This window comes from Alteromonas sp. CNT1-28, assembly GCF_022348345.1.
GTDB classification, from domain to species: Bacteria; Pseudomonadota; Gammaproteobacteria; order Enterobacterales; family Alteromonadaceae; genus Alteromonas; species Alteromonas macleodii.
The window spans coordinates 1-57,380 of the sequence record NZ_JAKREZ010000031.1; the positions used below are offsets into that span (position 1 = coordinate 1).

Annotated in this window: 56 protein-coding genes (1 of these 56 running past the window's edge); 24 read left to right on the forward strand and 32 right to left on the reverse strand. The window is 45.4% G+C overall.

All coding sequences use genetic code 11. The annotated features are described in order from the left end of the window. Positions 1–24: 24 nt before the first annotated feature. The 3 genes from MHN02_RS16500 to MHN02_RS16510 all read left to right on the forward strand — a co-directional run bounded on the left by MHN02_RS16500 (position 25) and on the right by MHN02_RS16510 (position 2,730). Entirely contained in the window at positions 25–273 is a 249-nt protein-coding gene (locus MHN02_RS16500) for a hypothetical protein (protein WP_239247406.1), read from the forward strand. Between the two features lie 147 nt (positions 274–420). Further along, a complete protein-coding gene (locus MHN02_RS16505) occupies positions 421–1,500 on the forward strand; it encodes a CNNM domain-containing protein (RefSeq protein WP_014951013.1) in 1,080 nt (359 codons plus the stop codon). A 51-nt stretch (positions 1,501–1,551) separates the two neighbouring features. Next, positions 1,552–2,730, forward strand: coding sequence for an energy transducer TonB (locus tag MHN02_RS16510; protein WP_239247408.1), 1,179 nt, complete (start codon positions 1,552–1,554; stop codon positions 2,728–2,730). 20 nt (positions 2,731–2,750) lie between these two features. On the opposite strand, the gene MHN02_RS16515 is transcribed toward MHN02_RS16510, so the two are convergent. The 4 genes from MHN02_RS16515 to pdsR all read right to left on the reverse strand — a co-directional run bounded on the left by MHN02_RS16515 (position 2,751) and on the right by pdsR (position 7,896). Further along, a complete protein-coding gene (locus tag MHN02_RS16515; RefSeq protein ID WP_239247410.1) occupies positions 2,751–3,884 on the reverse strand; it encodes an outer membrane beta-barrel protein in 1,134 nt (377 codons plus the stop codon). Between the two features lie 95 nt (positions 3,885–3,979). Next, complete coding sequence (locus MHN02_RS16520; protein ID WP_049588991.1) at positions 3,980–4,747, reverse strand: methylamine utilization protein; 768 nt, start codon at positions 4,745–4,747, stop codon at positions 3,980–3,982. Between the two features lie 227 nt (positions 4,748–4,974). Next, on the reverse strand, positions 4,975–7,143 hold the full coding sequence (pdsS, locus tag MHN02_RS16525) for a proteobacterial dedicated sortase system histidine kinase (RefSeq protein WP_239247411.1): 2,169 nt from the start codon (positions 7,141–7,143) through the stop codon (positions 4,975–4,977). A gap of 63 nt (positions 7,144–7,206) precedes the next feature. Beyond that, a complete protein-coding gene (gene pdsR / locus MHN02_RS16530) occupies positions 7,207–7,896 on the reverse strand; it encodes a proteobacterial dedicated sortase system response regulator (RefSeq protein ID WP_049588993.1) in 690 nt (229 codons plus the stop codon). Positions 7,897–8,637: 741 nt separating this feature from the next. Between pdsR and MHN02_RS16535 the strand changes: the two genes are divergently transcribed. From MHN02_RS16535 to MHN02_RS16545, 3 genes are read left to right on the forward strand one after another with little or no spacing between them, the layout of a single operon-like run. After that, entirely contained in the window at positions 8,638–9,570 is a 933-nt protein-coding gene (locus MHN02_RS16535; RefSeq protein ID WP_239247412.1) for an ABC transporter ATP-binding protein, read from the forward strand. Between the two features lie 26 nt (positions 9,571–9,596). Next, positions 9,597–10,412, forward strand: coding sequence for an ABC transporter permease (locus tag MHN02_RS16540; RefSeq protein WP_205676508.1), 816 nt, complete (start codon positions 9,597–9,599; stop codon positions 10,410–10,412). Then, a complete protein-coding gene (locus MHN02_RS16545; RefSeq protein WP_239247413.1) occupies positions 10,412–11,080 on the forward strand; it encodes an SAM-dependent methyltransferase in 669 nt (222 codons plus the stop codon). Before MHN02_RS16540 ends, MHN02_RS16545 begins: the two co-directional genes overlap by 1 nt. Positions 11,081–11,176: 96 nt before the next feature. On the opposite strand, the gene MHN02_RS16550 is transcribed toward MHN02_RS16545, so the two are convergent. Beyond that, complete coding sequence (locus MHN02_RS16550) at positions 11,177–11,908, reverse strand: EAL domain-containing protein (protein WP_014951004.1); 732 nt, start codon at positions 11,906–11,908, stop codon at positions 11,177–11,179. A gap of 563 nt (positions 11,909–12,471) precedes the next feature. On the opposite strand from MHN02_RS16550, the gene panP reads away from it, so the two are divergent. Then, positions 12,472–14,106 carry a pyridoxal-dependent aspartate 1-decarboxylase PanP gene (gene panP / locus MHN02_RS16555; RefSeq protein WP_014977595.1) on the forward strand — a complete coding sequence of 545 codons (1,635 nt, stop codon included), beginning with the start codon at positions 12,472–12,474 and terminating at the stop codon, positions 14,104–14,106. A gap of 112 nt (positions 14,107–14,218) precedes the next feature. Here the strand turns inward: panP and panC are convergent, their stop codons facing one another. From panC to sfsA, 7 genes are all read right to left on the reverse strand, one after another. Further along, on the reverse strand, positions 14,219–15,070 hold the full coding sequence (gene panC, locus MHN02_RS16560; RefSeq protein ID WP_239247414.1) for a pantoate--beta-alanine ligase: 852 nt from the start codon (positions 15,068–15,070) through the stop codon (positions 14,219–14,221). 11 nt (positions 15,071–15,081) lie between these two features. Then, positions 15,082–15,876: a 3-methyl-2-oxobutanoate hydroxymethyltransferase gene (panB, locus tag MHN02_RS16565; protein ID WP_014977593.1), complete on the reverse strand. Its 795-nt coding sequence runs from the start codon at positions 15,874–15,876 to the stop codon at positions 15,082–15,084. A gap of 57 nt (positions 15,877–15,933) precedes the next feature. Continuing rightward, positions 15,934–16,431 carry a 2-amino-4-hydroxy-6-hydroxymethyldihydropteridine diphosphokinase gene (gene folK / locus MHN02_RS16570; RefSeq protein WP_049588998.1) on the reverse strand — a complete coding sequence of 166 codons (498 nt, stop codon included), beginning with the start codon at positions 16,429–16,431 and terminating at the stop codon, positions 15,934–15,936. Then, entirely contained in the window at positions 16,424–17,743 is a 1,320-nt protein-coding gene (pcnB, locus tag MHN02_RS16575; protein WP_014977591.1) for a polynucleotide adenylyltransferase PcnB, read from the reverse strand. The genes folK and pcnB overlap by 8 nt, the downstream gene beginning before the upstream one ends. Positions 17,744–17,841: 98 nt before the next feature. Next, the gene (gene gluQRS / locus MHN02_RS16580) at positions 17,842–18,765 is read right to left on the reverse strand and encodes a tRNA glutamyl-Q(34) synthetase GluQRS (protein ID WP_239247415.1); all 924 of its coding nucleotides are present in this window, start codon (positions 18,763–18,765) and stop codon (positions 17,842–17,844) included. A 73-nt stretch (positions 18,766–18,838) separates the two neighbouring features. Continuing rightward, the gene (gene dksA, locus MHN02_RS16585; protein ID WP_014950997.1) at positions 18,839–19,288 is read right to left on the reverse strand and encodes an RNA polymerase-binding protein DksA; all 450 of its coding nucleotides are present in this window, start codon (positions 19,286–19,288) and stop codon (positions 18,839–18,841) included. A gap of 240 nt (positions 19,289–19,528) precedes the next feature. After that, positions 19,529–20,245, reverse strand: a complete 717-nt coding sequence (sfsA, locus tag MHN02_RS16590; protein ID WP_239247416.1) for a DNA/RNA nuclease SfsA — start codon at positions 20,243–20,245, stop codon at positions 19,529–19,531. A 224-nt stretch (positions 20,246–20,469) separates the two neighbouring features. On the opposite strand from sfsA, the gene pepB reads away from it, so the two are divergent. Beyond that, positions 20,470–21,753 (forward strand): aminopeptidase PepB, encoded by a 1,284-nt coding sequence (gene pepB, locus MHN02_RS16595; protein ID WP_110289375.1) that lies wholly within the window; start codon positions 20,470–20,472, stop codon positions 21,751–21,753. Positions 21,754–21,937: 184 nt separating this feature from the next. On the opposite strand, the gene MHN02_RS16600 is transcribed toward pepB, so the two are convergent. Next, positions 21,938–22,120: a hypothetical protein gene (locus MHN02_RS16600; protein WP_014950994.1), complete on the reverse strand. Its 183-nt coding sequence runs from the start codon at positions 22,118–22,120 to the stop codon at positions 21,938–21,940. Positions 22,121–22,557: 437 nt separating this feature from the next. On the opposite strand from MHN02_RS16600, the gene MHN02_RS16605 reads away from it, so the two are divergent. Continuing rightward, positions 22,558–23,160, forward strand: a complete 603-nt coding sequence (locus MHN02_RS16605) for a YhgN family NAAT transporter (protein ID WP_014977587.1) — start codon at positions 22,558–22,560, stop codon at positions 23,158–23,160. Next, positions 23,161–23,739 (forward strand): YjaG family protein, encoded by a 579-nt coding sequence (locus tag MHN02_RS16610; protein WP_014977586.1) that lies wholly within the window; start codon positions 23,161–23,163, stop codon positions 23,737–23,739. A gap of 133 nt (positions 23,740–23,872) precedes the next feature. Here MHN02_RS16610 and rsmD read toward each other — a convergent pair whose 3' ends face one another. Next, positions 23,873–24,556 carry a 16S rRNA (guanine(966)-N(2))-methyltransferase RsmD gene (gene rsmD / locus MHN02_RS16615; protein ID WP_039226844.1) on the reverse strand — a complete coding sequence of 228 codons (684 nt, stop codon included), beginning with the start codon at positions 24,554–24,556 and terminating at the stop codon, positions 23,873–23,875. Between the two features lie 66 nt (positions 24,557–24,622). Between rsmD and ftsY the strand changes: the two genes are divergently transcribed. Genes ftsY through ftsX form a run of 3 tightly spaced genes read left to right on the forward strand, consistent with a single transcriptional unit; the run spans position 24,623 to position 28,067 of the window. Next, a complete protein-coding gene (gene ftsY, locus MHN02_RS16620; RefSeq protein ID WP_239247417.1) occupies positions 24,623–26,350 on the forward strand; it encodes a signal recognition particle-docking protein FtsY in 1,728 nt (575 codons plus the stop codon). 26 nt (positions 26,351–26,376) lie between these two features. Then, entirely contained in the window at positions 26,377–27,090 is a 714-nt protein-coding gene (ftsE, locus tag MHN02_RS16625) for a cell division ATP-binding protein FtsE (protein ID WP_014950991.1), read from the forward strand. Beyond that, positions 27,087–28,067, forward strand: coding sequence for a permease-like cell division protein FtsX (gene ftsX / locus MHN02_RS16630; RefSeq protein WP_239247418.1), 981 nt, complete (start codon positions 27,087–27,089; stop codon positions 28,065–28,067). The genes ftsE and ftsX overlap by 4 nt, the downstream gene beginning before the upstream one ends. Before the next feature lie 97 nt (positions 28,068–28,164). Here ftsX and MHN02_RS16635 read toward each other — a convergent pair whose 3' ends face one another. Then, positions 28,165–29,400: an EAL domain-containing protein gene (locus MHN02_RS16635; RefSeq protein ID WP_039226795.1), complete on the reverse strand. Its 1,236-nt coding sequence runs from the start codon at positions 29,398–29,400 to the stop codon at positions 28,165–28,167. Positions 29,401–29,596: 196 nt separating this feature from the next. After that, the gene (locus tag MHN02_RS16640; protein WP_239247420.1) at positions 29,597–30,823 is read right to left on the reverse strand and encodes an EAL domain-containing protein; all 1,227 of its coding nucleotides are present in this window, start codon (positions 30,821–30,823) and stop codon (positions 29,597–29,599) included. Positions 30,824–31,427: 604 nt separating this feature from the next. Between MHN02_RS16640 and rpoH the strand changes: the two genes are divergently transcribed. Next, on the forward strand, positions 31,428–32,282 hold the full coding sequence (gene rpoH, locus MHN02_RS16645) for an RNA polymerase sigma factor RpoH (RefSeq protein ID WP_014950987.1): 855 nt from the start codon (positions 31,428–31,430) through the stop codon (positions 32,280–32,282). A 129-nt stretch (positions 32,283–32,411) separates the two neighbouring features. Here the strand turns inward: rpoH and MHN02_RS16650 are convergent, their stop codons facing one another. The 3 genes from MHN02_RS16650 to pip form a co-directional block, all read right to left on the reverse strand. After that, on the reverse strand, positions 32,412–33,326 hold the full coding sequence (locus MHN02_RS16650) for a bifunctional GNAT family N-acetyltransferase/hotdog fold thioesterase (protein WP_014950986.1): 915 nt from the start codon (positions 33,324–33,326) through the stop codon (positions 32,412–32,414). A gap of 115 nt (positions 33,327–33,441) precedes the next feature. Continuing rightward, positions 33,442–33,879, reverse strand: a complete 438-nt coding sequence (gene dtd, locus MHN02_RS16655; RefSeq protein WP_239247422.1) for a D-aminoacyl-tRNA deacylase — start codon at positions 33,877–33,879, stop codon at positions 33,442–33,444. Further along, positions 33,876–34,853 carry a prolyl aminopeptidase gene (gene pip / locus MHN02_RS16660; RefSeq protein ID WP_039226790.1) on the reverse strand — a complete coding sequence of 326 codons (978 nt, stop codon included), beginning with the start codon at positions 34,851–34,853 and terminating at the stop codon, positions 33,876–33,878. The genes dtd and pip overlap by 4 nt, the downstream gene beginning before the upstream one ends. A gap of 188 nt (positions 34,854–35,041) precedes the next feature. Here pip and MHN02_RS16665 point away from each other — a divergent pair, with 188 nt between their 5' ends. Together MHN02_RS16665 and MHN02_RS16670 are read left to right on the forward strand one after the other, a co-directional pair. Beyond that, positions 35,042–35,284: a hypothetical protein gene (locus MHN02_RS16665; RefSeq protein WP_014950983.1), complete on the forward strand. Its 243-nt coding sequence runs from the start codon at positions 35,042–35,044 to the stop codon at positions 35,282–35,284. Continuing rightward, positions 35,281–35,919: a DUF2959 domain-containing protein gene (locus MHN02_RS16670; protein WP_014950982.1), complete on the forward strand. Its 639-nt coding sequence runs from the start codon at positions 35,281–35,283 to the stop codon at positions 35,917–35,919. The genes MHN02_RS16665 and MHN02_RS16670 overlap by 4 nt, the downstream gene beginning before the upstream one ends. 67 nt (positions 35,920–35,986) lie before the next feature. On the opposite strand, the gene MHN02_RS16675 is transcribed toward MHN02_RS16670, so the two are convergent. After that, positions 35,987–36,871, reverse strand: a complete 885-nt coding sequence (locus MHN02_RS16675; RefSeq protein WP_014980485.1) for a virulence factor BrkB family protein — start codon at positions 36,869–36,871, stop codon at positions 35,987–35,989. 224 nt (positions 36,872–37,095) lie between these two features. Next, positions 37,096–37,983: a methylenetetrahydrofolate reductase gene (metF, locus tag MHN02_RS16680; RefSeq protein ID WP_014950980.1), complete on the reverse strand. Its 888-nt coding sequence runs from the start codon at positions 37,981–37,983 to the stop codon at positions 37,096–37,098. A gap of 161 nt (positions 37,984–38,144) precedes the next feature. On the opposite strand from metF, the gene metJ reads away from it, so the two are divergent. Next, positions 38,145–38,477, forward strand: a complete 333-nt coding sequence (gene metJ, locus MHN02_RS16685) for a met regulon transcriptional regulator MetJ (protein ID WP_014950979.1) — start codon at positions 38,145–38,147, stop codon at positions 38,475–38,477. A gap of 163 nt (positions 38,478–38,640) precedes the next feature. Here metJ and MHN02_RS16690 read toward each other — a convergent pair whose 3' ends face one another. Next, on the reverse strand, positions 38,641–39,876 hold the full coding sequence (locus tag MHN02_RS16690) for a malic enzyme-like NAD(P)-binding protein (RefSeq protein ID WP_014950978.1): 1,236 nt from the start codon (positions 39,874–39,876) through the stop codon (positions 38,641–38,643). 679 nt (positions 39,877–40,555) lie between these two features. Here MHN02_RS16690 and MHN02_RS16695 point away from each other — a divergent pair. Next, on the forward strand, positions 40,556–40,873 hold the full coding sequence (locus tag MHN02_RS16695; RefSeq protein ID WP_039226843.1) for a hypothetical protein: 318 nt from the start codon (positions 40,556–40,558) through the stop codon (positions 40,871–40,873). 205 nt (positions 40,874–41,078) lie between these two features. On the opposite strand, the gene rpmE is transcribed toward MHN02_RS16695, so the two are convergent. Continuing rightward, entirely contained in the window at positions 41,079–41,291 is a 213-nt protein-coding gene (rpmE, locus tag MHN02_RS16700) for a 50S ribosomal protein L31 (protein ID WP_014977577.1), read from the reverse strand. Positions 41,292–41,761: 470 nt separating this feature from the next. On the opposite strand from rpmE, the gene priA reads away from it, so the two are divergent. The 3 genes from priA (at position 41,762) to MHN02_RS16715 (ending at position 45,499) form a co-directional block, all read left to right on the forward strand. Next, on the forward strand, positions 41,762–43,951 hold the full coding sequence (gene priA / locus MHN02_RS16705; RefSeq protein WP_239247424.1) for a primosomal protein N': 2,190 nt from the start codon (positions 41,762–41,764) through the stop codon (positions 43,949–43,951). A gap of 131 nt (positions 43,952–44,082) precedes the next feature. Then, on the forward strand, positions 44,083–44,673 hold the full coding sequence (locus tag MHN02_RS16710; RefSeq protein WP_014977575.1) for a cbb3-type cytochrome oxidase assembly protein: 591 nt from the start codon (positions 44,083–44,085) through the stop codon (positions 44,671–44,673). Between the two features lie 85 nt (positions 44,674–44,758). Beyond that, a complete protein-coding gene (locus tag MHN02_RS16715; RefSeq protein ID WP_239247425.1) occupies positions 44,759–45,499 on the forward strand; it encodes a hypothetical protein in 741 nt (246 codons plus the stop codon). A gap of 267 nt (positions 45,500–45,766) precedes the next feature. Here the strand turns inward: MHN02_RS16715 and MHN02_RS16720 are convergent, their stop codons facing one another. Then, positions 45,767–46,270 (reverse strand): DUF1294 domain-containing protein, encoded by a 504-nt coding sequence (locus tag MHN02_RS16720; RefSeq protein WP_239247426.1) that lies wholly within the window; start codon positions 46,268–46,270, stop codon positions 45,767–45,769. 553 nt (positions 46,271–46,823) lie between these two features. Between MHN02_RS16720 and hslV the strand changes: the two genes are divergently transcribed. Continuing rightward, entirely contained in the window at positions 46,824–47,348 is a 525-nt protein-coding gene (gene hslV, locus MHN02_RS16725) for an ATP-dependent protease subunit HslV (RefSeq protein ID WP_014950969.1), read from the forward strand. An 82-nt stretch (positions 47,349–47,430) separates the two neighbouring features. Continuing rightward, positions 47,431–48,759, forward strand: coding sequence for an HslU--HslV peptidase ATPase subunit (gene hslU / locus MHN02_RS16730; RefSeq protein ID WP_014950968.1), 1,329 nt, complete (start codon positions 47,431–47,433; stop codon positions 48,757–48,759). Positions 48,760–48,854: 95 nt separating this feature from the next. On the opposite strand, the gene MHN02_RS16735 is transcribed toward hslU, so the two are convergent. The 7 genes from MHN02_RS16735 to MHN02_RS16765 all read right to left on the reverse strand — a co-directional run bounded on the left by MHN02_RS16735 (position 48,855) and on the right by MHN02_RS16765 (position 54,978). After that, positions 48,855–49,298, reverse strand: coding sequence for a helix-turn-helix domain-containing protein (locus MHN02_RS16735; protein WP_014950967.1), 444 nt, complete (start codon positions 49,296–49,298; stop codon positions 48,855–48,857). Between the two features lie 9 nt (positions 49,299–49,307). Beyond that, positions 49,308–49,649 carry a DUF4258 domain-containing protein gene (locus MHN02_RS16740; RefSeq protein WP_061096005.1) on the reverse strand — a complete coding sequence of 114 codons (342 nt, stop codon included), beginning with the start codon at positions 49,647–49,649 and terminating at the stop codon, positions 49,308–49,310. Positions 49,650–49,780: 131 nt separating this feature from the next. After that, a complete protein-coding gene (locus MHN02_RS16745; protein ID WP_014977571.1) occupies positions 49,781–50,782 on the reverse strand; it encodes a hypothetical protein in 1,002 nt (333 codons plus the stop codon). Positions 50,783–50,892: 110 nt separating this feature from the next. Beyond that, positions 50,893–51,099, reverse strand: a complete 207-nt coding sequence (locus tag MHN02_RS16750) for a hypothetical protein (protein WP_239247427.1) — start codon at positions 51,097–51,099, stop codon at positions 50,893–50,895. 47 nt (positions 51,100–51,146) lie between these two features. Next, positions 51,147–51,458, reverse strand: a complete 312-nt coding sequence (locus tag MHN02_RS16755; RefSeq protein ID WP_239247428.1) for a helix-turn-helix transcriptional regulator — start codon at positions 51,456–51,458, stop codon at positions 51,147–51,149. Then, complete coding sequence (locus MHN02_RS16760; RefSeq protein WP_239247429.1) at positions 51,455–53,722, reverse strand: peptidase domain-containing ABC transporter; 2,268 nt, start codon at positions 53,720–53,722, stop codon at positions 51,455–51,457. Before MHN02_RS16760 ends, MHN02_RS16755 begins: the two co-directional genes overlap by 4 nt. A gap of 2 nt (positions 53,723–53,724) precedes the next feature. Then, positions 53,725–54,978, reverse strand: coding sequence for an HlyD family efflux transporter periplasmic adaptor subunit (locus tag MHN02_RS16765; protein WP_239247430.1), 1,254 nt, complete (start codon positions 54,976–54,978; stop codon positions 53,725–53,727). Positions 54,979–55,396: 418 nt separating this feature from the next. Between MHN02_RS16765 and MHN02_RS16770 the strand changes: the two genes are divergently transcribed. Then, positions 55,397–56,941, forward strand: a complete 1,545-nt coding sequence (locus MHN02_RS16770) for a hydroxymethylglutaryl-CoA reductase (protein WP_014977567.1) — start codon at positions 55,397–55,399, stop codon at positions 56,939–56,941. Between the two features lie 38 nt (positions 56,942–56,979). Here the strand turns inward: MHN02_RS16770 and MHN02_RS16775 are convergent, their stop codons facing one another. Beyond that, a protein-coding gene (locus MHN02_RS16775) for a VWA domain-containing protein (protein WP_014977566.1) crosses the window boundary here: on the reverse strand, positions 56,980–57,380 show its 3' portion. 550 nt of this gene lie beyond the right edge of the window; only the last 401 of its 951 coding nucleotides appear in the window; the start codon falls outside the window, past its right edge; its stop codon occupies positions 56,980–56,982.

Consider the following 57,380-nt stretch of genomic DNA (forward strand, 5'->3'; position numbering starts at 1 on the left):
AGATGTGTATAAGAGACAGCGTTAGTGCTTTACCTTTTCAGTGTTATCTCTGCGAGTATTGGTTTTGGTTACGCACTGAACTACCTAGTAGCTTCGTTTTCTTTAGCCTCTATGATCAAAACGCGAAGCCATGTTCATGAGCACGGTGCAGACGTTCAGGTGATTTATGGGTTATGCGCGATTTTATTGGCGGGGTTAATGTTAAGGCTGGGTCTGAAAAAGCTGCAGCAACACCGTCATAACCAAGAGCAACATTCGGCGTGCTGCGGCTAACAGTAGCCCAGCGGATGCCTTTCATAATAAAGCGCTCAAATGATATTCATAGAGCGCTTGTATATCCCGCTCTATTATCCATAATAGTCGTTCAACTTATTAAAATTAAAACGCGTTTAAACCTACAAGGACGCTTGGAATAACTACATGCTTTTACTTATTGTGTACGTCTTCATTGCACTGGGCTTTTCTTTTTTGTGCTCCATTGCAGAGGCTGTGATTCTGAGTGTTTCGTCCGCTTATATCTCTGTGTTAGAGAAAGAGGGCAAAGCCAGTGGTGCGCTACTACGTAAGCAAACCGATAATATAAATACGCCTTTATCAGCAATATTAACGCTGAACACTATTGCTCATACTATGGGGGCTGCCGGGGCAGGTGCGCAAGCGGCAGCAGTATTTGGTGACGCCTATCTAGGCGTTATTTCAGCAGTCCTTACACTCCTTATTCTTATTTTTTCTGAGATTATCCCTAAAACACTTGGTGCAACCTATTGGCGAACACTAGCGCCAGTAACCGCATATTTTCTTAAATACCTTTCAATTGTACTTATGCCGTTCGTTAAAATGTCTGAGCTAATGACGAAAGGCTTTAAAGAAGACAGTCCACTTCGCGGGTTAAGCCGTAGTGAGCTTCACGCCATGGCAGAGTTGTCGGGGCAAGAAGGTCAGCTAGCGAATCACGAAGCGGCGTTTCTGCAAAGCTTGTTAAGTTTGCACGAGCTGAAAGTGAAAGATGCGATTACCCACCGCACGGCGCTATTTAAAGTGTCGGAGTCGATGACGGTAGAAGGCTTTTTCCACAAGCACGCCAATATAGAATTTTCTCGTATCCCTGTGTTTGAAGACAGCGACTCAGAAAACATTACCGGCTTTGTGATGCGTTCTGATTTATTGGTGGCACAAGCCAGAGGTAACACTGATAAGCCGCTTTCTGAATACGCAAAAGATATGGTTACCGTGTTAAACACTATGCCGCTGTCAGTCACCTTCGAGCACTTCATCAATAAGCACGTGCATATGTTACTGGTGGTTGACGAGTACGGCGGTTTAGAAGGAGTGCTTACGCTAGAAGACCTGCTCGAACGCTTGCTAGGTGTCGATATCGTAGATGAAAAAGACACCACGGTGAGCATGCGTAGGCTTGCCAAGATGATGATGAAACGCAAAGAACAAATGATGATCAAAAACGTACCCGATGCGTCGCTTGAGAGTTCGTCTAAAAAATAGAATTAGCGCTAATTCACTCGTAATGTTTAGCCATTATTAAGGATGATAAATATGAAACAGGATTTATGGAAAAAAGCACTAAGAAAAGAATATTCAGCCCAGGAAAGTATTGTTAAGCAAACCCAATCGTCGCTCGTTTTAGCGGCTTTGCTCGCTACAGGTTTCACGGCAAGTGCAGCTGCACAGGAACTGAGTATCCCATGTGATGATCTTGAAGAAAAAGCGCTCGCTGAATCGAAAGCTGATGAAGTAGAGCGCATAAGTGCATTTACACCAGCGACGCCTTTGAAACGTGTCGATCCTAGATACCCATCTCAAGCCATTAGAAAAGGCCGAGAAGGTTGGGTTAGGCTAAGCTACGTTATCGACGAAGAAGGCAGAGTGAAAGACCCTGTTGTAGAAGACTTCTTTGGAAGCCCTTCTTTCAAACGCAGTGCACTGTCAGCGGTTAAGAAATGGCAGTATAACCCCGCGATCAAAGATGGCGAACCTACCCAGCAGTGTCATCAAGCAGTCCAAATGGATTTCGCTATAAGCGGAAAAAGCGGTGCCACACGCAAATTTATTAAAGCTTATAAAGACGCAGAAGAGCGCTTTAATGCGGGTGATGTTGACGCGGCTGATGAAGCACTTAAAGAGCTTCTAGCTTGGGATACGCTAAACCGCTATGAAAATACGTGGTTGCTAAACTTGGAGTCGCATATAGCGAGCAAACAAGGCGACGTAGAGAGGGAAGCGCAAAGCCTAACGCGATTACTTGCCAGCAACGGTAGTAAGCGCTTCAATAACATGGTGTTTGATGAAGATTATGTGGCATACGCCCTTCAAAGAAAAATCATACTCGATGCTCAGCGTGGGTACTATGCAGAAGCATTAAAATCCTACACCACACTTCAAGACATGGAAGCGCAAGAAACGCGTATTGACGAGATCGCGCCGCTAATTAGTCAGATTGAAGAATCTATTGCATCTGAGCAAAACTTGACCGTGCCCGTAACGATAGGAAGTGATGGGAATTGGTTCCATACTCTTGTGCGAAGTAAGTTTGCTTTTGGCAACATCCAAGGCGAGCTTGATACCGTTGAAGTCCGTTGTGATACTCATCGAGAAAAATTCACGGTTGCCGAAGCGCATGTCTGGCAAATTCCAAACTCTTGGGGACAGTGTCAGGTGATGGTGAAAGGTGACAGCGAAACAAAATTTGATTTAATTGAAGTGGCGAAAGGGTAGGACGAACACCAGTCGCTTCGCTACAGAGTTACAGTGAATGCCAGTTGAAATAGTTGCTCTCTATAGTCCTCGTCGGATTGGAAAAAACGTAAATTCTCCTGATGCCCTGAATTTAATTGCCACTCTGTGCTAACGGATAAATAAGCGGTAATGTCGTACCTTACGCTAACGGTAAAGGCGTTACCTCTGCTTCCATTCGGGTCATACATAACATCATCGTTATCTACCACCTGATACCAGTCCCCACGCATGGCTAAAGTTAAATCTTCCCAGCCTAATTGCTTTAGGTTGTATGCCGCACCGATATACGCACTGGAAAAATCGTTGTCTACGATATGCTCCCCCATCAAAGTGTCACCTAGTAGCACTTGAGAAAACACCGTTAACTCAGGTCGTGGTAAGTATCGGAGTGTTAATGAATGAAAGCGCGTATGCCAGGCATAAATACGGTCAGGGTCAACAATGTTCGGGTCTGCATTATTGTCGTAATAGTAATAACGCAACTCGGCCTTTCTAGCATAGGCTAAGTGAACTCCTACGTAGTACCCAAACCGATTGTCAATTTCCCTGAAGGGTTCAGTCCATGCCGGTGCGTTTAACTTATCTTCATCGACGACGCCGGGAATGGGGAGGAAGTTTACGCGATCATTATAAACGGACTGCCTGTCGTGAAGGGCAAACCCTCGCCAAGAAAGCAGAGTGCCGGTGGAATCATTACCTTTGAACACGCTGCCTAATACTTTCCATGACCAGTGGCTTCTTATTTGCCTGCCATTTTGTCGTAGACTTACTTCGATACCGCCCGTTCTTAGTTCTTCACCCACCCAACTATTAATTGCTGAGTTACTCAGGAAATGAGGCGATAACCAACCCGCGTCGGTATTTTCCGCTGAGAGAGCGGGAAAAAATGCCCCTATTTTTACTTCAGGCTTTATGCTGGATGCGACTAACGGGCGATATTTTAAATAAAGCTCGGAAAATCCAACCTTTTGATCCCCATCGCTATAACCATTGATGACGCCAACTGCCGACCAACTATCCGCTAACATAAAGTCAGCTATTACTACAGCATGAGAGAGCTGTATACCGTTACTTTCATAACGCTGATGGCCGGCCCCCATTTGCTGAAAGCTCCGCGAATCATCTTTTGCCACAAAGCTTGTTCTTACTAGGGCCTTGGTTTCTCCGTGAACCTGAAGTGTTAAACTCGTGCAAAGCAAACAGACGGTTAAGGCAAAGACATTACGCATTAATAATCGCCAAATCCTTCGTCGAAGTCATCGTCACTGAAAACTGCATCAAGAACAAATTTGTATTCTTGTGAGTTGGTGATATGCAATGTTGCGCTGTTAAATAGTTTCACATCAGGTTGCTGCGGGTGCCAGGTCATAACACTGTACTCGCCTACCGGAAGTGAAACATTCATTACGCCTTCTTCATCGGTTTTTGCGAAAAATGGACTGTCGGTTACCACAATATAGCCCAGCATCCAGTCGTGAATATTGCAGCCAATATCTACAATACCAGCTTGCTCAAAGCGAAGCGGTTCAGCGGTAAACTCTTTATAGAGTTTTAGCTCAAACTGTTTTGTAGGCGAAAAAGAATACACGTGATGAAAAAGATTATCTGCGTTTGGAAACGAAATATCTGTGCCTGATTGAACAACAAGCACGTGAGGCGCAAATTGTTTATCGATTTGATTCATTATGGCGGGCTCTTCTTCACGCTGTGGCGTTGATGCAAGCGTAAAGTTAGGCGTTAGGGTTAACACCATATCTTTCACAGGCTCCCCATTGGCGTCGCTAACGTATATCGAAATGGTTGGCGTTGCTGATAAGGATGTATCAGCGGCATGTGCCCATGAAAGGGTAGCGCCGGCTAGTAAGAGAGCGCTCGATGTGAATGTACCTGTGATAAAACTAGTTATGTTGAACATGCTCGCCCTTCGATGAGAAGTAAAGAAAATAGAAAGCGCAAATGACATGGATTTAATCAATAACGTGTTGTTTTTTTGCATTGTAATTCATTCTTTATAATGGCTTTAGCCTTTGACAGAAAGGCAAAGCGCTATGCGTCCTTTGTTGACACGAAAGCATATGACTACGTATAGCCTATTCAATACCAATCCGTATAGATAATAACCTATGCAGACTGGTATGAGGTATGTGCTCGGCTTTCGCTATCTATGTAGCAAAGTTTATTAGACTCTAACTATAGACCGAGTTGGACGTTTTTTTCATTCATTTACATCAAAGGAAAGCGTGCGCTGACGACTACACCTGTACTATCCTTCCGATTGAATAAAGATAACTGACCTTTGTGGAAGGTCATTATGATGTTGGCAATGTAAAGCCCTAGCCCCAAGTGCGGTGAAGAGGCATTTTGCACATCGTTTTCTTTTCTCACCGACACCATAGACTGAAGCAACTGAGACCTCATTCCTTCTGGAAGGAGCGGTCCGGTATTACTAATGGTTAGCTCAGCTTGCTTGTCCTTAACCGTAATACTGACTTGGATTTCACTTTCTTTTTCACTGAAATCTACGGCGTTAGCGATAACTTTATCGAATATTTGAGCCGTAAGTTCAGGGGAGCCAAGTATGCGCGCAGTATCAGCATTGTGGGTAAAACTAAAGCGTCGATGGCTATAGGCATGTTCGTAACCAGCAATACACCCAGATATCACCTTAACTAAGTCGAATGGTTCTAAATCTTCTTGTTGAATGGCCTGCTCTAATCGGGTGGCTTCACTCATACTGTTTAATATTGTACTTAGGCGGTTCACCCCTGATTGCGCCCTTTCAACAAAAACGGCTTGTTGGTCGGCGTCATTAACCTGAGTCAGCATATCCAGCGATGATTTTACCACGGCAATGGGCGTTCTAAGTTCGTGAGACAAGCGGGATGCCATGTTTTCTAAATAGGAGTTGTACTGCTGTAACCGCGAAAGCACATCCGCAAATGAACGGGATAAATCACCAATTTCATCACGCTGATTTGAAACCGGAAGTGTGCCAATGATTTTGCCATTATCATCTATCACCGCTTCGGTGTTATCGCGAAGGGAGCGAATGCGGTTTGAAATTCGCGTAGCGAACAGCAGTAACCCTAATGTACCTATGGTCATCACTGCTAAAATCACGTGAAAGAGCTGTTCTAATGCCCGGTTACGCAACGTACGAATGCCATTGGTGGTTTGCTCTACAATAACCGCCCCCATTACGTTGCCTTCAATAAAAATTGGGTAGGCAGCGGAGAGTACTATGGCTTTGTTATCGGGTGACAAACGCCATAGTGAATCGGGTTGGCCATTCAGCGCCGTGCCTAAATCCTGCCCTACCAATGCATAAGCATCGTCTAGCTCGTCAATAAAGTCGGCAGGTGGTTGTGTTAGAATTTGATAGTAAAGTGGAAGTAACCACTCACTTTCTATCCAATTCCAAACAGTATTGGAAGACGTTTCTTTTTCATCTACTTTAATGCCTGTGGCCGATTGAATGTCACCAGCGCGAGCGAGTACCCGCTTGTGCTTATCTACAACCCACACCCTTGAATCTGCATATTTTAAACCTGCCAGAATACGCTCGATTTCAGGAGAAGGTGTGATAACAGTACCTAATTCAGCAAGCTCTTTTGTGTTCGCCGTACCTAAGGCGTACTGCTTCAATCGACTTGCCCTGTCGTCTACATCGACAATGGAAAATGCGAGGCCACCTGTGGTCATGGATAGCGGAAAGCGTAGTTCAATGTTGTAGCCCGTAGCTGTCTCTTGCCAGCGACCTTGAATAGAAAGGGCATTCTCTACTGCTCTTGTTGTCGGTGTGTTATCTGCGAGCTTGTACGCATTTACCCAGCCACTTTCGTACGGTGCAACAACATATCTTGCTAATTCACCCTGTGGGGTTTCCATGCCCACAAGTAAGTGGTCGCCTGTCTCCACGCTTAAACTATTGGGTTGCCGCCAAAGCAGCACGTCATCGCTCACTTCAAACATGGCATATAGAAATTGACCATAGCGCCCCACCATATGTTTGAACGATAAGCTGGTGGGTTCTCCCGCAAAGCCATTGTAATACTCAATAACTTCGCCACTGCCATACTCACTCATTAACTCGCTGACTTGCTGCCAGTCGTTAAGTTCGCCATCAAGTCGAATAGGGGACGGGATAGGCGGCGCGTAAAGGTCTGTTCCAGGGCGTACGTCTTGAAGATACGCCGATTGGCTATCAAATAAAGCGGGGCGCTCGTGAAGTGCAGTGGCAACAGCTCGCGCTGTGCCAATCATGGTTTGTTCTTGACCGTTTCGCAGATACTGCTCAAGCTCCCACACATAGTTATAACCCAAGTAGGGAATGGTGAATAAGAACAGCGACAGCACCATAAGCTGCAAACGAATAGAAAAGCGAAATCCCATGTTTTTAGTCGGTTGCCCTTATCATTTAATCAGATAAAACGCGCGGTCTTTGTCGAAAGCCAGCTACAGCTGCCAGCGATACCCCATGCCGTACACGGTGTCGATATGATCGAAGTTTGGGTCAAGCTGTACAAACTTCTTACGCATACGTTTAATATGTGAAGTAATAGTGGTGTCGTCCACTACCATTCTAGACTCATCCATAAGCTGTTGACGACTTTTAACATGACCAGGGCGCTTAATAAGTGCATGCAGCATCCAGAACTCTGTCACCGTCAATAAAACGGGCTGGTTTTGCCAGCTTACCGTCATTCTCGATACGTCTACTTTTAAGTCGCCTACTTTTAGCTCATCTTTTTGCTCTGAGGGAGCAGCAAGTAAGTCTGTACGCCTGAACAAGGCCGCAATGCGTGCTAGCAGGTGAGCCATGCTGATATCTTTAGTCAGGTAGTCGTCCGCGCCCATTCTAAGGCCGCTGATAGTGTCTACATCGTTATCTCGTGCAGTAAAAAAGATGATAGGTAGGGTTTGTGACAGGCCTCGAAGTTGCTGGCACAGCATAAAGCCCCCCTCAATTTCATCTTTCAAACCAATATCGATAATGGCTAAGTCGGGTAAGGTGTGGTTAAACGCTTCAGCAGCAGAAGGCCTGTCCTCATAGGCATTCACGCTATAGCCCTGCGCTTTAAGCGCCATAATGTAATTTTCGCGAATGGCCGCGTCATCTTCCACTAATGCAATTGTCTTTGGCATACATTAACCCGCAAATATTATTCTGATAGAGCGCACACTATACCTATGATTGGCAGCTATTGCCTAAGTTCGGCATAAAATCCTCAAGCCTGCCTCATTTACGCCATATTTGAGGGGCGCATCGTGAACTTTAACCTTGGGACAGAACCCCACAACGTCCCGGAGCGCGGATTAATATAAGGCTCGGCGAGCAGCTTAACGTGCTAAATCTATGGGCACGCTAAATCACCATCACATTTCCACAATTACGCGCTTTTTCTGCCATGAATAACGAGTTTAATAGCATTTGTCCGTCGAGTTTAGCGCACTGCTTTTTTTAAGTGCTAAGCAAGCGAGGCGGATTGCACTGTAGAAGCCTCTTCAAAGACTAGAAGAGGGGAAAACAGTGCCGTGGAAGCGGTAAGGCTGAACTTCTACGTAAAAGTCTCAATTATCTGTGCAGACCGGGATTAAGCTATCCCTTGCGCTGCGTGCTACCCCAACGGTACGCGGCGCTTTTTTATTGGGGTTGAAAAACGGTGTTTCCGCTCTCATTTAGAAAACGAAAGTTTAAACTGTTTAAAGTAACCACTAAACGCGAGTGTATTCATTTAGTAGCATGAACTAGGTTACACTTCGTTGGTTGTACGTTGTTAGCGACAGCTAACTGCATCTCACTAAAGTTAATTAGGGCGTGCTGACCTTTGGTTTGCATCAAAGGTCAGTATGTCTTAGTGATCACACTCTCACTACGGGCAAATCATGAAAGCGTTGGACATTAAAGGGTTAACCAAAACCTACAAAGGTGGCGTACAGGCACTAAAAGGCGTCGACCTTACAGTACAAGAAGGAGACTTCTTTGCATTACTTGGCCCAAATGGGGCGGGTAAATCTACCACTATTGGTATTATCAGTTCACTCGTTAATCAAACTACTGGCAGTGTTGCGGTGTTTGGTTATGACCTTACAACGCAGAAAGAGCATGCTAAAGCCTGCATTGGTCTGGTGCCACAAGAGTTCAACTTCAACCAGTTTGAAACTGTACTTCAAATTGTATTGAATCAGGCAGGTTACTACGGCGTGCCTCGCAGTATCGCCAAAGAGCGCGCTAAAAAATACCTTGCTCAGCTTGACCTGTGGGAAAAACGCGATGCCCGCGCGCGTGAGCTATCAGGCGGTATGAAACGAAGACTGATGATTGCTCGAGCGCTCATGCATGAGCCGAAATTGCTTATTTTAGATGAGCCAACAGCGGGCGTAGATATTGAGATTCGCCGCTCAATGTGGGGCTTTTTAGAAGAAATTAATCGTCAGGGGATTACCATCATCCTCACTACCCACTATCTTGAAGAAGCAGAAATGCTGTGTCGCAATATCGCCATTATTAACAAGGGCACCATTGTCGAGAACACTAGCATGAAAGCTTTATTGTCTAAGTTAAGTCTAGAAACCTTTGTATTGGATATCAAAATTCCAGATGGTGTGTCGAATACGGATAACCTGCTAATGGGCTTTGAGCACCGTTTGATTGACGACCACACCCTTGAAGTAGATGTTGAGAAAACGGAAGGGTTGAACCCGGTTTTCACACAGCTAAGTGAAAAGGGTATTCAAGTGATGAGCATGCGCAATAAATCAAATCGCCTTGAAGAGCTATTTGTGCGTTTAGTTGAATCAGCGAAGCAAGCTGGCTAAACCCATAGCAAATAAAGGTGAAGAACATGAAAACTGAAAGTACACAAATGAACACAGAAGAAAACGTGGGTTGGTTTAAGCAAAACTATGTGGCGCTAACCACTATTTGGATAAAAGAATGCACGCGCTTTTTGCGCATATGGGTACAAACCCTTGTGCCGCCAGCTATTACAATGAGTTTGTACTTCGTGATATTCGGTAGCCTCATCGGCAACCGTATTGGCGAAATGGGCGGCTTTACTTATATGGAGTTTATTGTGCCTGGCCTTATTATGATGTCGGTGATCACAAACTCCTACGCCAATGTGTCGTCATCATTTTTTAGTGCTAAATTTCAGCGCAATATTGAAGAGCTGTTGGTATCCCCTGTGCCCACCTCGGTCATCATTCTGGGGTATGTGGGCGGCGGCGTGGCCCGCGCCATACTTATAGGTATTATTGTTACCTTGGTGTCGCTGTTTTTCGTTGATGTGCAAATACATAACTTGGGTATTATTGCGCTAACGTTGTTACTGACTTCTACCCTGTTCGCAACGGCAGGCTTGATCAATGCGGTATTTGCGAAAACCTTTGATGATATTAGCGTGGTGCCAACGTTTGTATTAACACCGTTAACTTACTTAGGTGGTGTGTTTTATTCCTTATCGCTACTGCCTGAATTTTGGCAATGGGTAAGTAAAGCAAACCCTGTTGTGTATATGGTTAACGGGTTTCGTTATGGCTTCTTGGGGGTCTCTGACGTAAACGTAACCTTATCGCTTACATTATTAGTAGGCTTTAACGCGCTGTTATTCAGTGTTGCCTACTATTTGCTTAAAACCGGTAAAGGTATTCGTAGCTAATGGCCAGCGGTAATTCTAGAGAAATCACAACATCACAGGTAGGTATTCACGATAAGTTAGACGACTTAGTGAAAAAGTACCAAGCGAGTGAAAATAAGCGACCGATTAGCGACCATACACAAGTCGCTTTTGACGATGTCAGCGCGTGGCTTGATGGCTTTAGCGGCGAGATCATTTTAGATTCATGCTGTGGTGTTGGCGAAAGTACGGCGAATATTGCAGGAGCAAACCCTAATGCGCGCGTTATCGGCATTGATAAGTCGGCGCTGCGGGTGGATAAACACGAGCATTACAGCGCACAGCAAGACAACTATCGGGTAATTCGTGCCGATGTAAATGATTTTTGGCGCTTAGTAAAGCAGTCAAGTTGGAACGTGACTCAGCACTTTTTGCTGTATCCCAATCCGTACCCCAAAAAGACCCAAGTTCAAAAGCGCTGGCATGGCAGTGCAGCTATGGTTGACCTGATGGCCATCACCCCCAATATTGAGGTGCGTAGCAATTGGCTCATTTATCTAATGGAATTTGCGCAAGCGGCTAAACACTACGGCATGGTGTCAGATTTATCTGAAGTCACTGGCGATGATCACATGACGCCGTTTGAGCGAAAGTACCGAGGTAGCGGTCAATCGTGTTGGCAGCTTAACTGCCGTAGTGAAGAAAGCTGAGCTTTCTATAGCAGCAAGGACTGCGGGAAACTGATAATAGCGGGGCGAGATGAAGATTTCGCCCCGTTTGTTATTCAAATTCGTATAATTCGCTTGTTAATGGCGCGCAGTGGCACTTCGCACATTCGCCATAGGCGGACTAAACACATACCCCTGTGCATAACGAATGGGCAGGCGTTTTACGCGTTCTAGATGCGCCTCATCTTCTACGTGCTCGGCAATAGTGCTTACTCCATGGCGTTCACATAGCGACAGCAGATAGTCTACATATTCCCTCACTGCCTCTTGTTCGTCATAGTGTTTAATTAGCCCGCCAGCGAGCTTAATCCCCCGAACCGGCAAGTTCATAAGCGCTCGTATGTTACCTGGGCATGATCCAACGTTGTCGATGAAAACGCCCAGCCCCACATGCATGCTTTTTTCGATAAATGCGGTAAGGCTTTTCGGATTGGATAGGGCAGTAGAAGCACTCACTTCTATACTTACACGCTCCGGCGTGGGATAGCTTGCTAAATGGGTGATGAGGGTATTAGTAAGCTCTACATTGTGAAGGTCATTGGCAGTTATATTGATGTTCCAAGGGATATTAACGTCGTGAAAATAGCTGGCACATTGCACAAACATGCTCGCTGCAAGCGTATTTACGTGTTGTTCGCGCTCTATAAGGTAGAGAAATTCGCTAGGTAAAAAAGTCTTATCACCTCGGGTTATCAAGCGTGCCAGGCACTCGTAGCGCCATACTCCTTGGCTTTGTAAGTCAACGATGGGTTGAAAATAAGGCACGATATCATCGATAGAAAAATCCTCGGAAATTTCACGAATGGGCATAAACAGACCCCCTTGCTTTGAAGCAGTACTTTATCGCAGCGATGAATGCTTGAATGTGAGTTCAATGGCTACTTAGGCTCGCAATTAGAAGATGGAAAACCAATACGAGAGACCCGTGTTGGTACTATTCATAAATTAAATATAGTAGAGACTGATAAAATTTGCGGTACAAAATTCGGGGGAATTCGTTTAAATACGTGTGCAGAGTTAACCGCTTCATAAGTTTTTTGCATGTAATAAAACGTTAATAGTCGCTTAAATGCCGTGCGCTAACCCTTGGCGAGCATTGCAATCTGATGTAAAGTGCGACACCCTGAAAGTATTGTGATAAGTTTTCAGGTTTGGCAACGAATGGACCGCGTCAACGCGCATTAGCCCAGCCGATGTACCGTTAAGGGATATGTTGGATAAATAGCTGCACCAGTCGCAAAGTAATTGTGTCGAATGCTATTTGGCTAAAAGGAAAAGTAAGTGTCAGGCCGGTGTCCTACAAAACCGCCTGTTGATTTCGCCCAATAAATGTAAGCGAAATGTGTGATTGTTTTAAGTATGAGGTGTGTTGAGTGGGTGAAGCGCAAGTTAGTTTAGAGCACCTGTTTAGGGTCTTTACCAAGCCTGAACACAAAGACTCAAAGCTGGCTCAAATAGAGCAGCATTTATCTGACAATATCTTAGATTTTTTGTCGCAGCACGTAGTGACAAAAAAGACGTCGTTAGAAGAAATTGAAAAAGACTTTTCAGACTCCAAGGTGCCTGAGTCACCCGAGTTTGTGTCTACTCATGCTGAAAGCTTGTTAGATAAGCTTGTTGCGCATTCAGTTAATACTTACTCGCCTACCTTTATTGGTCACATGACCTCAGCGTTGCCCTATTTTCACCTGCCGCTTTCTAAGTTAATGGTCGGGCTTAACCAGAACTTGGTTAAAATAGAAACGTCTAAAGCTTTCACGCCGCTAGAACGTCAAGTATTGGGTATGATGCACAACCTTGTGTACGATCAGCCTCAAAGCTTTTACGACAACCATCTACACAGTGCGGCCCATTCTTTGGGGGCATTTTGTTCTGGCGGAACCATTGCCAACATCACTGCCTTATGGGTGGCTCGCAACAAACTACTAGGCCCACAAAAAGGGTTTTCTGGCGTGGCAAAAGCAGGTCTTGCCGCTGCCTATCGTCACTACGACATTAACAATTTAGGCGTGATGTGCAGTAAACGTGGGCATTACTCGCTGTCAAAGGCAGTGGATGTATTGGGGTTAGGCCGCGAACAATTATTAACTGTGCCCGCGCCAAAGCAAACCCTAGATCCAGCAAAAGCCCTTCGCATTGGCAAACGTTATCAAGAGGAAGGCAATAAGCTTCTTGCTATCGTTGGGGTAGGCGGCACCACCGAAACAGGGCACGTAGACCCACTAGACGAGCTTGCTGACGTAGCCAAAGAGTTAGGCTGCTGGTTCCATGTAGACGCAGCCTGGGGCGGCGCTACGCTGTTCTCGGCGCGCTATCGCGACAGACTAAAAGGTATTGAACGCGCAGACTCAGTGACTATTGATGCACATAAGCAAATGTACGTGCCAATGGGCGCAGGAATGGCGCTTTTCAAAGACCCACAAAATGCCAATGCGGTAAGACATCACGCGCAATATATTTTGCGTGCAGGCTCTAAAGACTTAGGTGCTACCACGCTTGAAGGCTCCCGAAACGGTATGGCCATGATGGTGTACTCGGCGCTGCATATATTCGGTCGCAAAGGGTACGAGCTACTTATTGATCGCAGCATTGATAAAGCCAAAGACTTTGCGCAGATGATTGATAAAGCCCAAGACTTTGAATTGACGACCACACCTATTCTATCACTGTTGACCTATCGCGTTTGTCCCGCTGAAGTGCAGGAAAAGCTGAAGCATGTGAATGCTAAAACCCGCAACGCTATTAATGAGAAGGTTGACGCCCTTGTTGTTGCGGTACAAAAGCAGCAGCGTGAAGCAGGTAAGTCTTTTGTGTCTCGTACTCGCCTGGAAGCGCCGGATTACCCTTCCCAGTGTATTACCGTGTTTCGCGTAGTGTTAGCGAATCCGCTTACTAGCCATAACGACTTGGCCGCAATTTTGGCTGAGCAACACTTAATTGCGAAAGAGACTCAGGCTTGGAAAGAGCTAATGGATTTCGTTCGCGAAACAGAAACCGTTGCGTCTTAAAGACTTCAGCAGCAACAAATAAAAAAACGCCCGATACAGGCTCTGTTTAGGAGTCATGCATCGGGCGTTTTCTTTTGTAGTTCGAGACTATCCGCGAGGATTGGTATTACGCTTAATCTCGCGTAATTTGCATATTATCAATTAAGCGTGTCTTGCCCATAAACATAGCAACCAGCAAAACTAACTCTTTGTCGCTATCGTTAGCCGGTTCAAACGTGGCGGCGTTAACTACCTGACAGTAGTCCTTCTTAAAGCCTTTCGCTTCAAGGTTACTGACCATGGTATTTTCAAGCTCAACAAAGTCGGTGTTACCGCTTTCTATACCCGCTTTTAAGCGCTGCATTTCTGCAAAAATAGCACTCGCGGTCGCTTTTTCAGTGTCTGTGAGATAGCCATTTCTAGAGCTCATTGCCAGACCTGACGTCTCGCGCTCAGTAGGCACGCCGTGGACTTTCACTGCCATTGATAAATCGCGAGCTAAAGCGCGAATAACTTGAAGCTGTTGGAAGTCTTTTTCACCAAAAAACGCATCGTCGGGCTGTACCATGTTGAAAAGCTTGGTCACCACGGTAGCGACGCCGCGAAAATGGCCAGGGCGACTGGCGCCACAGTGCGAGTCTGAAATACCGGGCACTTCAACGAACGTCTGCGCATCCAGACCTGCCGGATACATTTCCGCTACGCTAGGTAAAAACACCGCGTCAGCACCCACAGAAATAAGCTTAGCTTTATCTTCTTCGATAGTGCGTGGATAGGCGTCTAAATCTTCGTTCGCACCAAATTGCATGGGATTAACAAAAATGCTAACCACCACTTTGTCGTTGTGCGCTTTCGCTTTTTTAACTAGTTTGAGATGACCATCGTGCAGGTTGCCCATAGTGGGTACAAAACCTATGGTTTCACCATTACGTCGCCATGCGTTCACCGTGCTGCGTAATGCTGAAATACTATCAACCACCTTCATAATTTACCTCGTTACTCGAAGCTGTGTTCAGCCGATGGGAACGCACCGCTTTGCACATCTTCAATATATTTTGATACGGCTTTGCGCATATCGCCGGTTTCTACAAGGTAGTTCTTTGAGAACTTCGGCATATAGTTTGCGCTGATGCCAAACATGTCGTGCATCACCAGAATTTGACCGTCGGTATCTTTGCCTGCGCCTATACCGATTACCGGTATGGTTAGGGCTTCGCTAACCGCTTTGCCTAGCGATGAAGGCACGCACTCAAGCACTAATAACTGAATACCGGCTTCTTCCAACGCTTTCGCTTCGCTAAGCAGTTTTTCAGCCTGGCTCGCTTCGCGGCCTTGTACTTTAAAACCACCGAATACGTGCACTGACTGAGGCGTTAAGCCTAAATGGCCACACACAGGGACGCCGCGCAGGTTTAAGCCTTTGATGGTGTCGCACAACCAGCTTCCACCTTCCATCTTAACCATACTTGCACCTGCAGCCATAAGCTTTGCTGCATTGGCGTAGGTTTGCTCAGGAGTGGCGTAAGACATAAACGGCATATCGGCTAATACGAAGGCGCGTTCAGTGCCGCGACGCACACTTTTCGTGTGGTAGGCAATGTCATCGATGGTTACCGGTAGGGTGTCGTCTTCACCTTGAAGGACCATGCCTAAAGAGTCGCCAATAAGAAGGGCGTCAACGCCTTGTTCGTCGAACATTTTGGCGAAGCTGGCGTCGTAAGCGGTTAAAGAGGTGATCTTTTCCCCGGCCTGCTTTTTCTTAAGCAAGCCCGATACAGTTACTTTCTTCATGACATGTCTCAGATTGATATTGTTGGTATCGTGTGGCGAACTATACGGATTTTGCCGCTAATTGGAAGAGCGCAGGCGACGAAGTCCATCCAGCGAGCAGTTAGCGACCCATGCCGAGATGGGTTTGCCATCGTGCATAACCATATTGGGCGCAATTTCAAACAGCGGCACCATAACGAACTCGCGCTCTGCCATGCCGTAATGGGGAATGATTAAGTCTGCGGTGTCGATAGTTTCGCTGCCGTACAACAAAATATCCAAATCCAACGTGCGTGGACCCCAGCGCTCACCTTTGCGCTCACGGCCTTCTTCCAGCTCAATGCGTTGCAGCTGCTTCAATAAGCCGTGGGGCTTTAACGAGGTCTCAATTAAGCACACCGCGTTAATATAGTCAGGTTGGTCTTGCGGCCCCATCGGTTTACTAGAATAAAGTGAAGAGGTTTTAAGTACGCGGGTGTCTTCGATTTGACCTATCGCATCAAACGCGCGCTGGGCTTTTCCCCGGCTATCGCCGAGGTTGCTACCTACACCAATGTAAACGTGCTCTTTATGCATCAGGACCTCGCTTCGCTGGTTTACGCTTGCGCTTACGCGGGGCACCTTTTGCGCCGCCTTCGCTTTTGCGAAGGGCGTTAAGCATGCCTTTCTGCTTACCGTTGTCAGCGTGCTGGAAGTGCGTCCACCACTGAGCTAGCTCTAATAGATCGCCTCCTTCAATTTGGCCGCGGGCAAGTAAAAAGTCATAGCCAGCTCTAAATTTAGGGTGCGTGAGCAATTGGAAAGCGCGACGGCCAAAGCGCTTAGGTAGGCGTTGCTGTAAAATCCAGATGTCCCGAACCACGGTAGAGAAGCGTTTAGGGATCATAATACGTTGTGTTTGACGTGCGATAACCTCGCCTGACGCAATATTAAATGCATCGTGAGCATTTAAGCCAGACTCACTTTGTAAGCGTTGTGACTCTTCTTCAACCGGATACCAGAGTAGTGCGGCGTAAAGGAACGCTGGCGTAACTCGCTGGTCGCTATTAATACGCTCGTCGGTATTGGCAAGTACGCGACGTACAAACTGCATTTCACGGCTGTTTTCATCTTTCAAAAACGGCGTTAGCTGAGGGAACAAAGGCTCGATTAAGCCGTATTCGTGCAGCATTAAGAAGGTTTCTTCTCCCTTACCCGATAAAAACAGTTTAAGGGTTTCTTCAAACAAGCGCGCTGGTGGAATGTTCTGTAAAAGGTTGGCCAGAGATTTTATCGGTGCAGCGGTTTTTGCTTCAATGCGCATGCCAAGCTTAACGGCAAAGCGCACCGCACGTAGCATGCGTACCGGATCTTCACGGTAGCGTGTTTCCGGGTCGCCAATAAGCTCAACTTCTCGCTTTTCTATAGCGGCTAGGCCATTCGCGAAGTCTTTTACCGTAAAGTCTGCCACGCTGTAATACATGGCGTTAAAGGTAAAATCACGGCGTTCAGCATCTTCTTCAATGGTGCCAAATACGTTGTCGCGAACTAATTGTCCGTGAGCATCACGCTTTGCAACCGCTTTGCCTTTAGGAAGGTTTTCGTCTTCGTCTGACTCTTGGTGATGCCCGCGGAACGTGGCTACTTCAATGATTTCGCGGCCAAACACGATGTGGGCCAAACGAAAGCGCCTGCCGATAAGGCGGCAATTTCTGAACAAGCCTTTAATCTGTTCAGGTGTGGCGTTCGTCACCACATCGAAATCTTTTGGTTCGTGACCCATCAAAATGTCGCGTACACAGCCTCCTACCAAATAGGATTCGAAGCCAGCTCCATTAAGGCGATACATTACTTTCAATGCATTTGCGCTTACGTCTTCGCGAGATATACCGTGTTCTCCACGGGTCATAGTCCTTGGCTTTAAAGCGTTAGGAGACGAACTCTCTTTTGAAAAAGCGCGCTTAACAGATTTAAAAACACGATGAATGATGATGGTATCTCCGCAGACTATAAAGGTTCGCTATAATAAGTGGATTCATGCTGTGGAACAATAATTTCGGGTGTTTTCACTACTTTTTTCCTATCCCACATTGAAATAGCCGTCTTAAGCGCTGAATCAATATCACCAAATTCTGAGGCATTTGGAAAGGAAAAGCCTAAAAAGTGCATCACACGCACGAGATTATCTAAAGCTGTTTCGTTTTTAACCGGCGCTGCACGGTTTTGTTTACTTAGTTTTCTGCCTGGTGCCACGGCAGCGACCGGCACGTGACCGTATTCAGGAGTAGAATAGCCCAGCGTGTGATATACGGCGCGCTGTAAAGGCGTGACATCAATTAAATCACACCCTCTAATGACATGGTTAACTTGCTGAAATAGGTCATCTAAAATCACGACAAGGTTATACGAAAATAAGCCATCTCGTCGTTTCAGTACTACGTCTTCGGCTATTAAATCAGAGCTTGAATTAGAGGGCATAACTTTGCCCATAAGCACGTCATCAAAGGCTTCAAGTTGAGTATCTACTTTTAAACGAACTGCACAGTCCTGTGTGTTGGAGTGTACTGGCTCAGTCCGACAGTGGCCGTTATAAACACCGCCCATGGCTTTAATTTGCTTACGTGTGCAGGTACAAAAATAGGCTTTTTGTTGTGTAAGTAAGTCATCGAGAACCGCTTGATAACGGGCATGTTGTTGGCTTTGATAGATGACGTCGCCGTCCCAATACAGGCCGTGGGCTTCTAGGGTAGTGAGTATGTCTTTATCTACACCTTCAATACAGCGCGGCTCGTCTATATCTTCCATGCGTAGCAGCCATTTTCCGTTATGGCTTTTGGCATCTAGGTAGCTGGCAACAGCGGTAACTAACGAACCGAAGTGAAGTTGGCCGGATGGAGAGGGAGCAAAGCGCCCTACATAGTGGTTATGCATAATAAAGGCTTAACAAAAAGCCCCATCTTTTTGGGATGAGGCTTTCTATATCAACGTAATCGAGGTTAGTAACTTAACCTTGAAGTTGTTTTTCTTTGATTTCAGCCATGGTCTTACAGTCGATACATAAATCTGCTGTAGGACGAGCTTCTAAGCGACGAATACCAATTTCGATACCACATTGATCACAGAAGCCGAAATCGTCTTCTTCAATTCGCTTAAGCGTTTTTTCAATTTTCTTTATTAGCTTACGCTCACGGTCACGTGTACGTAACTCAAGGCTGAACTCTTCTTCTTGAGCTGCACGGTCTACAGGATCAGGGAAGTTTGCTGCTTCATCCTTCATGTGCGTTACCGTACGGTCAACTTCTTCACGAAGTTGGTTGCGCCATGCTTTAAGCAATAGACGGAAGTGCTCCATTTGGGGCTCGCCCATGTACTCTTCGTCAGCTTTTGGCTCGTACGGCTGTAAACCTGCCAGCGCTAATAGTCCTAGGGATTTTGTTTCTTTTCCTGTTGGCATCTGCCACATCTCCTACACTACGACATCCATCTTGTCCTGATTGGACCGATATCTATATCAGACTCGACAACTTCAGGCAATCAATCGTGTCTATGTAATTATTATGCTGGTGTATTGCTTTCATAAATTAGCCAGGTGTTTTTCATTTTACCAGCTGACTACCAGCAAACGCATTAGTGCGTTCTCCCACTAAAACAAGGCGCAAATATGAAGCCGAAATGAAAAAAATCAACCTATTTTTTATAAAATCAAAGGGAGTGTTTGATTTAATAGGATTTTTTGTTCGTCTATTATACAGCTTGCCGCTAAAACCGTTACACCAGCGTCAGCGGCAATCTTTACGCTTTCTGCATAAGTTGGATCAATATGTTCAGCCACTTGAACGCTTTCTATAGCAGTGTGTTGTACACAGAATAGTAGACTGGTTTTTATACCATTGTCAGATAAACGAGCAAGTTCTAAACAGTGTTTAGCGCCGCGCTGAGTAACTGCGTCGGGGAAGAACCCTTTGTTTTCATCCGCTAAGGTGACGGATTTAACTTCCATATACTCAGTAACACTCTGATGTTCAACATTTTTTCGGGTTAATGCAAAGTCGAACCGGCTATTGGCGGTTGGCGGTGTTACTTCTGCTTTCCAATCTGTGATGTCTGAAAATTCGCTTAGCACCTTGTTATCTAGCGCTTCCGCCACCAGTTTATTAGCATTGTGCGTATTAATGCCGATGAAGTGACCATCAAATGTTTGGGCTAGCTCCCATGTATACTTGAGTTTTCGATTTGGGTTGGTGGATTCACTTAAAAAGACAGTGTATCCAGGAACAGCACAGCCAGTCATAGCGCCAGTATTTGGGCAATGTGCAGTTACAATAGTGCCGTCGTCTAACTCAACATCGGCAAGAAATCGCTTGTACCTTTTTATAAGGGTGCCGCGTAATAAGGAAGGTGAAAACTTCATGTGTCGCCTTTTTTAGAATGTAGGTGAAAACACGTTAGTGTGATTCGCTAATTGATATGTGTGCTTTTGAACGAGCACGTATAGCGTATGCGCTTAGCGAACAAAGCGTATGTGGTTAGCGAACAACAAGCGCAGTAAACAAGGCGCCAAAGAGTAACAAACATTTGTGCAAGCGCAAAAAGCGCTTTGCAATAATATAACGATGTAATAAGGAATAAAACGCGATGGCAGAATTTACCGTTAGCCTTTCTAGAAACAGTGCTGAAGCAGTGTGGGGCGAGAGTGCTAAGCTTTCTTTCACTGAATCAGGTGCAGTTATTCACCTGCCTGACGACAAGCTTAATGAGCGTTTAATTCAGCAAGCGGCAAGAAAGCTAGATGGCTTAAGCCTGCCAGCAGTTACGCTAAGCGGCGATTGGCACAAAGAGCAGCAGTGGGCTTTTGCACTTAGCTTCACGCGTGCCCGCAAACCAGCGTCAATAAAATGGGCCGAAACGGCTGACAAAGAAGCGCTAGAGCAAGAATATGCGGCGTTACTATTTACCCGTCAGCTGGTAAACGAAACACCTGAAGATCTAAGCCCTGAAACCTTAGCAACCCGAGCAGCACAGTGGCTTAAGTCACTGGGTGGTGACAAGGTAACCTACTCAATGACGGTAGGTGAAGATCTTAAAGAGCAGGGCTGGATTGGCATTTATAATGTGGGCCGCGGTAGTGAACGTCCGCCTGCAATGCTGGTACTTGATTACAACCCAACAGGTAATACGGATGCGCCGGTTGATGCCGTGCTAGTTGGAAAAGGCATCACCTTCGACAGCGGTGGCTACAGCATTAAATCAAGCGAAGGCATGTTAGATATGAAATGTGACATGGGCGGCGCAGCGACGGTAACAGGGGCATTAGGGCTATCTATTTCTCAAGGCAGTGAAAAGCGTATTCAGCTTATTTTGTGCTGTGCAGAAAACCTTATTAGCGGTCACGCTTATAAGTTAGGTGATGTGCTTACCTATAAAAATGGGGTAACCGTTGAAGTGGTTAATACCGATGCTGAAGGACGTTTAGTGTTGGCTGATGGCCTTATGGCGGCAACAGAGACGGGCGCACCGCTAATTATTGATGCAGCAACACTAACCGGTGCTGCAGTGGTTGCTTTGGGTTCTGACTACCATGGCGTATTCTCGTTAGATGATAATGCCCGCGAACAAATGCTTAAAGCAGCAAAGGCAGAAAACGAACGTTTTTGGCCGCTACCACTTGAAGATTTCCACGCAGAGCGCTGTCCATCGGCGTTCGCAGATACAGCAAACAGTCGCCCGATGAAAGGTGGCGGTGGTGGCGGTGCATCAAACGCTGCGGGCTTCTTATCACGCTTTGTTAAGCCAGAAGGCTGGGTACATTTGGATTTAGCCGCTGCTTACCATGGCGGGGCAACATCTGAAATGCCGGTAGGTGCAACAGCGAAAGGTATTCGCTCAATTGCGAGAATGCTGAAAGACTTCAGTGCATAAATAAAATAGCGTTCGACGCCTCCTATGGCTGTCGAACGCTACTCTACTCTATTTTTAAACGTCGCACGTTGTGCCACGTGGATGAGTAGAGGCAAAGCGAATAGCGTTACTTGAAATAACGTCGCTTCGCGCAAAAAATAAAAAGGGCGTGACTTTGTAAAAAATCACGCCCTTTTTCTGTAAATTAGATCCCGCCTAAACGCTCGGCTAGCGTTTTATAGCGTTCAACGTCGCCACTGTCGAAAAGTGGGTTACCGTCGGTGTCTTTATCTTTCGAAACCAAAAGGCTTTCACGCTCAAGGCGCTCTACGCGCACTTCTTGTACGCCAAGAAAAGCAGCCACTTCTTTAACAGTCATCAAACTCATTGCAATATTTCCTATTTTTGGTTGTTCTTATTGAGGATTAACAGGTTCCAACGCCGAACAAAGCGCAGAACATAACGTTAAACAAAATGATGTTACCCACTATTACATCAAAAGCTCTGGAGATAAGACATTATCCAAAAGGTGTAGAAAAAGCCAATTGGGCTGTTTGAATTCTGACCGTGAATAAGGCGAAAACACCGCTTAGAAATGACAAACACTTCTCCCTACGCTTTAGTAAAGCGCACTTTCGTTATTTTTCGAGTATTTTTTGCAGGCTCTAGATAAATGAAAAACAATCATGCCTTAAAAGGTGTTTTTAACTAAGTCAGCTTGGTTTACCATTGCGCGCCTAAAACGACCATCTGTAAGAACTTTGAGTTATACTCAATGGTTTACGCGCAAACGGGCTTAGCCTCACAACCGGAGACAGTAAAAAAATGGATACTTGGTCTGCTGCCATCATGCTCTTTTTGATCATGGATCCCTTAGGTAACCTCCCTGTGTTCATGTCGGTACTCAAATCGATAGAACCAAAGCGTCGTCAAGTCATCCTAATTCGAGAATTATTATTTGCTCTTGGCATCCTGTTTCTCTTTTTGTTCAGTGGCCAATCGGTTCTCAATTTTCTGAACGTGGAACAAGAGACAGTAAGTATCGCTGGGGGAATTATTCTGTTCCTTATTGCGCTTAAAATGATTTTTCCATCATCTGGTAACCCCAGTGGATTAGCTGTAGGTGAAGAACCTTTTCTAGTACCTCTAGCTATTCCTATGATAGCGGGCCCTTCAACGCTGGCTGCGCTTATTCTTCTTGCCAACCAAGCGCCAGACAGAATGGCTGACTGGTCGATTGCGCTTGCGGCTTCATGGTCGATAAGCGCAGTGATCTTACTATTTTCAAATGTGTTCCATAAAATTCTGGGGGAGCGCGGTCTAGTTGCGATGGAGCGATTAATGGGTATGATCCTAGTTATGATTGCTATCCAAATGTTGCTGGATGGCGTTACCCAATATTTCATGCATGCCACTGGAGCCCTTTAAATGGCAAAGCAAAAACTTAATACCTTTGGGCGCGTTCGCGCCTTGGAAGGCTGGAAAGCCGTTGCATTCGGTGCTGCATTACTTGAGCGTATGCTACCCAACTACACGCTTTTCTGTGAATTAACGGAAAGTGGTGATGCAAGCGCATTGCGCAACTGTTTGAATTTGGTGTGGGAAACGTTGAAATCACCCAAGAGCAAATTCAACATTGCGGTACAGCTTGAGAAAGTTGAAGTGGCTACACCTGATACCAGTGAGCATGACAACTATGGCGTTTATCCAGCAATTGATGCAGCTATTGGTCTAGCTGGTTTGCTAAATTTGATGGCAGGCGACGATCCGCAAGGCGCAGTGGTCATCAGCAAGTTATCGCAAGGCAGCGTAGAAGCCTATTTGCTAGAAAGCGAAGAAGCCGATGACGAGACTGTAAAAGGGCATCCGCTGATGGAGTTTGAAGTTGAGGTACAAAACGAATTGCTTGATTATGTAGAGCAAGCCAAATACCCAGCGAAAGCGGCAGACGAAATGAAAGCACTTGCCTTGGAAGCTGGAATCTCCAATATTGGTCTTGAGCTTTAATGACAATGCAACTTGATCTTGCTTAGGTAAAACGAGCAAAAGATCCTTAGCTCTTATGCTCAATAAAAGCCGTGTACTTAGTTAAAGGTCACGGCTTATCGCTCCTCAATTGAGGCACTTCAATCGTTATCAATCAACATATCTCAATTAGCATATAGCGCAGCGCGCTAGTTTGTTTGTCTTTAATAATTTGCCAATGGGCGGGGAGAGCGGGCGTTGTTAGCGCACTTTCGTGCTCTAAATACACCACGCTACCACTATGAACAAGTTTGTTATCTTCTAGCGCAGCCAGCGTAGGTGCTACCAATGATTTCGCAAAAGGCGGATCGACAAAAACAATATCGTAAGGCGCTTGGCTGATGCCTTTTAAAATACCTAGTGCGTCCCCTTGATGAACGGTTGCTGACGCCAGTTCATTTGCTTTTAATAAGGTAAGATTACTTTTAAGCTGGCTTGCTGCCTGTTTATCCAACTCTATAAAATCACAATGTGCTGCATAGCGAGACAGAGCTTCTAAACCTAGCCCACCAGAACCCGCAAATACATCCAAGCAGCGTGCATCGTTTATGTAAGGCATTAACCAATTAAACAAAGTTTCTTTGTTCCTGTCTGTAGTTGGCCTTAACCCTTCTGCATTGAGTACGGGTAACTTTCTACCACGCCATTGGCCACCGATAATGCGTATTTGCCCAGGACTATTTGTGCTTTGGGTTTTCCCTGATTTTTTCCCTTTTTGGGATGAATAAGGTTTTTTTGCAGAAGATGGTGCCCGAGTAGGGCGAGAAACTCGCTTCATAGTGGCTGACAATGGTATCATGCGTTCATACATTAGGCGGCAAGTGTAGCCGAAATTGCTAAGAATTTATAAGGATTTGTCCTAACGATGTCGAAACTTTTTGGCTGGTTCAGTAAGAACAAAAAAGCAGATAAACAAAAAGCCCAAGCGGAAGAAGAAGCTCGCTTAAAGGCAGAGGCTGAAGCAGAGGCGAAAGCCAAAGCGGAAGAAGAGGCCCGCGCAAAGGCGGAGGCTGAAGCGCAGGCGAAGGCGCAAGCGGAAGAAGAAGCGCGCGCTAAGGCAGAAGCTGAAGCACAGGCGAAGGCTAAAGCGGAAGAAGAGGCCCGCGCTGAGGCAGAGGCTGAAGCAAAGGCGAAGGCACAAGCGGAAGAAGAGGCCCGCGCTAAGGCAGAAGCTGAAGCACAGGCGAAGGCGCAAGCGGAAGAAGAGGCTCGCGCAAAGGCAGAAGCTGAAGCAGAGGCGAAGGCTAAAGCCGAAGAAGAAGCGCGTGCAAAGGCAGAAGCTGAAGCACAGGCGAAAGCCCAAGCGGAAGTAGAAGCCCGCGCAAAGGCAGAGGCTGAAGCACAGGCGAAGGCGCAAGCGGAAGAAGAGGCTCGCGCTAAGGCAGAAGCTGAAGCGCAGGCGAAGGCTAAAGCGGAAGAAGAGGCCCGCGCAAAGGCAGAGGCTGAAGCGCAGGCGAAGGCTAAAGCGGAAGAAGAGGCCCGCGCAAAGGCAGAGGCTGAAGCACAGGCGAAAGCCCAAGCGGAAGAAGAAGCGCGTGCAAAGGCAGAGGCTGAAGCACAGGCGAAAGCCCAAGCGGAAGAAGAGGCTCGCGCTAAAGCAGAAGCACAGGCTAAAGCCAAAGCCGAAGAAAAGCCTAAAGAGAAAAAGTCGTTATTTGCACGTTTAAAAGAAAGCCTATCTCGTACAAAAGAAAACCTAGGCAGTGGTATTGTTAGCCTGTTTAAAGGCAAAACCATCGATGACGAGCTGTACGAAGATCTTGAAACACAACTGTTAGTTGCTGACGTGGGCATGGATACTACGCAAAAAATCATCGATCACCTAACCGATAGTGCTTCTCGAAAAGATTTAAAAGATGCCGAAGCCTTGCTGGAGATCATGAAGCAGCAAATGTCTGGCATGTTGTCTCAAGTGAATCAGCCTCTGTCAGAAGTGATGCAGGCCCATGATTCCAGTGAAGGTCCGTTCGTTATCTTAATGGTTGGCGTAAATGGCGTAGGTAAAACCACGACTATTGGTAAGCTGGCTAAGCAGTTCCAGCAAGAAGGTAAGAAAGTGATGCTTGCTGCGGGTGATACCTTTAGAGCGGCGGCGGTTGAACAGCTTCAAGTATGGGGCGAGCGCAACGATATTCCGGTTATCGCACAGCACACTGGCGCTGACAGTGCATCGGTACTTTACGATGCATTAGAAGCAGCGAAGTCGCGCGGCACAGATATCCTTATTGCCGACACGGCAGGGCGCTTGCAAAATAAGAACAACTTGATGGAAGAGCTTAAGAAAGTGGTTCGCGTAATGAAGAAAATTAATCCGAATGCGCCTCACGAAGTTATGCTTACATTGGATGCAGGTACAGGCCAAAACGCCATTAGCCAAGCCAAGTTGTTTAATGAAGCCGTGGGCTTAACAGGCATCACGCTTACCAAGTTAGACGGCACAGCGAAAGGCGGTGTTATATTCTCTATTGCCGATAAGTTCAAAATTCCTATAAGGTATATAGGTGTTGGCGAAAGCATTGATGATTTACGCCAGTTTGACGGACAAGAATTTATTGATGCGTTGTTTAGCGAAATGGACACACCTGAAAGCTAAAACCAGCAAAGCGGTAGGGAAAAATAATGATAAAGTTTGAGCAGGTAAGCAAAACCTATCCGGGCGGACAACGTGCGCTAAGCAAGGTGAATTTTCATATTGCGCCGGGTGAAATGGCCTTTTTAACAGGGCATTCTGGCGCAGGAAAAAGCACGCTACTTAAACTTATCAGCCTAATGGAGCGCCCAACAGTAGGGCGCGTTCTTATTAATGGCCACGACCTTAACGCCATTACCCGTCGAGATATTGCCTATATACGTCGCGATATCGGCATGATCTTCCAAAGTCACCAGCTGCTAATGGACAAGTCGGTTTTTGACAACGTGGCGTTACCGCTAGTCATTGAGGGTTACACCCACAAAGAAATTCGCAAGCGCGTAGAAGCTGCACTTGAAATGGTAGGCTTAAGAGACAAAGCGCGTTGCCTTCCCATTACGTTATCAGGGGGGGAGCAGCAGCGAGTAGGTATTGCTCGAGCTGTCGTAAACAAGCCGCCGTTATTGCTGGCAGACGAGCCAACCGGAAACCTCGACCCCAAGCTTTCCATGGAAATCATTCGCCTGTTTGAAGACTTCAATCAAGCGGGCGTGTCTGTACTTATTGCAACCCATGATTTAGGGCTGATTGCTCGCATGCGTTATCGCACGCTGACCCTCAAAAATGGTCAAATGATCACCGATGGCCTTACTGACGACCTTGATGGCACTAGTTCAGCCAGCAGTGAAGGAGCCTGGTCATGAGTATTTTATTTAAAGGGCGTGCAAAAGGGGCGTCTTCTGCCAAAGTGGGCTTTATCCAATCTATTGTGATGTTCTTTGTCAGCCATGTGCGCCAAGCGCTGGCGAGTCTTGGAGAGCTGTGGCGTCAGCCGCTGGCATCTTTAATGACTATTGGGGTACTAGGCCTGAGTATTACGCTACCAAGTACGCTTTATATCATGGTGAAAAATACTGAGAAAATTACAGCAGGCTGGGATCAGGCGTCAGAAATATCTCTGTTTTTAAAGCCAGATATCAACGAGGCAAGTTCGCAACAGCTGGTGGCACGATTAAATAGCTGGTCTGAAATAGACAGCGTTGTTTATATTCCAGCGGATGATGCGCTTAAAGAATTTCAGCACTTGTCAGGATTGGGCGATGCCATCGCCTATCTAGAGAAAAACCCACTGCCTGATGTAGTGCTAGTAACGCCAAACGAAAAACACGCGTCGCCGACCGCAGCCAAAGCACTGCTAGATAAACTGCGACAGCAGCGCGAAGTTGATATAGGTAAACTTGATATCGAATGGTTAGAGCGTTTATATGCCATTATCGATATTGCCAGAGACTTGGTTACGCTAATAGGATTACTACTTTTCATCGCCGTTGTACTAATTATTGGTAACACCATTCGTCTGAATATTTTGAACAAGTATGACGAAATCGTAGTGATGAAGCTGGTTGGCGCAACCGATGCGTTTATCCATCGCCCGTTTTTATATACAGGCTTCTGGTATGGCCTATTGGGCGGACTAATGGCGTGGTTTGCCGTTATTATCATACTATGGTGGATGGATAGCAGCATCACTACGTTTGCCGCTATGTATCAGAAGGATTTCAACATTACCGGATTAACCGGTTCTGCATTGCTGACTATGCTGGGACTATCGGTGCTGCTCGGTTTACTGGGCTCACTTATCTCTGTGCAGCGTCATGTAAGGGAAATAGAGCCCAAGTAGTCGTAGACGTGAGTATACTTACACGCCTACAGTGCGAAATATATAAGTCACTGTATGACGTTATTGGCGGTAAGTAGGCGTGTTCTTAGTTTTGTACTTAAGCTATCGCACGGGGATAGTGTGAGGAGATAGCGCTGCGCACTCCATTGCCCCAAATGATGGCTTGGTTATACAGCATATGCAGCTGCTTCTGGTCAATATTAAGCACTTTAGCTTGTTTTATGACATTCATCCAAAGGGCGCTTTCAAAGGCGCGAACCAAAGTCATATAGCTGTTCATTTCTAAGTTCTTGCCAAGTAGTGCATCGTTAACCTCATCGGAAAGCGGCAGCTGCTTTACAATGTCTGTCATAGACTGATCAAGTAACCCTTCAAGAAGCGAAAATAAACCAACCAAAAAGGAGATGGGCGGATTATTTCTAAGACCTCTACGCTCAGCAAGTAAGTCGAAAAACTTAGCGCGAACTAAAGACATATGAATGATTTCAAGGGGCTTTTCATCGCCTAAGTTCGTTAAACTTAATAAAGCGATGAATTTCTTAATCTCTACTTCACCCATGTAATTAAGCGCGTGCTTTAGTGATGTAATTTTGTAACGCTTATTAATAGTCGGGTTATTGATAAACTTCAGCAATAAGAAGCTTAAGGTGGCGTCTCGCTCTATAATTTGGCTGATACGGTCTATGTCAAAGTCGCTGCTAGAGCTTTCGCCCATCAAATCAACAATGTTCATTTTAGACGCAGGAAGCTGTCGTAGAATACGTGCTTCCGGTTGCGAGAAAAAATAACCCTGGAAGAAGTCGAAACCCAAATCTACGCACGTTGAAAAATTATCTTGCGTATCAACCTGTTCCGCCACTAATTGCACGTTCGCATCGTGATAGCGCGGAATGTGCTTTTCAATGGTTTCAAAGCGGGTTTTTGTCACATCGACTTTCACAATATCGATAAGAGGAAATATGTCGTGTTTTGAACCCACCATCATGGGATCATCGATAGCTAGCTTAAAGCCAAGTTGCTTTATGTGCTGGCATGCTTCGAATAGTCCGCTGGTGTTGTCGGATGGATCAGCCAGTTCAACCACTACCGACTCAGGGTTAAGCGATGTAGGAAAGCGCGAAATAATTGTATCTGACGAGAACGTGATAAAAGACGTTTTTTCGCCGCTGATATCATCAAGCCCAAGTGGATGGAAGTGCTCAGAAATATACTTAGCTTTCTCTTCGTTATGTTCCGGATAAGCACCAGACTTGCCATCTCTGAACAGAAGCTCATAGGCGAAAACACTTTTGCTTTTATCTAAAATAGGCTGGCGAGCTATAAACGCGAACATAATCTATTCCTGATACAACACGGTTAAGGTTATTTTTATTGTTATATTTAGAGGCTTAGCTAGCGCTACGTCACACGCTAAGGTTAGGTGTTCTTTAATGTGTAATCCAAAAGAACTGACCCTAGTCTATGATATGTAAGCGCAATCTAACAACTATTCAACGATTAATTTCACATCAACTGGCGTAATCGTAGGCTTAGTTGTCGTTCAAAGCGGCCTTATGAATGTGTTTAGCCCACTTTATCGCTTCGTTGTAATAACTATGCAGAAGACTCTGTTTAACACCATACTTTGTTGCGAATTGCTGAATGCCCGTCCATTTAGCTCTTTCAAAGAATTGTGACAGCGTCAGGCAGTTGCGAAGCACACCAGGGCTTCCGCACAGGGCATCTTTAACGTCGTCACTAATTGGAACCTTGCTGACCAAATCGTCAATTCGCTGTTCCATCATGGCATCAAGCAAAGAAAGCAGGCCAATAAGAAAACCTTTTAACGGGTCATCGGCACCTTTAAGCTGGGTGTAGACCAGTTCACAGAACTTTGCGCGAACAAGCGCCATTTGCATTAGCTCAGTAGGCTGACCATCGCTTAGGTTTGCAAGAGCCAGCAATGATATGAACTTCTTCACTTCTACTTCGCCCATAAAGGTTAACGCGTGTTTAAGTGACGTTATTTTATGTCGCTTGTTGACCAGAGGATTGTTGATAAACCGCAGCAGCAAGTAAGTAAGCGAGGGATCTCGTTCAATGATTTTGTTTACTTCATCGAAATTCAGCTTTGCCTGGCTACTTAGCGTAAGTAACTCCATCATGGTTAGGCTGCTGGGCCCTAACTTTCTGTGCCTTACAATTTCGGGTTTAGCTAGAAAGTATCCTTGGAAATAGTCGAAACCCATATCTTTGAATTTATTGAATTCTTCATAGGTCTCAATTTTTTCTGCAACCAACTGTATTTTGTTCGATTTGAAGCGTTCGACAAGGGCGGGAATTTTTTCGTGGGGGATCTCTGTAATGTCAATTTTGACTATGCTGGTAAATGGAATGAATGCTTCCCACTTGCCTTTCATGTCATAGTCGTCAAGAGCAATAGGATAGCCAAGACCTCGAATATGTTTGCAAGCGGCTACCAGCGCATCATCAACGTCAACGGTTTCTACAATCTCAATGACCACTTTGCTTGCATCCAGAGAGGTCGGAAAACGAAACATAAGTGTGTCGCGGTGAAAGTTGATGAAGGCTTTCTTATCTCCGGTTATCTCCTCAATACCTAAGCTTAAATGGGTAGAGGTAAGAATTTTCGAGGTAGCCTCGTCAGGAGGTATATCGGGAAAGCAGTTATCTTCTCCAACACGAAAAAGTAGTTCGTAGGCGTAAACTTCTCTGTTTACATTAAATATGGGCTGTCTAGCGACGTAAGCAAACATCAAGATCCTCTTTGCTTCACTTGCCTTACTCCTTTCCTTAAGTATTTCCCTTCCAGTCTTTTATAATTGTTGTCTGGAAAATGCTGTACAGCGGTTGTAGTGCAAAATCGATTAATTCAATCTATTATTTTCAGTTTCCAGCCAGAAAAGCAAGGTATAAGATGACATATACAAGGTTTATATACTGTATTGACGCGCAGGCACCTTGCTGACTTATCTTAGAGATAGTGGAAATCTTATGTTTCGGATAACTAGCGTGTAATAAATAAGCGTTGGATTTCATACCAGTGAGATTAGGCTTCACTTTGGTATGTGTAATTAAAGTATAATGATGTAGTGGTTAAATGACCGACCCAAAGGCACGATGGCAGAAAGTGCAGCGTGTCATTCGATGTGAAGTCGATAGTCTAGGCTTAGTGTTTGCGGTGAATGCATTCGTAAATGGACCGCAAGCTTTAAAGTTGAACTTTTTTTCTTAATTTAGGTCTTGATATTGTAGAAATAGTCACTATACCTACATATCGGTTAGACTTCATATCTTAATTAGGTCTCGCGCAGCTTCGGTTACTTTGCTAATATGAAGCGGCAATAAATGAGGTGAACAATGAGCAACAATTTGCAATCTATGGCCCTGTCAGTGCCACACAGCGGTAGCATTGAAGGCTACATCCAAGCTGTAAGCAGCATTGATATGCTTAGCGCTGAGGAAGAGCGCGAGTTGGCAGTGCGCCTTCGCGAAGACGAAGACTTACAAGCCGCTCGTAAGCTAGTAATGTCACATCTTCGTTTTGTAGTGCACATTGCAAAATCTTACTCAGGTTATGGCTTACCACAAGCCGACTTAATTCAAGAAGGTAACATCGGTCTGATGAAAGCCGTTAAGCGTTTCGACCCAACGGTGGGCGTACGTTTGGTTTCTTTCGCGGTACATTGGATCAAAGCAGAAATTCATGAGTTTGTACTTAAAAACTGGCGAATAGTGAAAGTTGCGACAACCAAAGCGCAGCGCAAACTATTCTTTAACCTTCGTAAGGCGAAGAAGCGTCTTGGTTGGTTTACTCATGACGAAGTGCAAACAGTAGCGAACGAATTAGGCGTGAGTACAAAAGAAGTGCTTCAAATGGAAGCGCGTATGAGCTCTCAAGACCAAGCGTTCGATTTAACTGCGGACGAAGATGAAACAGGCAATTTTGCGCCAGTTCAGTATTTAGAAGACAAATCTTCAGATGTTGAAACTGACGTAATCAACAACGACTGGGATACAGCGGCGAGCAAGCGCTTGTACTCAGCGATTAAAACGCTAGACGAGCGTAGCCAAGATATCATCGAAACTCGTTGGTTAGCAGACAACAAGATTACTCTGCAAGACTTAGCTGATAAATATCAGGTTTCTGCAGAGCGTGTTCGTCAAATTGAAAAGAACGCGATGAAAAAGCTTCAAGCAGCTATGGTCGCGTAGTACACGCAGTGCATAGCTTACAAATAGCTTAACGACGAAAAAAGCGCCTTAACGGCGCTTTTTTTATGAGTGGATTTTTGTTCTTAATGACGGCTCGTACGAATTAGTGATGATCGCTAATCCGTAACGCTACTCTTCTTCATTTTTAGAGGGAGGAAGTACGTAGAATACCCCTTCAAATTCCGCCACAGGGGTGTCGCCATCTAAAATTGCCACACTCAGCTCAAACCTTGCCTTGTTGTCGTTCTCTAGCGGCTTGAATTTTCCAGACAAGGTTTCAATATTACAGATTGCCCTTGGTTTCATCGTGATGGGTTTGTGGTAATGGATATCACCATCGCCCAATACAATGTCACCGTCTAATCCACGCTCTTTAAGCTGCAAGTAAATCATGCCCCAGCCAGTTAGTGTAGCTAGAGAAAAAATACTGCCAGCAAACATAGTGCCGTGAATATTGATGTTTTTGTTTAATGATGCACGGGTTTCAAGCGTGCGGCCTGTGTACTGGTAAAGCTTAATTCCCATGTGCTCGGTAATGGGAATGGTCTCAGACCATGTCTCTTGCAGTGATTTACACCACTTAGGGTGAAGTACTAATGTGTTGTTTTCAGTGAACTTCTTGACCATTTGTTGACGTTTAAGCATGCCTAGCTCGTTAGGCGCTTCACGCTCAACTTCAAAGCCACATGCGCTAAAAAAGTCGATAGATATTTCGCGGCTGTTCGTTACAGCGCGCTCGGCGCCCAAGTCTTTCGCAACGTTTTCTAGTGCGGCCATGATCATTTGGCCTAAGCCCTTGCGTTGATGGCCTGGGTGAACCGCAATGTGACGAATTTGTGCCTCTTCGGCTGTGTTCAAATGAACACGGCCGCAAGCTACAATTTCGCCATTTCGGTTAGTAATAATACGGTGCTCTGCGACTTGCTCATATTCGTCTTTTTCAGAGCCTGGAGGGAAATTCCATGGCTGGCGTAAGTGTTCCCACCGAAAATGAAAATAGGCTTCAAACTCGGCATCGCTTTTTGGTGTGACTACCTTGTACACAATAAACCGGCCTTCTTAAATGAATGAACGAGTATTTAAACGTAAGAATACATGCGGTACAAGCTTAATTATGTAAGCAAGTTTGGGATGCTGACGAAGCGTACGATTTTACCCGCTAAACGCTAAATTGAAAGGTGACGGGGCCGTCATTAATTAGGCCTACTTGCATATCAGCGCCGAACTCGCCGGTGGCCACCACCATACCTTTATTTTTTAGAGACTGAACGAACTTTTCATAAATGGCTTGGCCGTGTTCTGGCGATGCACCGCGTGAAAAACCAGGACGATTACCTTTCTGCGTATCGGCTACGAGTGTGAACTGAGAGACCACCAGTATTTCGCCTCCCACTTGCTCAACATTTAGGTTCATTTTTCCGTCTTCGTCACTGAACATGCGATATCGACAGAGCTTATTTGCTAACTTCTCTATCTCCGCGTCACCGTCGTCTTTCTCAACACCCAAGAGCACCAGCATGCCTTTACCAATTTCGCCGATAACATTACCGGCAACGGTGACATTGGCTTCCGATACGCGTTGAATTAGTCCTATCACTTCGACGACTCCTGAATAAAGCGAGACATGTCGCGGGTAGCACGGCAGAGCGCGTAACCTATACTAGGCTCGGAAGTACTGTGCCCCGCGTCGGGGATAATTTGTAGCTGACTTTGAGGCCACGCTTTGTGAAGTGCCTCTGCCGCTTCTGTTTTGCAGATCATGTCGTAACGACCATGTACGATTGTTCCAGGAATATGACTTATTTTGCTAATGTTTTCAAGAATATAGTTTTCATCTAGGAAACATTGATTAGATAGGAAATGGCATTCCAATGTGGCTAAACAGGTGACCAGCTGCATAGGGTAATTAGTTGTCGAATCACCCACACCAGGTGGTAGAGTTATACGAGAAAGTCTCTCTTCCCATTGGTACCATCTTTTAAGCGCTGAATGTCTTAGTACATCATTGCTAGAACGCACCATTGCGCTATAGAAATCACAGACTGAATTAGAGGTCACAGGCTTAGGCACATCTTTTGTAAATTTCCGGTAATACTCGGGAAATAACTGAGCTGCACAGCCATTTGGCGATAAAAACCAATCCCTGTCTTCCTGTCGAGCTAAAAATACGCCACGTAGAATGAGTCCTGTCACTCGCGGCGTGTACTTTAACGCGTAGAGCAGGGCGAGTGTCGAACCCCACGAACCGCCAAACAAGAGAAATTTTGGAATTGAAAGGTGTGTACGCAATGCTTCGATATCTTCAACATTCGACCACGTGTCGTTATTTAGCGTGTCAGCTATAGGCGTAGAGCGGCCGCAACCACGTTGCTCATAGCCGATAATGCGATACTTATTGCTGTCAAAAAAGCATTTGTAATTAGGGGGTAAGCCTGCACCTGGACCTCCGTGAATAAAGAGTACGGGGATGCCGTTTGGATTACCACTTTGCTCGAAGTAAAGCGAATGCCCACTTCCCACTTCGATAAATCCATTTTCATAGTAGGTAACATCGGGGTAAAGTCGTTTCATTTTGTTTCTGCGCGTTGTGTGAGTGCCTGTTTTAGTTTAGTTTATTGTTATACAAACGGTTGCGTGCTGACTGCTTCAACGCTGTTTATGCTTGTAAAATAAGCGATAAATCTTAAGTGTATACTATAGAACAAGTGTCATTACGTGCTAGCTAATCATATTATAGTCATAAATGCGAGGATGTTTATATGGCAGGTCAAGGATCGGGCGGTAATGTAATCGCCGCAATTTGTAACTTCTTTATTCCTGGTTTAGGTCATTTGGTTCAAGGCAGAATACTGGGCGCGCTGTTCTATTTCATTACCGTAGGCGTGTGCTATGCCCTGGCTGCGACCGTCGTTCTTGCTATCGTATTCTGGCCATTAGGTGCCATTTTGCATCTAATCAGTATTATAAGCGCAGCGCGCTTTAGAGGTGGAGTAACCGCATGAAGCTACTTGCATCAGCATTTGTTGCTATGCTTGCCCTTAGTGGGTGTCAGTCTGCATATTACGCAGCATGGGAAAAGGTGGGCGTTGAAAAGCGCGACATCTTAGTCGACCGCGTTGAAAACGCTAAAGAGTCACAAGAAGACGCACAAGAGCAGTTTAATTCGGCGCTGGAGGCATTTAGCGCGGCCGTTGCATTTGATGGCGGAGAGCTAGAAGACGTTTACAACCGCTTAAATGGTCAGTACGAAGACAGCGTTGCTGCTTCAGAAGAAGTGAGTTCACGTATTGATAAGGTGGAAAGTGTAGCTGAGGCTTTATTCGATGAATGGTCTGAAGAGCTAGAGAAGTATGAGAACGCATCGCTGAAGCGAGATAGCGCAGCGAAGCTTCGCGAAACTAAGCGTCGTTACGCTTCACTAATGACGGCTATGCGCAAAGCGGAAAGTAAAATGCCGCCGGTATTAAGCGCGCTTCAAGATAATGTGCTGTACTTGAAGCACAACTTAAATGCCAGCGCGATAGGCGCACTGCAGGGCGAACTCTCTACTATCGAGAACAACGTCGCTCAGCTTATCAGACAAATGAATTCTGCTATTGCAGAGTCTGATGCGTTTATTTCTTCAATGAAAAACTAGCTTTTAAGCAGTAATAGATAGAGAGGGAGCGAGAAGCTCCCTTTTTTATTAAAAACTGAAGGGCTGGTTATTCTTGAGGTACCTTGCGGGGTTCGTTTTCTGCTTTTCGGTTTTCAAACGCTTCACCCAGGCTGCAGGTAAATTCAGCACCAAACAGCACAATTATCCACGACAAATACACCCATAAAAACAGAATGGGTACCACCGCAAGCGCGCCGTAAATAAGTTCGTACGAAGGAAAGTTCGTAACATATAGCGCAAAGCCTGACTTGGTAATTTCAAAAGCGATAGTAGCCACGATAGCGCCCACCAGTGCGTGACGAGCAAAGACCCTTCTATTAGGAACCACCATGTATAAAATGGTGAAAGCAAGCATGGCTGCGCCGCTTGGTACAAGGCTGAGTAAGAAAGTACCAAGACCTGGTGTGTATTCTTCGGTGAATGCCGCTAATCCCGTCAAATAAGAACTGACCACCACACTGGAGCCGATTAACATAGGACCAAGAGTGATCACCATCCAGTAAATAGCAAAGGTATACACAATCGGTCTGTCACTTTGCGTACGCCAAATTCTATTCAGGGTTTTATCTACGTTTGATATAAGCATTAACGCAACGACCAGCAGCGACAAAATACCAATAGCACTCATTTGTGAGGCATTGCCTACAAAATCGGTCATGTATTTATGCACCACATCACTGGCGGTTGGTACAAAGTTGCTAAAAACAAAATGTTCGAGTTTGCTTCTCACAGATGCGAAGGCAGGAAAAGCCGACATAATGGTAAAGGTCACCATGATAAATGGTACTAAAGATAACAACGTTACATAGGCTAAGTGCCCAGCAGAGATAGTAATATTGTCTTCTCTACAGCGCTTTATGAAAATGCTAAAGAGATCTCTAACCTGAGGAGTAACATTGTTATATAAGGCTTTAACCTTGTCTAAATCCACTCAATTTCTCCTGACGATACCGTGTAAATGGTAAACAGCGCGGTCTTATCTATGCGGACCGTTATAAAGCATCGATAGTTCATTACATGTTATATCAGATGGTAACTGCGGGCGGCCTTGGTGGCAAAGTTTAATGCAGGCTTTATACAATAAAGGCGCATTGACTGCGCCTTTTGTGGAGTACTTCGTTAAAAAAGTAAGCACGGTCCTCATTGTCGTATGTATTAAGCGCCTGAACGCACGCCGAGCATGTGGCAGATGGCGTAGCTTAATTCACTGCGGTTCAACGTATAGAAATGGAAGTGTTTTACCCCTTCTTTAGCCAATACCTTTACCTGATCCATGGCGATGTTAGCACCTATTAGGTTACGTGTGGCTTGGTCGTCGGCATCAAGGCCGTCGAACATTTTGTGTAACCATCCCGGCACATGAACATTTGTGAACCCCGCAAATTTCACCAGTGTTTGGTAGTTGGTTACCGGCAAAATACCCGGAACGATATCTAAGTCGACACCCGCTGCGGCTGCACGGTCTCTAAATCGAAGGTACACACTCGTATCGAAAAAGAACTGGGTTATCGCTTCTGTGGCACCTGCTTCTGCTTTGCGCTTGAGGTTTAGTAAATCAAACTGCGCATTTGGTGCTTCAGGGTGCTTCTCTGGATAGGCAGCAACAGAAATATCAAAATCGGCAACGTCTTTTAGCAAGGCAACAAGATCAGAGGCATACATCTCTGTCTTTTCTACTCCTGGCGGTAAATCGCCACGAAGCGCAACAATACGGCGAATACCTGAGTCCCAGTAGTCTTTTGCAATTTGCTTAAGCTCATCACGGCTAGCATCAACACAGGTCAAGTGAGGAACCGCCGCGACACCGGTTTGCTGCTGAATGCGTTTTACAACGTCGTGGGTTCTGTCACGCTCACCGCTATTCGCGCCGTAGGTTACCGACATGTAGCTTGGCTTTAGTGGCGCGAGACGTTCAACTGACTTCCACAGGGTCTGTTCCATGGCTTCCGTTTTAGGCGGAAAGAATTCAAAAGATACATCAATATCACGCAGTTCCGACAGGGACTGGTTTAATGCATCGATACCTTGTGCGTAAGAAACCATGGCTTTTTCTCTCAAAAATGTATTCTTATAGACGTTTAGACGTCTAAATTAAAGAATATATGTCTAGACGTCAAGAGGTTTACACTGCTCAATTGACCTTTTCGTGAACTTGTTTAGAATTTCTCTTCATAACATAAAAAAGAGTAGACCGAGTTAGTACAATGGCAGAATGGAACGGTAAATATATTCACCCCTACGCAGAGCATGGCAAGAAGAGCGAACAGGTAAAGAAAGTCACTGTCTCTATACCTATTAATGTGCTTAAGGCGCTTACTGATGAGCGTACTCGCCGCCAAATCAATAATCTGCGTCACGCCACTAATTCAGAACTGTTGTGCGAAGCATTTTTGCATGCGTTTACCGGTCAACCATTGCCTAACGATGATGACCTGCGCAAAGACAATCCCAATCGCGTACCGGCTGAAGCAAGACGCATTATGGAAGAAATGGGCATTGATCCAAGCTTCGAAAACGATGTGTCGGAAGACGACTGATATTTGGTATTAAAGAGAAACGGCGCTTTGTTGTAAGTTATTGCTAATTGATAACCTATAACACGGCGCCGTTTTTTATGTATTTGTATTCTCGAAGCGCACTTTTTAGCAAATAAAGGTTGAGCACTAGCCCCTCCATTTTTTTGCCTTATGCGCCAGAATTTTATTCTTCTGGGCTTTCAGGCACGCGTGCAACGCCAGATTCAATCGCAGCCTTAGATACGGCGGTAGCAATACGCTCGCATAAACGCGGGTCCATAGGTTTAGGAATAATGTACTCCTTACCAAATGTCAGACTAGTACTCTTACTGGCAGCTAGTACTTCTTCTGGTACAGGCTCCTTCGTGATAGCACGAAGGGCTTCTACTGCCGCTACTTTCATTTCATCGTTAATGGCCGTTGCACGAACGTCTAGTGCTCCACGGAAAATAAACGGGAAACACAGTACGTTGTTAACCTGGTTAGGGTAGTCCGAGCGTCCGGTAGCCATAATAAGATCTTTACGTACTTCGTGAGCAAGTTCAGGCTTTATCTCAGGGTCTGGGTTAGAACATGCAAATACAATTGGGTTTTCAGCCATCAAGGCCAGTGTTTCTGGTGGTAAAACATCCGGTCCTGACACACCAACAAAAATGTCCGCGCCTTCCATTACATCTTCAAGCGTACGCTTGTCAGTATTGTTAGCAAATAGCTTTTTGTGCTCAGTTAAGTCTTCGCGACGAGTATGGATAACGCCTTTTCTGTCTAGCATATAAATACGCTCACGCTGGGCGCCACACTTAATAAGCAGTTCCATACAAGCGACCGCTGCTGCACCGGCACCCATACACACAATTTTAGCGCTCTCTATGCTTTTACCCTGAATTTCCAGAGCATTAAGCATGCCCGCTGCAGTTACAATAGCGGTACCGTGCTGATCATCATGAAATACCGGAATTTTACAGCGCTTAATTAGCTCTTGTTCAATCTCAAAGCATTCAGGCGCTTTAATGTCTTCTAAGTTAATGCCGCCAAATGTGTCAGCGATATTCGCTACTGTATTAATGAACTCTTCGGTTGTACGATGCTTCACTTCAATGTCAATGGCATCCAGGCCCGCAAAGCGTTTAAACAGAAGGGCTTTACCTTCCATAACAGGTTTCGATGCCAGTGGGCCTAGGTTACCCAACCCTAAAATTGCGGTTCCGTTACTGATAACGGCAACCAGGTTTCCTTTACCCGTGTACTTATAGGCGTTATCTGCATCTTCGGCAATTTCTCTGACCGGCTCGGCAACGCCTGGGCTATAGGCAAGAGCAAGGTCATCGACGCTGTCGGCTGGTTTAGATAACTCTACGCGGATTTTTCCAGGTGTGGGTTTGGCGTGATAGTCGAGTGCGCGTTGTCTAAAATCTGACATGTAAAAAGGTATCCTTAGATGTAGGGTTCATCGGTGTTTTCGTTCACGCTCTGTAGCTATTTTATTGTCGTTATAGTTATAGGTAGATAAACGTAAGCGCGTTACAACCAAGTAATGACAAAGTGATTATAAATAGTTGTTAGCACTAGGGCTTGTTGATCTTTGTTTTACAGCAATCATCAATAGGCCCCAAGGTGGCATGTGGAAAAGCAGACTAGGCGTTAACCTTTACTGATTTTGTTCACATACCTTAATGGATACAAGCCTCTGGTTTATGTACCCAAAAGCGCCACAAGTCTTGAAAGTCATGCATTATTCACAGAATTAATGCTCACTATCAAAGTGCCGATCGCAACTCTAACACAGCCAATCACTGTGTACATATCTGATCAGAATTCTCATATACCAATGTAGGTTAGGCATACTAATTAGACCAGTAAAATGGGGCTATAATTGCCATTCATGCTATTTATTTTGACTTGTTATAACATTCTGTAGGTCTATTGTGTGGAGGGGGGAAAATAAAGCTATCAAAGGGATCTACGTTCTCATAAATGCATTGGACAGAAACCCAAATCAGGAAAATAGAACGCAGGGAGACACCTCGTTAATTCTCCATCCAATATTTCTGATAAAATCCTGTGAAAGCCCACTCAAAATTCGCGCTGAAGGCGAGGATATGACAGAAAGAAAACTAATAACCGTGCTAACCGATGTGTGTGAAAGCGTAAAATCTACCAATAATGGATTTGTTTGGCTAACTCACGTAGGACATTGGAGAGCGCCGCAAGTGATTGCCGTGTTTAATACTGAGCAGGAGAAGCAGCGGGCGTTAACTAATGGTTGGGATATAGACTTCATAAACCAAGTGAATATTGCTTTGGCGTCAATTAAGTCAGCACCCGTTGGTATTTATTTTGATAGCGAAGAAGAGTGTAAGAAAGTGAGTGGCGGCAATTGGGATAGGCATTTATCTAATGTTAAAAACCTTCACTGAGTTCAGGTTACGCTGGATGTTGTAAATTAAGCTAAAAACGTTTTCAGAAAGGCGAGTTGCAGGGCTTGTTACACTGGCTAGGTACAGGCCTGACGTAGGATAACGGCGGTAAAGCGCTGTTTGGCACACCTTGTTTGTGTGAAGCGTGAATTTTAAGCAATAAAAAAGCGCCATAAAGGCGCTTTTTTTGAACTCGATATCAGGCTTACTTTTTGCCCAATGCACCGAAACGCTTCTTGAAGCGATCAACACGACCACCAGTGTCAACGTTACGTTGCTTACCAGTGTAGAATGGGTGACATGAAGAACATACGTCTAGGTTGATGTCTTTACCAAGCGTAGAGCGAATGTTCATTACGTTACCACATGAGCAAGTTGCTGTGATTGCTTCGTATTTTGGGTGGATATCTTGTTTCATTGGGTTACCTCACATAATAAGGCCGTATCGCTATACAACCCGAAGTCGCACACCATACGTTACTTAATTCAAATGATAAGTCGTTCAAAGAGCAGCCTATCGCAAAAGAGCGGCGCATAATAAAGGATGGCAGGGCCTTGATCAAGCGGTTTTTGGCCAAATGCTAAACAAGAGAGCTAGACAAGGCAGCCGTATAAAAAGGCCAAACAAAGAACATTCCTTTTATGCTTACCTGTAAAGTATGTTTAAATATTTGTCTTTCAAGGCTGGGCCAGATGCTCTAGTGGCAAAAACATGCTCTAGTAGCAAAATCATGCGCTAATAGCAAAATGTGTAGCTAGCTGTTAGCAGCGCAAACTGCTGTAACGTATAGGTCTGCAAGAAGCCTCAGTATAATTAGTTTCAACATAAGAAGCTTAGTAAGCGCATTACGCGCTGTAACAATCGTCAAATAAGGTAGAACCTTCGCAATGGCCTTTATCCAAGTTGCCGTGCCAGTGCCACTGCGCCAACTTTTCACATATACCCACGATAACGCACTAAGTGCGGGTGTAAGAGTGGTTGTGCCTTTCGGTCCGCGCAAACTTGTGGGCGTAGTTGTTGAAACCCTACACAAAACTGAAAGCGACATTGAAAACTCCAATAAGCTAAAAGCTATTGAGTCGGTACTGGACGATAGCCCTATTATAGATGGGGTGTTATTGAAAATGGCCCAATGGCTGTGGCAGTACTATCATCATGCGCCGGGTGAAGTGCTACACGCCATGCTGCCTGTTTTATTGCGCAAAGGCGAGTCGGCGGCCCCCACACCACAAGACATGCTAATGCTTACTGAAGAAGGTAAGCAAACGACTGCAGACACGTTATCGCGGGCGCCTAAACAACAAGCCTGTTTTACTGCAATGGCTGGTGGTGCCTTATTAGCATCCCAAGCGCGCAAGCAGTATGGCGCACCTGCGGTCAAAGCGCTCGTCGAAAAGTCATTGATAAGCATTGAAGAAGTCGCGCCTGAATTTAAGTCAGGCAGTTGGCTTGCCTCGTTATCGGTGTCTGAAAAGCCAATTCCAGATACTGAGCAATCGGTTGCCATTGCCGCACTTAATCGTCAGCAGGGCAATTTCGCTGTAAGTTTGCTTGAAGGGATTACCGGTAGCGGTAAAACGGAAGTGTATCTTCAAGCTATCGAACCCTTGCTGCGTGAAGGGAAGCAAGTGCTTATACTTGTGCCAGAAATTGGGCTGACGCCGCAAACGGTGTCACGCTTTGAAAAGCGCTTTGGTATTGCAGTGGGCGTTTTACACTCTCAGCTTTCTGATAAAGAACGGTTACATGTATGGCAGCGAGCAAAAGCAGGTGAACTCGGGATAATCATCGGTACTCGCTCGGCTATTTTCACCCCGCTGCACAACCCCGGCATGCTGATTGTGGATGAAGAGCACGACGAGTCTTTTAAACAACAAGATGGACTTCGCTACCACGCCCGTGACTTGGCAGCTATGCGGGCTAAGCAGCACAATATTCCTCTTTTATTAGGCAGCGCCACGCCCGCACTCGAAACACTTAATAATGCGCTAAGCGGTCGCTATGCCCATTTGCAGTTAACTAAGCGAGCGGGAGGGGCGAAAAGCACGCATCAGCATGTGTTGGACGCGCGTGACCAACCCATTCACTACGGTATTTCGCAAGGCTTGCTAACGATAATGCGCCAGCATATCAACGCGGGAAATCAGGTATTGGTGTTTGTGAATCGCAGAGGCTATGCGCCAGCGCTGCTTTGCCATCACTGCGGCGAAACCGTCATGTGTAAGCGTTGTGACCGCCCGTATACGGTGCATAAAGCGCAGAACCGTTTGCAGTGTCATCACTGCGGCGGCATGCGCTCAATGCCATCAAACTGCGAAGCGTGCCATCACAATGAATTAGTTACGGCGGGTACGGGCACCGAGCAAGTCGAGCAAGGGCTTGCAAGCTTATTTCCCGGTGTTAAGCAGGTACGAATAGACAGCGATACCGTGCGGGGCAAAGACAAACTGCATCAGACGCTAGAAGCAATAAACCGCCAAGAGTACCAGCTGCTGGTAGGTACCCAAATACTATCAAAAGGTCACCATTTTCCGCATGTAACCTTAGTGGCGGTGCTAGATTGTGATGGTGCACTTTTTAGTGCCGATTTTAGAGCACCAGAAAAGCTCGCTCAGCTTGTAACTCAGCTTGCTGGAAGAGCAGGGCGCGCCAGTAAACCTGGTGAGATGTGGCTGCAAACTCACAACCCCCATCACCCTTTGCTACAAGACTTAGTGCACAATGGCTATGGGCATTTCGCCAGACACGCTTTAATGGAGCGAAAAGCGGCAGGGCTTCCCCCATTTATTAGCCAGTTTGTCATTCGCGCAGAAGCGACCGATAGCAGTTTGGCCTACCGCTTTTTACAAGACAGTAAGCAAGTATTTCTCCAGCAGCATGCCATTGAGCTAAATGGCCCGTTTCCTTGTTTGATTGAAAAGCGGCAAGGCAGGTTTCGGTTTATGCTGGTATGCAGCCATGAAAAGCGTGCGCCGCTTCACAATGCGCTGCGTTTGGCGCTGCCATTTTTACAGGCGTTGCCACAGGCAATGAAGGTAAGGTGGTCGATAGATATTGATCCTACCGATTTCAGTTAGCTTGTTGGGTAGCAATACGTTAAAATTTCTGCAGGATTGAAGTGCAGGAAAGCTGCTGCTTCATAAAGATTTGGTATATGACGTTTTCTTACGCATACAAACAACGATAACAAGTAGGAATATTGCCGACTATGGCTCAACGCGATTATGTCTCTCGTGGACGCTCTCCTCAAAAAAAGAAGCCGGCTGGTAAAGGTAGAAAACCAGCCAGAAGCGCGCAATCAAATGCGCAATCTAATGCCCCGGTTTCTGGAAAACTTCCTATTGTGCGCCTTGTTGGCGTATTCGCATTGGTGATTGGCTTTGGTGCATTTTTGTGGTCAATAAAAGACAATGTAGAAGACGACGTGGATACACAAGCTTCACGACCTGTGGCTCCTACAGAAGAGACGTTACCTGAGCTTCCTGAAGAAGAATGGGAGTACATTAAGACCCTTCCAGGATATGAAGTAGAAGTTGAGGTCAAAGAGCAAGAAAAATCTGACAAACGCTATTTAATGCAGTGCGCCTCGTTTAGAACCCGCGCGCAGGCTGAAGAGATGAAAGCCAAAATTGCATTCCAAGGTTTAGAGGCGCTTATCAGACACAGCACTGGCAGCAACGGCGATTGGTTCCGCGTTATTCTGGGCCCTTACGAGTCTAAGCGTGATGCAGAAAAAGCCAAGCACAGTCTGCGTAAAGTGAACATTGCGACATGCCAAATTTGGTACTGGAATTTGTAGCAGTTTATTGTAGGTAACACTTAATGCGGTGCATATGGCGCTGAAATAGCGCGTAGAGAAAGGATGCGTTTACAAGGAAGTATCAATGAGTATTGCCATCACCGAACAACCAAATTACGCCGCTTATAGCGTAGAAGAGCTTGAGGACGTTCTGGAAAATATTGATAAGCAGGCCTTTCCAGAACGCTATCAGGCAGCAAAAAATGAGCTCGCTGCTAAGCGGGCAACGCTGCCACCTGAGAATGTTACGGATAGCGCCCATCAAGATGAGCATTTTACTCGACCTAAGTGGTCTGAGCTTCATCCAATAACACGTATCAGTAACGGCGCTTTTTTAGTACTTATTGGCGCTTTGATTGTATCGGCATTCACCAACTTCATCGTGATTAACGCATGGCTAAATAATTCAACATGGGCCATTGTTTTATTTACTTTTGTCTATTGTGCCTTTTATTACCTGTCTATTTCCCTCGATAAACGACAAGCGCAATTTGTGATGAAAGATTGGCGTGGAAAAGTAACAATTTTCACCATGCCGTTTTTGGGGCTTATTTTTACTTGGAATTTTATTGATAGGGCATTGCCCTACACGCTTCACTTGGCGTCCGGAAAACAAGAAACGGAACTGAAATTTGCTTATGAAAAAGGCAGCGGCTCTAAACACTGTCGACACTCACTGTTGTTAAAAGAGAGCGGTACCTTGTCAGATGGGCGATTATGCTTAAATCAAAGTGAGCACAAACGCTTACCAAATAAAGGATGGGTGTATGTTAAGGGCTCCGAAAGTGGTTTTGGTTTTGACATTGAAGGGTATCGATTTCGCTAAATTTCAACCATGAATGCCTGCGTATTAATCACTTCAAATGCAATTAGCCCAAGCAAAATGAGATTAACCAAAACCGTTACCCAATGAACCCTTATAAATGACGATTTACTACGCTTATGCTCATACCAGTCCGCATAGATCATTACCCACTCAGCGAGAGTTAAAATGTTCGTAATCGCGGCGTGTTACCGCAGGTATAGTGGTTCTACATCAAGGTGACACTGGGAATTTGAAAGGGAACAGCCATTCCTGCATTCCCACGCTTTGCTAGGAAACTTGCCAGCGCCTTCTGAGTGGGCAATTATCTATGCGGATTGGTATTGACATCTGTTGGGCAAGCAAAGCACCAGGCCAACCTCCCAATAAGCTTAATATATGCAGTTTTGCTTCTGAAATTCGCCACATGTTGTTTTTAGCTGCCCATTTATCAATACCGTAGCACAGTAGGGCAAGCATACTTACCGCGCCATAAATGATAGGCACTATAAACGGTAACCGACCTGACAATGTAAATAACGCAAGTGCACCGGAGAAAATACTCAGTACGATAACATTACGTTTTCTTCGCGAGGTTGGCTTATTGGCGCGTAAACGTTTTGCTTTGTGATCCTTGAGTAAGCTGATGTTGCAGGCGCGGTGATTACCATTTCTATCCTGCTCAACTTCATAAACAATAATGTCGCCATTAACCGGGCGCCTAGAGCGTTGTTTAAACGCTTTGATATGAGTAAACGCGCGCGTGCCTCCATTATACCAGTCCGCATAGATCATTACCCACTCAGCGAGAGTTAAAATGTTCGTAATCGCGGCGTGTTACCGCAGGTATAGTGGTTCTACATCAAGGTGACAAGCTTCATTCTGGGAATTTGAAAGGGAACACCATTCCTGCATTCCCACGCTTCGCTAGGAAACTTGCCAGCGCCTTCTGAGTGGGTAATTATCTATGCGGATTGGTATTAGGCTCTACAAAACCATAACCTTTAGCATCGTCCCACTGTTGAATTCTTCCCTGATACTTCACTACCACTCCTTTAAAACCATTATGTAGCGTCTTTATTGTTGCTACTTTATCTGTGCTCTATCACCTAGGCATTATTTCACTTGGCCATAGAGTGTGTTGGCGAGAGTATGCACTCAATAAATGGTGTATTCAATACACTAGCGAACACGCTAAGCCCATATAGTAGGCAGCTCAGAGCGCACATTCTTTTGTATTACCCTTGAAATTAAAAAGCCTTCCCCCACTTATTTGTTATTGAATTTGAACGCTGCTGCCTTTGCTAGACGAAAAACGCAGCAGCGCCCAGCCAAACGGGGAATTAACGTGACAACGATTGTATCTGTACGACGTGGGAATCAAGTGGTAATGGCCGGTGACGGACAGGTATCACTGGGCAATACCGTAATGAAAGGTAATGCGCGCAAAGTGCGCCGTTTATACCACGACAAGATTTTAGCGGGCTTTGCTGGTGGCACGGCCGACGCATTTACGCTGTTTGAGCGCTTTGAAGCAAAGCTTGAAGCCCACCAAGGCCATTTGACCAAAGCGGCAGTAGAGCTCGCCAAAGATTGGCGGACTGACAGGGCGCTTCGCAAACTAGAGGCACTGCTTGCCGTAGCAGACGAAACCGCATCGTTTATTATTACCGGTAACGGTGATGTGGTGCAGCCAGAACAAGATCTTATCGCGATTGGCTCTGGTGGTAACTACGCGCAAGCCGCAGCTACTGCACTACTTGAAAATACAGAACTAAGCGCGAAAGAAATTGCTGAAAAAGCGCTAACCATAGCGGGTGATATTTGCGTATTCACTAACCATAGCCAAACGGTTGATGTACTAGATTACTAAGTAATAGCTGAGTGCTGTTATCGGCTTGCTGTTGCTCATCTGAATTCGAGTACAGCAAGCCCTGTTAGAAAAGGGTTTATTCATGTCTGAAATGACACCAAGAGAAATTGTTCACGAGTTAGACCGACATATTATTGGTCAACAAGATGCCAAGCGCGCTGTATCTATTGCACTTCGAAATCGCTGGCGTCGTATGCAGCTTGAACCTGAGCTGCGCCAAGAAGTTACGCCAAAAAATATTTTGATGATTGGCCCTACGGGTGTGGGTAAAACTGAAATAGCCCGCCGTTTAGCAAAACTTGCTAACGCGCCGTTCATTAAAGTTGAAGCGACTAAGTTCACTGAAGTGGGCTATGTAGGTAAAGAAGTTGAGACCATCATTCGTGATCTTGCTGATATTGCGGTGAAGATGACGAAAGAAAATGAAATGAAAAAGGTGAAATTCCGCGCAGAAGAAGCTGCGGAAGAGCGCATTTTAGACGTTTTGCTGCCTCCACCAGAAGATGCATGGGGTAATAAGGAAAATGTTGAAGATCGCGGTACGCGCCAAGCATTTCGTAAAAAGCTTCGTCAGGGCGACTTAGACGACAAAGAAATTGAAATTGATGTGGCACTTCCGCAGGTGGGCGTAGAAATTATGGCGCCTCCAGGTATGGAAGAAATGACCAATCAGCTTCAGGGCATGTTCCAGAATTTGTCGGGTTCGCAAAAGAAAAAGAAGAAGCTGAAAATTAAAGAAGCGTTCAAACTACTTATTGAAGAAGAGGCTGCACGCCTTGTGAATCAAGAAGATTTGAAAGAAAAAGCCATTGAGTCGGTAGAGCAGCACGGTATTGTGTTTATCGACGAAATTGACAAAATCTGTAAGCGTGAGGGCAACTCGTCGGCCGATGTGTCTCGCGAAGGTGTTCAGCGTGACTTGCTTCCACTTGTGGAAGGTTCAACGGTATCGACAAAACACGGCATGGTTAAAACTGACCATATCTTGTTTATCGCTTCGGGCGCATTCCAAATGAGCAAGCCGTCTGACCTTATTCCAGAGCTTCAGGGTCGTCTTCCAATTCGCGTTGAGCTATCTGCCCTTAAAGTCGGTGACTTCAAGCGCATTCTTACCGAGCCGAATGCGTCATTAACGCACCAGTACATTGCGCTAATGAAGACAGAAGGCGTGGATATTAGTTTCGACGATTCTGGTATTCAGCGTATAGCCGAAGCGGCATGGCAGGTGAATGAGCGCACTGAAAACATTGGTGCCCGCCGTTTGCACACCGTGCTAGAGCGCCTTATGGAAGACATCTCGTTTGACGCCTCTGAAAAGAGCGGTGAGTCATTCGTGATTGATGCTGATTACGTTAACAGCCACCTAGAAACCTTGGTAGATAACGAAGATCTGTCGCGCTTTATCTTGTAATTTAGCGCTAAGTAGAAGTTTCCCCGTTAGTTGATATGTTCAACTAACCCTTCTACATGAACAAGAATTAAAAAGCCGACGTTAAGTCGGCTTTTTTACCATTCTACTTTTTCCCAATGGTCTTCGACTTCTTCAAGACGAATTATTTTTGCAGCTTCTTCCGCTTGGGTATTTGCTAGTAAATCAAGAAAGTAACTTACGGGATTATTCTTCTCTTGGCTTTCCATGTATAAGGCTCTTAAGGCAGCATCTGTTGTCCGTGGAATTTTTGTTTGACCTTTCTCATAACGCGCAATGGTCTGTTCATCAACACCAAAACGATTCGCCAGCATTTTTTGAGAAACATTTAGTTCTACACGTAAGAATTTAAACTCATCATGAGCAAGAGGCTTGTTGGTATTAACAATTGTCTGTGCTATCGCACTATGAAGACCGTTCATATCGTCAATGCTTGTATATTCTTCACCGTCTACAACTTCAACGGTAACACCGTTTTTCAGGTATACATTTGATAACCCGCTTTCAGTGTAATGGTACATTTTACCCTCTCAACTTATCCATACAGTAATTAGAAATGACATTGGACTATCATGATGATTTTTAAGTGCAACAGTGAGTTCGATAACTTTGCCCGCAGCTAAACCTTTCAAATTAAATTTCCAATCTCCAGAAATATCAAGATATGGCCCCTCTCTAAATACTGAGTGCTTACTTTTTAATAAAGTGATCACCTGACCTGTAGTGATTCCTCGCTCATGCATGCGCTGTTTAACATGTTTAGTCCACCGAATCCGGTGAGTATAGTTTTCTGCGAGGTCATTCATTATTTTTCTGGCAGTTTCCTCTGTAAGAGGGAATTCATTAATTCCTTGGGGATTGTGATTAGCCATGAATGCCTTTTGAAATTCATCCTATCATATTGATAGGTTGTTGGGGTATTGTCAATGATTACGTAAAGGCTTCTAAACAATCGCAAATTTGTTTTGGAAACCCAATTAGCCTCTAAACGTCCTGCTTGCTACTACGAAGTCTTCACCAGCAGTGCTACCAATTTTTCTGTTATATCTAGACCGGTATCGTTCTCTACTTTTAGGAAGTAAGGGCTGGGGTTGGCCTCTAGAAAAAAGTATTTTCCCTTCGCACTTTTACGCCAGTCGATAGCACACCAGTGCATACCTAATGCTTTGCATATTTTGATAGCTAACTGCTTAACGTCGCTGGGGACTAGGATCACCGATACGCTCGCATTGTCGTCATTCCTGTAATCTAATTCACTTGAGTCGATTTGTACGCTGAGTACGTCATTGCCAAGCACATAGCTTCGTACATTCACGCCTGCAATATATTTTTGAAAGGTAACAGGGCGTTCACCTAAAAGCGCATTGAGTAACGGGCGCATGTTTGGTTGTTTATTCACAAACTGCGCAGTTCGACCGCCGCGTACGGGCTTGTAAATAACGTCTCGCATATTGTTACAAAACTGCGAAGCAACCTCGGGTGCATTGCCAACAAAGGTGTAGGGAATATGTGCTCCTAGTTTGCCAGCAATACGCGATTGATAAGGTTTACACTGGTGGCTTCGAACAGCGTCGATAGAGTTCACCCATTTAATGTCGCTATAGCTGAACCAGCAAAGTAGCGTACTTGCTCGCTCTTGCTCAACCCACCCTGCGTTTTCTAGCAAAGTAGATTCACCATCATGAGGTCTATCACCTTGTGTTTGAGCATCTGCACTGGCATCGTTTTTAGCATTATCACGAGGGGCTTTTAGCGGTATGCCAGGTAGGTACTCATGCCAATAAGCGGCCTGGGTATTCGAGAACGTAACTCTAGGTTGGTCGCAAAGTGAAGGCGAATTGAAATGAATTAGCCCGTCATCGAAGTCAGGGTCATAGCTGATCTTCCACGTAGAACCAAAATGTTGTGTATTGGCAAAATAAAAGGGCGTGTTATTTTGGTGAAGTGCTTTGGCTATATGTTGGATCTGTGGGTCTTGTTCACTGCCTAGTAGTGCGACGTGCATTTGCATTCCTTGCTAGCGTTTTAAGTGTTCATAGAATTGAGTAGCCCTTAAAGCAACACATGGGATACTGCCTAAACCGTATCCATGTGTTGACTTTGATAGGCGGTAAGTTACGACAAAATATCAGGTAGTTTGCCGCCGCCTTCACCAATAGCCAGGGTTATGTAAACGGGCTCTTTAGGTGTTGGAGCGACTACCGGCACACTTTCATTTAGGCGAGCTCGTAGGCCGCCGGATACCTCAAATAGCTGAGATTCAGCAACGGTAGCAAGCTTAGTATTCGCTGGTTGGTTCTGAGTTAATGGATGATTTTTCATAGTGTACGCTCCTTGTTGTGGCGTGGTTAGTAATGAAGTGGACACGCTTACAGCGAAGCCACTTCTTGGTAAAGGGTTCTAAAACAGCAGGCAATTAGCACAGAACGGTTGCTAATGTTGAGCTTTTTGTAAATGTTGGCGCAGTGAAATTTGACTGTCCTTTCACTGATGAATAGCTCTGCGGCAATAACCTTATTTGAGCGTCCTTCCATTATTTTGTGTGCAACTTGTAGTTCGCGTTTTGATAAACAGTCAATGGGGATAACGCTGTTCAGTGCGGTAATGCCGTTCGCATCTATTTGCATGCGTTCAGCTGCTGTCATCAATACTGCGGGTTCTCTGATTTCTTGTGTTTTCATAGTGTTTCTCCGTGTTTACCTGATGTTGCGCTTCCTGTTACTTCAGTGGGAGGGCATAGATGTAAGTTGCCGTTTTCCAGACGATAAACCTTGTCTGCCATGGCAATTGATTGAGGGCGATGTGCCACAATAATTCGCGTCATATTTAGAGACTTAAGGTGATGATTTATCTGAGCCTCGTTTTCCATATCTAGGTGACTGCTTGCTTCGTCTAAAAATAAAATGTCTGGCTCTTGGTAAAGCGCTCTTGCAAGAAGCAGACGCTGTTTTTGACCACCACTTAAGCTGCTACCCATATCACCGACCAAGGAGTGGTATTGCATAGGCATCTGCATGATGTCTTCATGGATACAGGCAAGCTGAGCGACGTAAACCATTTTCTTGAGGTCGGGAGCTTCTTCAAAACAACAGATATTTTGCGCGATGGTGCCGCTTAAACAGGTATCCTCCTGAAGCACTGACGCGATGACTGGGTTTGTAGAGCTTGGGTGTTCGATATTGCCTTCTGAAACAGGGTACAGTCCCATCAGGCACTTAAGCATTGTGCTTTTTCCACAGCCGCTATCGCCTGTGATTGCGACGATCTCTCCGCTATGTACCGAGAACATTAGATTTTTAAACACCCACGCATTGGTTTCACTGTAGCGATAACTGAGCGCCGTCGCTTTAAGCGCTACAGGGCGAGTTTTGGCTTCAAGAAGCGAGGGCGTACTTGCGCCATCAGGCGTTAAAACGTTAGGTGCAAGTGAGTTGGACGTGGATGAGTTGGGAACGTCTGCATTGCTAAAATGAACGTTTTGTTTTTCAAATGTATCGTCCTTAGTTTTTAACGACAGAGGCTTCTGCTGTGATGGTGTAAGTAAAATGTCGCTTAAGCGGTTGAAGTGAACACCTAACATACTAAGCTCAACCAGCTTGTTAACTACGCCATCTAATGCGCTGACAAAGCGAGCTTTGTACGCCATAAATGCCAGCAGCATCCCTATCGAAAGGGTTCCTTCCATAACCAGGCTGGCACCAATATACACAACGACCAAATTTTCAGCGCCAAACAATAGCTGATTGGTCAGTGCGCTGCCTATGTTGATCTTTCCAAGAGTGATGTCTTTGTTTAGCGTGGCGACAAGCTTGTTTTGCCACTGCCCGTGGCGCTGTACTTCTTGGCTGTATACGCGAATAGGTAGGATAGCGCGTACGCTTTCCATAAAGTGACTTTGTTCTAATGCTGCAAGCGCAATGCGTTCAGTTGTAAGACGTTTAATAAACGGCAGCAGTCCAAGACGAACGGCGAGGTAGGCAAGCATGATTGCCACTACAACCAGCGTGAGTTTGGGCGAATATAAAATCATTACTGCGAGCGTGATCACTGCCATAAGCCCGTCTAACAGCGCAGTAACCAGGCCAGTGGTTAGGAACTCACGAATACTCGCCAGTGAGCCAAAGCGGGATACCACATCGCCAATATGTCGCTTGTCGAAGTAGTCCAAGGGAAGCGATAATAAGTGCTTAAATACCGACGCCGACATTTGAAGCTGAAGGCGAGACGACACCGACAGAATAACGAACTTTCTTATCCCGCTAGTAAAAGTTTCTATTATTAGTAGCAGGGCAAACCCTATTGCCAGCGCTTTCAGTAATGCATCATTGTTGTAAATCAATACATCATCTACGACTGTTTGCATGTAATAGGGTGAAGCAAGTGCAAATAACTGCAACACAATCGATAACGCAAAGAGGGTTAGAAGATTGCGCTTAAACCCTGTTGTTCTAGTGAAAAATTGACTAAGACCCAAGCGTGGCGCGGACTTCTTTGGACTAAATGTGTCGCTAGGCGTGACTTCAAGTGCAATACCCGTAATGTACTTCGATGCCTCAGAATAAGTGAGCTTTCTTTCTCCAAGGGCAGGATCGTGAATGGTAAGGGTTTTTCCTTTCACTTTAGTTAACACAACAAAGTGATTCATGTTCCAATGTAGAATTGCAGGGCAAGATAATTGCGCCAAGTGCTCCATTTCTATCTTGATGGCGCGGGTTTGGAAACCCAAATCACTGGCAATGTGCATTACGTCTTTTAACGTAGTGCCTCGTAGAGACACAGACATAGTCTGACGTAGAGCATTTAGATCACGTTTATCAGAATAGTACTGCGCAATCATAGTCATACAAGCAAGTCCACACTCAGCTGCTTCGCTTTGTAGTACAACGGGCACACGCTTTTTTGTATAAAGGCTTTGCGTTGAAAGTGGGTGCGTAATGTTCATCATGATTACAGCTTCCCAGTAATGCTATACAGTGGTTCCATTAACCACTCCATCAACGTACGTTGACTTAGATCTACGTCTGCAGAAAATGTCATCCCAGCTTTCAGTGAAATATTGTTTCCATAAGCCATAATCTCATCGGTGGTGATCTTTGCAGTAACAAGATAGGCAGGTTCGCTTATTGAAATGGGCACATCCGTAAGCTCACCGGGTAGCACAAGCGAAGGAGAGATTTTTACTATCTCGCCAGACTGCACGCCAAACTTTTGATAGGGAAAAGCGTCATATCGAATATGTAAGGCCTGGCCCTTGCGTAAAAATCCTGCAGAACGCACGGGAACGGCGATGCGCGCTTGAATGTCGGCGTTTTCAGGAAGCAAAGTAAGAAGCGGGCGAGAACTATCAATGGTATATCCCGTCTTTACGTGAAGACCTGATATCACGCCACTATGAGGCGCATAAATTGTTTCCTCTGCGTTACTTTTATGGCTCACGATTTGTTGAGTAAGGTCGCTATAGGTGTTCTCCACGTTCGCGATTTCATTGGCCTGTTGCTGAGGCAAGGTGACAAGCTCATGATTAAGTGCTGCTATCTTTGCTCGTTCGTCATTTTGATCTTTTTGGGCTAACGTGAGTTGTTGCTCAGCGGTCAATCGCTGGAGTGTACGGTTTTCAAAGTCTGCTTGGCTTATGTGCCCTTGGCTTAATAAGGTTTGTGCTTTTTCCCATTGCTTAAAAGCCAATGTCCACTGAGTTTGAGACAGTTCAACGATGGCGTCTAAAGCCGTTAATGCCCGTTTGGCTTGGCTTAGTTGTTCTTCTAAGCCTTGTCGCTGCGCTCTATGCAACACATCAAGACGTTGAATACTTTGACGTGTTCGATGTTGCTTTGCTTCAAGCTCAGCGAGCAACTGCGTGCTAACTTTATTACCTGATGCATCATCGCTACTGTAGTTGATCTTAATTAGCGGCGCGCCCTTACTCACTAATTGACCTTCACTGACCAATACATCAAGCACTTTGCCGCGCCTTGCATCCGCATAGAGCTTAAAAACGCCATGACTGGGTTCCAGCCATCCACTCACTGATGCCTTTCGTGCGTAGCTTCCCGTATTTAGATAAATAATCACTGCCAAAATCCAGACCACAAGCAGGCCAGCTATTGCAGAATAAACAGGTTTTGGGGTCATTAAAAAACGTCCATCAACAGCATTTGATTGCTCATCAATGACTTCCTTTCTAAACAGTCCTGTTCTCATCTCCATTCCTTTTTTGTTTATGCATTTGCGTTGCAGTGCTTATCTAACTTTGTTTGGGTCACGTTAAAGGTATCTGGCCGCCACTTCCGTTTAGGCTTTTTCTCCTTGGCATCACAGTCCTTGACGCCTCCGTTTTGTTACTACCAGATACCTTGTGGTCAACATTACTGCGGTGACGGTGTTCACTTTAGGTGGGTTGGGAACTTGATGAATTACTGCTAAGGTCTATATTTCAGTAGCACACGGTTTCACTGGTGTTGGCGCATTTTTGAAAGCGGCTGGCTCAAATTTAGAAGTGATTCAGACACAAATAATTGCCAGTAAAATACAAAGAAGTCATAGAGCTGTATAAAGAATGTGCTATAAAAAACAAAGGAATATGAAAATAACACGGTAAAAACACACAGAAGGAAGCCTCATGTTTGTGCCCAGCATACTTTTAAAGCAACTCTATACACGCGCAAGTCTTACTAAGACAGATAAAGGCTTATCTTTTTCTCTGAAAAACAGATTGAAAGACGCAACCATTAAAGAAGTAAAGTGGATATCTCTTGATGGCGAAAAAATTCCAGAGCATAAAATTTCACTCCAGTTAACTCCCGACTCCAGTATTTCCATAGAAGCATTAAATAAATCAGACGGAGAGCCCTTTGGCTTGCGTCAAACCATTACCGTGCATTTAGATATTGATGAAGCGCCGTGCCCAGAAAAGCGAAAACTGGGTATTTGCTTTTCTGCTTCGCCTTTTGGAAAGCTTAAATTTGAAGTGGAAGACAATATTACTGCGCCAGGACAACGCAGCGCTTTTATTCCTCGTGACGACATGGATGACTACGGCGAAAGTATTATAAAAACACGCCAAGAATATTTCGAAAGCGCCACCGGAAAGAAAATTGATCACGTAGGTAAGTACTCAATCGACCCACAAGCGCTTAAGGGGAATATTGAGCATTTTATTGGCGTGGCGCAGGTTCCTATTGGTATTGCAGGGCCGTTGAAGATAAACGGAGAGCATGCACAAGGGGAGTTTGTCGTGCCGTTAGCGACTACCGAAGGTACGCTGGTGGCATCGTACAACCGAGGCATGAAGCTGCTTAACATGAGCGGTGGCGTAACGGCAACGGTCGTCGACGATGCTATGCAGCGAGCCCCTGTATTTATTTTTGAAAATGCACGAGGTGCCAGAGATTTCGTTAAATGGATTAAAGCAAACTTTGAAAAGATTAAGGAAGAAGCAGAAGCGACCTCAAGTATTGCTAAGCTGACGTATATCGACCATTTCCTATCGAACAAATTTGCGTTTTTGCGTTTTAACTTTAAGACCGGTGACGCAGCGGGTCAAAACATGGTTGGCCGTGCTACCTTCGCAGCATGCGGGTGGATACTTGATCATTATGAGGGGATAGAGAATTTCTACCTTGAGTCTAACTTTGCTACAGACAAAAAGGCCTCTCAAATAAATATTATGCGTACCCGTGGTAAACGGGTGACAGCTGAAGCCACTATTAAACGCGAACATTTATTAGAAGTAATGCGCGTAGACCCCAAACAGATAGATTATCACGGCCGTGTAGCTGGCGTAGGATCTTTCTTGTCTGGTGTGAATAACACGGGTCTGCATTCACCAAACGGTATTACTGCTATGTTTATCGCCACAGGGCAGGATGTTGCAAACGTATCTGAATCGTCGGCGGCAATGATGTATTCAGAATTAACAGACGACGGTGACCTGTACGTGTCTATTACCATTCCATCGCTCATCGTAGCGACGTATGGCGGTGGTACAGGAATAGGTACACAGCGCGAGTGCTTAGAGTTGCTGGATTGCTACGGGCGAGATCGCGTGTATAAATTTGCAGAAATTGTGGCGTCTGTGGTGTTGGCTGGAGAGATATCACTAGCATCAGCCATTAGTTCGTCAGACTGGGTGTCGTCACACGAACAGTATGGCCGAAACAGATAAAACCTTGGCCAACGAGGCGATTCATCGGCCAATAGAGACTAAAAATATTGGCCGATGAAAGCGCCGCGGTTTCGCTTCGCCACCGCCTGCATAAATGCACTGAAGCGCTGTGCGTTTCCATTACTTCGGCTAAAGCCTACGCCGTGTATACGAATAACAGGCTGTCCATTGGCACCCTGGTTAGCTTGGGTAATCTGACTTACAATCTGATCTAAATTCGGCCTTTGATAATCATCACCAAACACGTAAAGACTCACGCGCCCCTTGGTGTTTTTATACAGCTTGATGGCTTTAAGGATCCCCGCTTCAGGCTGACTCGCCCCTCCTTTAAAGCTCTTCATTTGGCTCATTGCGGTATCTCTCATTGTTTGTCTGTCATCTAGCCATTGCCCAGCTCTACTGGAAAACATAAAGCTTCCGTCAGCAGACATAATCTGAA

Excerpts from the sequence above, each read along its gene's own strand:
- MHN02_RS16505 (WP_014951013.1), top strand. The coding sequence starts at position 421 with ATGCTTTTACTTATTGTGTACGTCTTCATTGCACTGGGCTTTTCTTTT.
- MHN02_RS16510 (WP_239247408.1), top strand. The coding sequence starts at position 1,552 with ATGAAACAGGATTTATGGAAAAAAGCACTAAGAAAAGAATATTCAGCC.
- MHN02_RS16520 (WP_049588991.1), bottom strand. The coding sequence starts at position 4,747 with ATGCAAAAAAACAACACGTTATTGATTAAATCCATGTCATTTGCGCTT.
- pdsS (WP_239247411.1), bottom strand. The coding sequence starts at position 7,143 with ATGGGATTTCGCTTTTCTATTCGTTTGCAGCTTATGGTGCTGTCGCTG.
- pdsR (WP_049588993.1), bottom strand. The coding sequence starts at position 7,896 with ATGCCAAAGACAATTGCATTAGTGGAAGATGACGCGGCCATTCGCGAA.
- MHN02_RS16535 (WP_239247412.1), top strand. The coding sequence starts at position 8,638 with ATGAAAGCGTTGGACATTAAAGGGTTAACCAAAACCTACAAAGGTGGC.
- MHN02_RS16540 (WP_205676508.1), top strand. The coding sequence starts at position 9,597 with ATGAAAACTGAAAGTACACAAATGAACACAGAAGAAAACGTGGGTTGG.
- MHN02_RS16545 (WP_239247413.1), top strand. The coding sequence starts at position 10,412 with ATGGCCAGCGGTAATTCTAGAGAAATCACAACATCACAGGTAGGTATT.
- MHN02_RS16550 (WP_014951004.1), bottom strand. The coding sequence starts at position 11,908 with ATGCCCATTCGTGAAATTTCCGAGGATTTTTCTATCGATGATATCGTG.
- panC (WP_239247414.1), bottom strand. The coding sequence starts at position 15,070 with ATGAAGGTGGTTGATAGTATTTCAGCATTACGCAGCACGGTGAACGCA.
- panB (WP_014977593.1), bottom strand. The coding sequence starts at position 15,876 with ATGAAGAAAGTAACTGTATCGGGCTTGCTTAAGAAAAAGCAGGCCGGG.
- folK (WP_049588998.1), bottom strand. The coding sequence starts at position 16,431 with ATGCATAAAGAGCACGTTTACATTGGTGTAGGTAGCAACCTCGGCGAT.
- pcnB (WP_014977591.1), bottom strand. The coding sequence starts at position 17,743 with ATGACCCGTGGAGAACACGGTATATCTCGCGAAGACGTAAGCGCAAAT.
- gluQRS (WP_239247415.1), bottom strand. The coding sequence starts at position 18,765 with ATGCATAACCACTATGTAGGGCGCTTTGCTCCCTCTCCATCCGGCCAA.
- dksA (WP_014950997.1), bottom strand. The coding sequence starts at position 19,288 with ATGCCAACAGGAAAAGAAACAAAATCCCTAGGACTATTAGCGCTGGCA.
- sfsA (WP_239247416.1), bottom strand. The coding sequence starts at position 20,245 with ATGAAGTTTTCACCTTCCTTATTACGCGGCACCCTTATAAAAAGGTAC.
- pepB (WP_110289375.1), top strand. The coding sequence starts at position 20,470 with ATGGCAGAATTTACCGTTAGCCTTTCTAGAAACAGTGCTGAAGCAGTG.
- MHN02_RS16600 (WP_014950994.1), bottom strand. The coding sequence starts at position 22,120 with ATGAGTTTGATGACTGTTAAAGAAGTGGCTGCTTTTCTTGGCGTACAA.
- MHN02_RS16605 (WP_014977587.1), top strand. The coding sequence starts at position 22,558 with ATGGATACTTGGTCTGCTGCCATCATGCTCTTTTTGATCATGGATCCC.
- MHN02_RS16610 (WP_014977586.1), top strand. The coding sequence starts at position 23,161 with ATGGCAAAGCAAAAACTTAATACCTTTGGGCGCGTTCGCGCCTTGGAA.
- rsmD (WP_039226844.1), bottom strand. The coding sequence starts at position 24,556 with ATGATACCATTGTCAGCCACTATGAAGCGAGTTTCTCGCCCTACTCGG.
- ftsY (WP_239247417.1), top strand. The coding sequence starts at position 24,623 with ATGTCGAAACTTTTTGGCTGGTTCAGTAAGAACAAAAAAGCAGATAAA.
- ftsE (WP_014950991.1), top strand. The coding sequence starts at position 26,377 with ATGATAAAGTTTGAGCAGGTAAGCAAAACCTATCCGGGCGGACAACGT.
- ftsX (WP_239247418.1), top strand. The coding sequence starts at position 27,087 with ATGAGTATTTTATTTAAAGGGCGTGCAAAAGGGGCGTCTTCTGCCAAA.
- MHN02_RS16635 (WP_039226795.1), bottom strand. The coding sequence starts at position 29,400 with ATGTTCGCGTTTATAGCTCGCCAGCCTATTTTAGATAAAAGCAAAAGT.
- MHN02_RS16640 (WP_239247420.1), bottom strand. The coding sequence starts at position 30,823 with ATGTTTGCTTACGTCGCTAGACAGCCCATATTTAATGTAAACAGAGAA.
- rpoH (WP_014950987.1), top strand. The coding sequence starts at position 31,428 with ATGAGCAACAATTTGCAATCTATGGCCCTGTCAGTGCCACACAGCGGT.
- pip (WP_039226790.1), bottom strand. The coding sequence starts at position 34,853 with ATGAAACGACTTTACCCCGATGTTACCTACTATGAAAATGGATTTATC.
- MHN02_RS16665 (WP_014950983.1), top strand. The coding sequence starts at position 35,042 with ATGGCAGGTCAAGGATCGGGCGGTAATGTAATCGCCGCAATTTGTAAC.
- MHN02_RS16670 (WP_014950982.1), top strand. The coding sequence starts at position 35,281 with ATGAAGCTACTTGCATCAGCATTTGTTGCTATGCTTGCCCTTAGTGGG.
- metF (WP_014950980.1), bottom strand. The coding sequence starts at position 37,983 with ATGGTTTCTTACGCACAAGGTATCGATGCATTAAACCAGTCCCTGTCG.
- metJ (WP_014950979.1), top strand. The coding sequence starts at position 38,145 with ATGGCAGAATGGAACGGTAAATATATTCACCCCTACGCAGAGCATGGC.
- MHN02_RS16690 (WP_014950978.1), bottom strand. The coding sequence starts at position 39,876 with ATGTCAGATTTTAGACAACGCGCACTCGACTATCACGCCAAACCCACA.
- MHN02_RS16695 (WP_039226843.1), top strand. The coding sequence starts at position 40,556 with ATGACAGAAAGAAAACTAATAACCGTGCTAACCGATGTGTGTGAAAGC.
- rpmE (WP_014977577.1), bottom strand. The coding sequence starts at position 41,291 with ATGAAACAAGATATCCACCCAAAATACGAAGCAATCACAGCAACTTGC.
- priA (WP_239247424.1), top strand. The coding sequence starts at position 41,762 with ATGGCCTTTATCCAAGTTGCCGTGCCAGTGCCACTGCGCCAACTTTTC.
- MHN02_RS16710 (WP_014977575.1), top strand. The coding sequence starts at position 44,083 with ATGGCTCAACGCGATTATGTCTCTCGTGGACGCTCTCCTCAAAAAAAG.
- MHN02_RS16715 (WP_239247425.1), top strand. The coding sequence starts at position 44,759 with ATGAGTATTGCCATCACCGAACAACCAAATTACGCCGCTTATAGCGTA.
- MHN02_RS16720 (WP_239247426.1), bottom strand. The coding sequence starts at position 46,270 with ATGATCTATGCGGACTGGTATAATGGAGGCACGCGCGCGTTTACTCAT.
- hslU (WP_014950968.1), top strand. The coding sequence starts at position 47,431 with ATGTCTGAAATGACACCAAGAGAAATTGTTCACGAGTTAGACCGACAT.
- MHN02_RS16735 (WP_014950967.1), bottom strand. The coding sequence starts at position 49,298 with ATGTACCATTACACTGAAAGCGGGTTATCAAATGTATACCTGAAAAAC.
- MHN02_RS16740 (WP_061096005.1), bottom strand. The coding sequence starts at position 49,649 with ATGGCTAATCACAATCCCCAAGGAATTAATGAATTCCCTCTTACAGAG.
- MHN02_RS16745 (WP_014977571.1), bottom strand. The coding sequence starts at position 50,782 with ATGCACGTCGCACTACTAGGCAGTGAACAAGACCCACAGATCCAACAT.
- MHN02_RS16750 (WP_239247427.1), bottom strand. The coding sequence starts at position 51,099 with ATGAAAAATCATCCATTAACTCAGAACCAACCAGCGAATACTAAGCTT.
- MHN02_RS16755 (WP_239247428.1), bottom strand. The coding sequence starts at position 51,458 with ATGAAAACACAAGAAATCAGAGAACCCGCAGTATTGATGACAGCAGCT.
- MHN02_RS16760 (WP_239247429.1), bottom strand. The coding sequence starts at position 53,722 with ATGATGAACATTACGCACCCACTTTCAACGCAAAGCCTTTATACAAAA.
- MHN02_RS16765 (WP_239247430.1), bottom strand. The coding sequence starts at position 54,978 with ATGAGAACAGGACTGTTTAGAAAGGAAGTCATTGATGAGCAATCAAAT.
- MHN02_RS16770 (WP_014977567.1), top strand. The coding sequence starts at position 55,397 with ATGTTTGTGCCCAGCATACTTTTAAAGCAACTCTATACACGCGCAAGT.